This is a genomic window from Microbacterium sp. A8/3-1 (assembly GCF_040267695.1).
In the GTDB taxonomy this organism is placed as follows: Bacteria; Actinomycetota; Actinomycetes; order Actinomycetales; family Microbacteriaceae; genus Microbacterium; species Microbacterium luteolum.
Genome location: NZ_CP158357.1, coordinates 846780 through 901660, shown reverse-complemented (window position 1 = coordinate 901660; position 54881 = coordinate 846780). Strand labels below are relative to the sequence as shown.

At 69.0% G+C, this 54881-nt stretch carries 59 protein-coding genes and 3 tRNA genes (2 of these 62 cut by a window edge); 38 read left to right on the top strand and 24 right to left on the bottom strand.

The genetic code is table 11. The features are described 5' to 3' along the window. The 3 genes in view from mnmA to ABS642_RS04515 are tightly spaced (at most 39 nt apart) and all read left to right on the top strand, a layout consistent with a single transcriptional unit that may run on beyond the window. Nucleotides 1-251, top strand: the 3' portion of a protein-coding gene (gene mnmA / locus ABS642_RS04525; RefSeq protein ID WP_350352405.1) for a tRNA 2-thiouridine(34) synthase MnmA. 847 nt of this gene lie to the left of the window's left edge; 251 of the gene's 1098 nt are visible here — the last part of the coding sequence; the start codon falls outside the window, past its left edge; it ends in the stop codon at nt 249-251. Nucleotides 252-290: 39 nt separating this feature from the next. After that, nucleotides 291-2606, top strand: a complete 2316-nt coding sequence (gene ligA / locus ABS642_RS04520) for an NAD-dependent DNA ligase LigA (RefSeq protein WP_350352404.1) — start codon at nt 291-293, stop codon at nt 2604-2606. Continuing rightward, nucleotides 2603-3070, top strand: coding sequence for a hypothetical protein (locus tag ABS642_RS04515; RefSeq protein WP_350352403.1), 468 nt, complete (start codon nt 2603-2605; stop codon nt 3068-3070). Before ligA ends, ABS642_RS04515 begins: the two co-directional genes overlap by 4 nt. A gap of 45 nt (nt 3071-3115) precedes the next feature. Here the strand turns inward: ABS642_RS04515 and ABS642_RS04510 are convergent, their stop codons facing one another. The 3 genes from ABS642_RS04510 to ABS642_RS04500 form a co-directional block, all read right to left on the bottom strand. Then, nucleotides 3116-3652, bottom strand: coding sequence for a GNAT family N-acetyltransferase (locus ABS642_RS04510; RefSeq protein WP_350352402.1), 537 nt, complete (start codon nt 3650-3652; stop codon nt 3116-3118). Beyond that, entirely contained in the window at nt 3588-5405 is a 1818-nt protein-coding gene (locus tag ABS642_RS04505; protein ID WP_350353400.1) for a DEAD/DEAH box helicase, read from the bottom strand. The genes ABS642_RS04510 and ABS642_RS04505 overlap by 65 nt, the downstream gene beginning before the upstream one ends. A gap of 65 nt (nt 5406-5470) precedes the next feature. Then, nucleotides 5471-7171 (bottom strand): long-chain-fatty-acid--CoA ligase, encoded by a 1701-nt coding sequence (locus ABS642_RS04500; RefSeq protein ID WP_350352401.1) that lies wholly within the window; start codon nt 7169-7171, stop codon nt 5471-5473. Nucleotides 7172-7254: 83 nt separating this feature from the next. Between ABS642_RS04500 and ABS642_RS04495 the strand changes: the two genes are divergently transcribed. The 9 genes from ABS642_RS04495 to ABS642_RS04455 all read left to right on the top strand — a co-directional run bounded on the left by ABS642_RS04495 (nt 7255) and on the right by ABS642_RS04455 (nt 14227). Next, nucleotides 7255-7605 carry a metalloregulator ArsR/SmtB family transcription factor gene (locus ABS642_RS04495; protein WP_350352400.1) on the top strand — a complete coding sequence of 117 codons (351 nt, stop codon included), beginning with the start codon at nt 7255-7257 and terminating at the stop codon, nt 7603-7605. After that, nucleotides 7602-8045, top strand: a complete 444-nt coding sequence (locus ABS642_RS04490) for an SRPBCC domain-containing protein (protein WP_350352399.1) — start codon at nt 7602-7604, stop codon at nt 8043-8045. The genes ABS642_RS04495 and ABS642_RS04490 overlap by 4 nt, the downstream gene beginning before the upstream one ends. Continuing rightward, nucleotides 8038-8634, top strand: coding sequence for a dihydrofolate reductase family protein (locus ABS642_RS04485; RefSeq protein WP_350352398.1), 597 nt, complete (start codon nt 8038-8040; stop codon nt 8632-8634). Before ABS642_RS04490 ends, ABS642_RS04485 begins: the two co-directional genes overlap by 8 nt. A 9-nt stretch (nt 8635-8643) precedes the next feature. Continuing rightward, nucleotides 8644-8943 carry an Asp-tRNA(Asn)/Glu-tRNA(Gln) amidotransferase subunit GatC gene (gene gatC, locus ABS642_RS04480; RefSeq protein WP_282217244.1) on the top strand — a complete coding sequence of 100 codons (300 nt, stop codon included), beginning with the start codon at nt 8644-8646 and terminating at the stop codon, nt 8941-8943. After that, complete coding sequence (gene gatA, locus ABS642_RS04475) at nt 8940-10457, top strand: Asp-tRNA(Asn)/Glu-tRNA(Gln) amidotransferase subunit GatA (protein ID WP_350352397.1); 1518 nt, start codon at nt 8940-8942, stop codon at nt 10455-10457. Before gatC ends, gatA begins: the two co-directional genes overlap by 4 nt. Further along, nucleotides 10457-11971 carry an Asp-tRNA(Asn)/Glu-tRNA(Gln) amidotransferase subunit GatB gene (gatB, locus tag ABS642_RS04470; protein ID WP_350352396.1) on the top strand — a complete coding sequence of 505 codons (1515 nt, stop codon included), beginning with the start codon at nt 10457-10459 and terminating at the stop codon, nt 11969-11971. Before gatA ends, gatB begins: the two co-directional genes overlap by 1 nt. A gap of 79 nt (nt 11972-12050) precedes the next feature. Beyond that, on the top strand, nt 12051-13307 hold the full coding sequence (gene dinB, locus ABS642_RS04465; RefSeq protein WP_350352395.1) for a DNA polymerase IV: 1257 nt from the start codon (nt 12051-12053) through the stop codon (nt 13305-13307). Between the two features lie 37 nt (nt 13308-13344). Next, complete coding sequence (locus ABS642_RS04460; protein WP_116635034.1) at nt 13345-13662, top strand: hypothetical protein; 318 nt, start codon at nt 13345-13347, stop codon at nt 13660-13662. Further along, a complete protein-coding gene (locus ABS642_RS04455) occupies nt 13646-14227 on the top strand; it encodes a hypothetical protein (protein WP_282217240.1) in 582 nt (193 codons plus the stop codon). The genes ABS642_RS04460 and ABS642_RS04455 overlap by 17 nt, the downstream gene beginning before the upstream one ends. A gap of 4 nt (nt 14228-14231) precedes the next feature. On the opposite strand, the gene ABS642_RS04450 is transcribed toward ABS642_RS04455, so the two are convergent. From ABS642_RS04450 to orn, 6 genes are all read right to left on the bottom strand, one after another. After that, the gene (locus ABS642_RS04450) at nt 14232-14732 is read right to left on the bottom strand and encodes a DUF2017 family protein (protein WP_350352394.1); all 501 of its coding nucleotides are present in this window, start codon (nt 14730-14732) and stop codon (nt 14232-14234) included. After that, a complete protein-coding gene (clpS, locus tag ABS642_RS04445) occupies nt 14729-15025 on the bottom strand; it encodes an ATP-dependent Clp protease adapter ClpS (RefSeq protein WP_282217238.1) in 297 nt (98 codons plus the stop codon). Before clpS ends, ABS642_RS04450 begins: the two co-directional genes overlap by 4 nt. Then, nucleotides 15022-15369 carry a metallopeptidase family protein gene (locus tag ABS642_RS04440; protein WP_350352393.1) on the bottom strand — a complete coding sequence of 116 codons (348 nt, stop codon included), beginning with the start codon at nt 15367-15369 and terminating at the stop codon, nt 15022-15024. The genes clpS and ABS642_RS04440 overlap by 4 nt, the downstream gene beginning before the upstream one ends. Before the next feature lie 41 nt (nt 15370-15410). Then, on the bottom strand, nt 15411-16043 hold the full coding sequence (locus tag ABS642_RS04435) for a LysE family transporter (protein WP_350352392.1): 633 nt from the start codon (nt 16041-16043) through the stop codon (nt 15411-15413). Between the two features lie 77 nt (nt 16044-16120). Further along, a tRNA-His gene (locus ABS642_RS04430) sits at nt 16121-16196 on the bottom strand. A gap of 36 nt (nt 16197-16232) precedes the next feature. Further along, nucleotides 16233-16859, bottom strand: a complete 627-nt coding sequence (gene orn, locus ABS642_RS04425; protein WP_350352391.1) for an oligoribonuclease — start codon at nt 16857-16859, stop codon at nt 16233-16235. Nucleotides 16860-16917: 58 nt separating this feature from the next. Here orn and ABS642_RS04420 point away from each other — a divergent pair. Then, nucleotides 16918-16990: transfer RNA gene (locus ABS642_RS04420), tRNA-Arg, on the top strand. Between the two features lie 54 nt (nt 16991-17044). Here ABS642_RS04420 and ABS642_RS04415 read toward each other — a convergent pair. Further along, nucleotides 17045-17314, bottom strand: a complete 270-nt coding sequence (locus tag ABS642_RS04415) for a hypothetical protein (protein ID WP_282217235.1) — start codon at nt 17312-17314, stop codon at nt 17045-17047. 201 nt (nt 17315-17515) lie between these two features. Between ABS642_RS04415 and ABS642_RS04410 the strand changes: the two genes are divergently transcribed. The 5 genes from ABS642_RS04410 to ABS642_RS04390 all read left to right on the top strand — a co-directional run bounded on the left by ABS642_RS04410 (nt 17516) and on the right by ABS642_RS04390 (nt 21249). Next, nucleotides 17516-18055 carry a single-stranded DNA-binding protein gene (locus ABS642_RS04410; protein ID WP_350352390.1) on the top strand — a complete coding sequence of 180 codons (540 nt, stop codon included), beginning with the start codon at nt 17516-17518 and terminating at the stop codon, nt 18053-18055. Between the two features lie 73 nt (nt 18056-18128). Beyond that, on the top strand, nt 18129-18626 hold the full coding sequence (locus ABS642_RS04405; protein ID WP_350352389.1) for a hypothetical protein: 498 nt from the start codon (nt 18129-18131) through the stop codon (nt 18624-18626). Nucleotides 18627-18689: 63 nt separating this feature from the next. Further along, entirely contained in the window at nt 18690-20369 is a 1680-nt protein-coding gene (gene ettA / locus ABS642_RS04400) for an energy-dependent translational throttle protein EttA (protein ID WP_282217232.1), read from the top strand. Then, nucleotides 20369-20845 (top strand): thioesterase family protein, encoded by a 477-nt coding sequence (locus tag ABS642_RS04395; RefSeq protein WP_282217231.1) that lies wholly within the window; start codon nt 20369-20371, stop codon nt 20843-20845. The genes ettA and ABS642_RS04395 overlap by 1 nt, the downstream gene beginning before the upstream one ends. A 35-nt stretch (nt 20846-20880) precedes the next feature. Continuing rightward, nucleotides 20881-21249: an HNH endonuclease signature motif containing protein gene (locus tag ABS642_RS04390; protein WP_350352388.1), complete on the top strand. Its 369-nt coding sequence runs from the start codon at nt 20881-20883 to the stop codon at nt 21247-21249. On the opposite strand, the gene ABS642_RS04385 is transcribed toward ABS642_RS04390, so the two are convergent. Next, nucleotides 21246-22130 carry an acyl-CoA thioesterase II gene (locus tag ABS642_RS04385; protein WP_282217229.1) on the bottom strand — a complete coding sequence of 295 codons (885 nt, stop codon included), beginning with the start codon at nt 22128-22130 and terminating at the stop codon, nt 21246-21248. The genes ABS642_RS04390 and ABS642_RS04385 overlap by 4 nt on opposite strands. A 50-nt stretch (nt 22131-22180) precedes the next feature. Between ABS642_RS04385 and ABS642_RS04380 the strand changes: the two genes are divergently transcribed. Beyond that, nucleotides 22181-22846: a hypothetical protein gene (locus tag ABS642_RS04380; RefSeq protein WP_350352387.1), complete on the top strand. Its 666-nt coding sequence runs from the start codon at nt 22181-22183 to the stop codon at nt 22844-22846. 13 nt (nt 22847-22859) lie between these two features. Here ABS642_RS04380 and ABS642_RS04375 read toward each other — a convergent pair whose 3' ends face one another. The 4 genes from ABS642_RS04375 to pepN all read right to left on the bottom strand — a co-directional run bounded on the left by ABS642_RS04375 (nt 22860) and on the right by pepN (nt 28676). After that, entirely contained in the window at nt 22860-24518 is a 1659-nt protein-coding gene (locus tag ABS642_RS04375; protein WP_350352386.1) for an FAD-binding dehydrogenase, read from the bottom strand. After that, nucleotides 24515-24964: a globin gene (locus tag ABS642_RS04370; RefSeq protein WP_282217226.1), complete on the bottom strand. Its 450-nt coding sequence runs from the start codon at nt 24962-24964 to the stop codon at nt 24515-24517. Before ABS642_RS04370 ends, ABS642_RS04375 begins: the two co-directional genes overlap by 4 nt. Continuing rightward, nucleotides 24961-26034 carry a mechanosensitive ion channel domain-containing protein gene (locus ABS642_RS04365; protein WP_350352385.1) on the bottom strand — a complete coding sequence of 358 codons (1074 nt, stop codon included), beginning with the start codon at nt 26032-26034 and terminating at the stop codon, nt 24961-24963. The genes ABS642_RS04370 and ABS642_RS04365 overlap by 4 nt, the downstream gene beginning before the upstream one ends. An 89-nt stretch (nt 26035-26123) precedes the next feature. Then, nucleotides 26124-28676, bottom strand: a complete 2553-nt coding sequence (gene pepN, locus ABS642_RS04360; RefSeq protein ID WP_350352384.1) for an aminopeptidase N — start codon at nt 28674-28676, stop codon at nt 26124-26126. Nucleotides 28677-28800: 124 nt separating this feature from the next. Between pepN and ABS642_RS04355 the strand changes: the two genes are divergently transcribed. Genes ABS642_RS04355 through ABS642_RS04335 form a run of 5 tightly spaced genes read left to right on the top strand, consistent with a single transcriptional unit; the run spans nt 28801 to nt 33667 of the window. Beyond that, on the top strand, nt 28801-29985 hold the full coding sequence (locus ABS642_RS04355; protein ID WP_350352383.1) for a ferrochelatase: 1185 nt from the start codon (nt 28801-28803) through the stop codon (nt 29983-29985). Nucleotides 29986-30023: 38 nt separating this feature from the next. After that, nucleotides 30024-30509, top strand: coding sequence for a ribose-5-phosphate isomerase (locus tag ABS642_RS04350; protein ID WP_350352382.1), 486 nt, complete (start codon nt 30024-30026; stop codon nt 30507-30509). A gap of 1 nt (nt 30510) precedes the next feature. Then, the gene (locus ABS642_RS04345; RefSeq protein WP_350352381.1) at nt 30511-31509 is read left to right on the top strand and encodes a DNA-formamidopyrimidine glycosylase family protein; all 999 of its coding nucleotides are present in this window, start codon (nt 30511-30513) and stop codon (nt 31507-31509) included. A gap of 23 nt (nt 31510-31532) precedes the next feature. After that, nucleotides 31533-32174 (top strand): FMN-binding negative transcriptional regulator, encoded by a 642-nt coding sequence (locus tag ABS642_RS04340; RefSeq protein ID WP_350352380.1) that lies wholly within the window; start codon nt 31533-31535, stop codon nt 32172-32174. 26 nt (nt 32175-32200) lie between these two features. After that, a complete protein-coding gene (locus ABS642_RS04335; protein WP_350353399.1) occupies nt 32201-33667 on the top strand; it encodes an amidohydrolase family protein in 1467 nt (488 codons plus the stop codon). Nucleotides 33668-33728: 61 nt separating this feature from the next. On the opposite strand, the gene ABS642_RS04330 is transcribed toward ABS642_RS04335, so the two are convergent. Further along, nucleotides 33729-34214 carry a DNA starvation/stationary phase protection protein gene (locus ABS642_RS04330; protein ID WP_116635011.1) on the bottom strand — a complete coding sequence of 162 codons (486 nt, stop codon included), beginning with the start codon at nt 34212-34214 and terminating at the stop codon, nt 33729-33731. 130 nt (nt 34215-34344) lie between these two features. Here ABS642_RS04330 and ABS642_RS04325 point away from each other — a divergent pair, with 130 nt between their 5' ends. Continuing rightward, entirely contained in the window at nt 34345-34881 is a 537-nt protein-coding gene (locus ABS642_RS04325) for a gamma carbonic anhydrase family protein (protein WP_350352379.1), read from the top strand. Nucleotides 34882-34912: 31 nt separating this feature from the next. Continuing rightward, nucleotides 34913-34989, top strand: a tRNA-Ile gene (locus tag ABS642_RS04320). Nucleotides 34990-35002: 13 nt separating this feature from the next. Here the strand turns inward: ABS642_RS04320 and ABS642_RS04315 are convergent. The 3 genes from ABS642_RS04315 to ABS642_RS04305 form a co-directional block, all read right to left on the bottom strand. After that, nucleotides 35003-35320: a hypothetical protein gene (locus tag ABS642_RS04315; protein WP_282217219.1), complete on the bottom strand. Its 318-nt coding sequence runs from the start codon at nt 35318-35320 to the stop codon at nt 35003-35005. 144 nt (nt 35321-35464) lie between these two features. Continuing rightward, nucleotides 35465-36424 (bottom strand): helix-turn-helix transcriptional regulator, encoded by a 960-nt coding sequence (locus tag ABS642_RS04310; RefSeq protein WP_350352378.1) that lies wholly within the window; start codon nt 36422-36424, stop codon nt 35465-35467. A 92-nt stretch (nt 36425-36516) separates the two neighbouring features. Further along, complete coding sequence (locus ABS642_RS04305) at nt 36517-37242, bottom strand: 3'-5' exonuclease (protein WP_350352377.1); 726 nt, start codon at nt 37240-37242, stop codon at nt 36517-36519. Nucleotides 37243-37308: 66 nt separating this feature from the next. Here ABS642_RS04305 and ABS642_RS04300 point away from each other — a divergent pair, with 66 nt between their 5' ends. Then, nucleotides 37309-38208, top strand: a complete 900-nt coding sequence (locus tag ABS642_RS04300; RefSeq protein WP_350352376.1) for an alpha/beta hydrolase — start codon at nt 37309-37311, stop codon at nt 38206-38208. Here ABS642_RS04300 and ABS642_RS04295 read toward each other — a convergent pair. Next, complete coding sequence (locus ABS642_RS04295; RefSeq protein WP_282217215.1) at nt 38180-38653, bottom strand: Lrp/AsnC family transcriptional regulator; 474 nt, start codon at nt 38651-38653, stop codon at nt 38180-38182. The genes ABS642_RS04300 and ABS642_RS04295 overlap by 29 nt on opposite strands. A 170-nt stretch (nt 38654-38823) precedes the next feature. Between ABS642_RS04295 and pdhA the strand changes: the two genes are divergently transcribed. From pdhA to ABS642_RS04280, 3 genes are read left to right on the top strand one after another with little or no spacing between them, the layout of a single operon-like run. Then, the gene (gene pdhA / locus ABS642_RS04290; RefSeq protein ID WP_350352375.1) at nt 38824-39939 is read left to right on the top strand and encodes a pyruvate dehydrogenase (acetyl-transferring) E1 component subunit alpha; all 1116 of its coding nucleotides are present in this window, start codon (nt 38824-38826) and stop codon (nt 39937-39939) included. Between the two features lie 2 nt (nt 39940-39941). Then, nucleotides 39942-40952, top strand: coding sequence for an alpha-ketoacid dehydrogenase subunit beta (locus tag ABS642_RS04285; protein WP_282217214.1), 1011 nt, complete (start codon nt 39942-39944; stop codon nt 40950-40952). Further along, the gene (locus ABS642_RS04280) at nt 40949-42316 is read left to right on the top strand and encodes a dihydrolipoamide acetyltransferase family protein (protein ID WP_350352374.1); all 1368 of its coding nucleotides are present in this window, start codon (nt 40949-40951) and stop codon (nt 42314-42316) included. The genes ABS642_RS04285 and ABS642_RS04280 overlap by 4 nt, the downstream gene beginning before the upstream one ends. Here the strand turns inward: ABS642_RS04280 and ABS642_RS04275 are convergent. Then, nucleotides 42309-42920 (bottom strand): TetR/AcrR family transcriptional regulator, encoded by a 612-nt coding sequence (locus tag ABS642_RS04275; protein ID WP_350352373.1) that lies wholly within the window; start codon nt 42918-42920, stop codon nt 42309-42311. The genes ABS642_RS04280 and ABS642_RS04275 overlap by 8 nt on opposite strands. Nucleotides 42921-43031: 111 nt before the next feature. Between ABS642_RS04275 and ABS642_RS04270 the strand changes: the two genes are divergently transcribed. Genes ABS642_RS04270 through ABS642_RS04250 form a run of 5 tightly spaced genes read left to right on the top strand, consistent with a single transcriptional unit; the run spans nt 43032 to nt 48945 of the window. Beyond that, nucleotides 43032-44585 carry a carboxyl transferase domain-containing protein gene (locus ABS642_RS04270; RefSeq protein ID WP_350352372.1) on the top strand — a complete coding sequence of 518 codons (1554 nt, stop codon included), beginning with the start codon at nt 43032-43034 and terminating at the stop codon, nt 44583-44585. A 5-nt stretch (nt 44586-44590) separates the two neighbouring features. After that, nucleotides 44591-46495 (top strand): biotin carboxylase N-terminal domain-containing protein, encoded by a 1905-nt coding sequence (locus tag ABS642_RS04265; RefSeq protein WP_350352371.1) that lies wholly within the window; start codon nt 44591-44593, stop codon nt 46493-46495. A gap of 2 nt (nt 46496-46497) precedes the next feature. Next, nucleotides 46498-47646 carry an acyl-CoA dehydrogenase family protein gene (locus tag ABS642_RS04260; protein ID WP_350353398.1) on the top strand — a complete coding sequence of 383 codons (1149 nt, stop codon included), beginning with the start codon at nt 46498-46500 and terminating at the stop codon, nt 47644-47646. Between the two features lie 10 nt (nt 47647-47656). After that, nucleotides 47657-48139 (top strand): MaoC family dehydratase, encoded by a 483-nt coding sequence (locus ABS642_RS04255; protein ID WP_350352370.1) that lies wholly within the window; start codon nt 47657-47659, stop codon nt 48137-48139. Then, nucleotides 48130-48945, top strand: coding sequence for a CoA ester lyase (locus tag ABS642_RS04250; protein WP_350353397.1), 816 nt, complete (start codon nt 48130-48132; stop codon nt 48943-48945). Before ABS642_RS04255 ends, ABS642_RS04250 begins: the two co-directional genes overlap by 10 nt. Here the strand turns inward: ABS642_RS04250 and ABS642_RS04245 are convergent, their stop codons facing one another. Both ABS642_RS04245 and ABS642_RS04240 read right to left on the bottom strand, forming a co-directional pair. Then, nucleotides 48946-49533 carry a histidine phosphatase family protein gene (locus ABS642_RS04245; protein ID WP_350352369.1) on the bottom strand — a complete coding sequence of 196 codons (588 nt, stop codon included), beginning with the start codon at nt 49531-49533 and terminating at the stop codon, nt 48946-48948. It abuts the gene before it with no gap. Then, nucleotides 49530-50369, bottom strand: a complete 840-nt coding sequence (locus ABS642_RS04240; RefSeq protein ID WP_282217207.1) for a Sir2 family NAD-dependent protein deacetylase — start codon at nt 50367-50369, stop codon at nt 49530-49532. The genes ABS642_RS04245 and ABS642_RS04240 overlap by 4 nt, the downstream gene beginning before the upstream one ends. 82 nt (nt 50370-50451) lie before the next feature. Here ABS642_RS04240 and ABS642_RS04235 point away from each other — a divergent pair, with 82 nt between their 5' ends. Further along, the gene (locus ABS642_RS04235) at nt 50452-51252 is read left to right on the top strand and encodes an RNA methyltransferase (RefSeq protein WP_350352368.1); all 801 of its coding nucleotides are present in this window, start codon (nt 50452-50454) and stop codon (nt 51250-51252) included. A 12-nt stretch (nt 51253-51264) separates the two neighbouring features. Here the strand turns inward: ABS642_RS04235 and ABS642_RS04230 are convergent, their stop codons facing one another. Further along, complete coding sequence (locus ABS642_RS04230) at nt 51265-52092, bottom strand: SGNH/GDSL hydrolase family protein (RefSeq protein ID WP_350352367.1); 828 nt, start codon at nt 52090-52092, stop codon at nt 51265-51267. 148 nt (nt 52093-52240) lie between these two features. Here ABS642_RS04230 and ABS642_RS04225 point away from each other — a divergent pair, with 148 nt between their 5' ends. Together ABS642_RS04225 and ABS642_RS04220 are read left to right on the top strand one after the other, a co-directional pair. Next, on the top strand, nt 52241-53983 hold the full coding sequence (locus tag ABS642_RS04225) for a DEAD/DEAH box helicase (protein ID WP_282217204.1): 1743 nt from the start codon (nt 52241-52243) through the stop codon (nt 53981-53983). Between the two features lie 118 nt (nt 53984-54101). After that, nucleotides 54102-54881: the 5' portion of a VIT1/CCC1 family protein gene (locus ABS642_RS04220; RefSeq protein WP_350352366.1), read on the top strand. Its footprint extends 315 nt past the window's final position; 780 of the gene's 1095 nt are visible here — the first part of the coding sequence; its start codon is at nt 54102-54104; its stop codon lies beyond the right edge, outside the window.

Genomic DNA, 54881 nt, shown 5'->3' with positions numbered 1-54881 from the left:
CGGGCGAGCGCTACAGCTGGGCCGGTGCAGGGCCCGTCGACTCGTCCTTCGCGTGCCATGTGCAGATCCGCGCGCATTCCGAGCCCGTCGCGGCCGTCGCGACGGTGACCGACGAGGGCGTGCGTGTCGTTCCCGCGGTCCCGCTCGACGGTGTTGCGCCGGGGCAGACCGCGGTGCTCTATGTGGGGACGCGCGTGCTCGGGCAGTTCACGATCGACACCACCGTGTCGGCCGTGCCCGTCGGCGCGTAGATCTCGATGGATGTCGGCCCCCGCTCGTAGACTGACGGGGTGCCGGAGAACATCTCGCTGGAAGACGCCCGAACCGAAGCCGAAGAGCTGACCACTCGCATCCTCGAGGCGAAGGACGCTTATTACGGGCGCGACACCTCGGTCGTCGACGACTTCACCTACGACGGCTGGATGCACCGCCTCGAAGAGCTCGAGCGCCTGCACCCCGAGCTGCAGGGCCAGGACTCCCCGACGCAGATGGTCGGCGCTGCCGAGGCGACGGGCCTCGCCACCATCGAGCATGCCGAGCGGATGCTGAGCCTCGACAACGTCTTCTCGATCGAGGAGCTGCGGGAGTGGGCCGCGAAGACCCAGGCATCCGCCGGGCGGAAGGTCGCCTGGCTCACCGAGCTGAAGATCGACGGGCTCGCCATCAACCTGCGTTACGAGAACGGCGTGCTCACGTCGGCGGCCACGCGAGGAGACGGGCGCGTGGGTGAGATCGTCACGGAGAACGCGCTCCGGCTGCCGGAGATCCCCGAGCGCCTCAGTGGTGAGGGACATCCCGAGATCGTCGAGGTCCGCGGAGAGGTCTTCATCCCCGTCGCGGCGTTCGAGCGGCTCAATGCTGCGCAGGCGGCCTTCCGCGACCGCGCCTACAACGACGCGCTCGCACGCTGGGAGGCACGCGGCGGAGCCAAGAAGCCCTTCGACGAGGAGAAGGCCCGCACGGCCGCCGCACGGCGATTCCCCTCGTTCGCGAACCCTCGCAACGCGGCGAGCGGCGGACTCCGGCAGCAGATCGACAAGAAGGACGGTCTCGAGCTCGAGGCGGGGCTCCTGCGCATCGAGTCGCTCGCGCTCTACGTGCACGGCGTCGGAGCCTGGGCGAATCCGCCGGTCGAGGCGCAGAGCGAGGTCTACGACCTGCTGGCGGAGTGGGGCCTGCCGACGAGTCCGCACACCAGGGTGTGCAGCTCGATCGACGAGGTGGCGTCGTTCGTCGAGTACTTCGGCGAGCACAGGCACGACATCGAGCACGAGCTCGACGGGATCGTCGTCAAGGTCGACGAGCTCGCGCTGCACGATGAGCTCGGCGCGACCAGCCGAGCTCCGCGGTGGGCGATCGCCTACAAGTACCCGCCGGAAGAGGTGCAGACGAAGCTGCTCGACATCGTCGTCTCGGTGGGTCGCACCGGTCGCGCCACACCGTTCGCCGTGATGGCACCGGCGCAGGTCGCGGGTTCCGTGGTGCGCCAGGCGACCCTGCACAACAAGGATGTGGTGAAGGCCAAGGGCGTGCTCATCGGCGACACGATCGTGCTGCGCAAGGCGGGCGACGTGATCCCCGAAGTGCTCGGACCCGTGGTCGACAAGCGCGACGGCTCGGAGCGCGAGTTCGTGATGCCGGTGGAGTGCCCGGAGTGCGGAACGCCGCTGCGGCCCATGAAAGAGGGCGACATCGACCTCCGCTGCCCGAACGCCCGCTCGTGCCCCGCACAGGTGCGCGGTCGTGTCGAGCACATCGGGTCGCGTGGAGCGCTCGACGTCGAGGCCCTCGGCGAGGTCACCGCCGCCGCGCTCACTCAGCCGACCTCGCCCGAGGTGCCGCCGCTGGAGACCGAGGCGGGGCTGTTCGCTCTCACGATCGACCAGCTCGTGCCGATCGAGCTCTTCGTGCGCGACGCCGAGACCGGGCTTCCGAAGGAAGACGAAGACGGGCTCGTGAAGACGAGGGCACCGTTCCGGCGCAACCCCACGGCCGCCGAGAAGAAGGCCGGCGTGGAGGGCCCGCAGCCGTCGTCGCAGGCCATCACCCTGCTGGCTGAGCTCGAGAAGGCCAAGACGAAGGACCTGTGGCGGCTGCTCGTGTCGCTGAACATCCGCCACGTCGGTCCGTCCGCGGCTCGGGCGCTGGCGCAGTGGTTCGGTTCGCTCGAAGCCATCCGTGCGGCATCCCGCGATGAACTCGCGTCGGTCGAGGGAGTCGGCGGCATCATCGCCGACTCGCTCCTCGCGTGGTTCGAGATCGACTGGCACCAGGAGATCGTGCTGCGCTGGACGGAGGCGGGCGTGCAGTGGTCGACACCCGGCCATCCGGGTCCTGGCGGTGCGATCGCGGCGGGCGGGGTGCTCGAGGGGCTCACGATCGTCGCCACGGGCTCGCTCGACGGGTACACCCGCGACGGTGCGCAGGAGGCCATCATCATGGCAGGTGGCAAAGCCGCCTCGAGCGTGTCGAAGAAGACGGACTTCGTCGCCGCCGGCCCCGGCGCCGGCTCCAAGCTCGGGAAGGCCGAAGAGCTCGGCATCCGCATCCTCGACGCGGCGCAGTTCCACATCCTCGTGACCGAGGGGCCTGACGCTCTCGCATGAAGCGCTACGGACCGCTGATCGCCGTCCCTGATGCGCTGGCTGTCGGCGATCCCGGGCGGAACCACCTGCGACTCACGCCAGACGCGGTGATCCTCCGGGAGGGCGTCGACAACCGAGGCATCGTGCCGTGGTCGAGTGTGGAGAGCATCCTGCTGGATGTGCCGACCACGCGTTTCCGGCTGCCGGGGCTCGTCGGCACGATCGTGCTGGGTGCTCTGACCGCGGTCGCCCTGTCCGATCTCGGCGTGGACCCGGACGACGGCGCGGTGACTCTCACGGTCGACGGAGAGTCGACGACCGTGCCGCTGAGCCGCCACCACGTCGGCGGATACTGGGAGCCGACGGTCATGGGCGCGCACCGATTGCTCGCGCACCTCATCGAGACTCCGGAGCAGCGTGCGCTTCTCGCACATCCGGAGCCGCTGATCGATATCGCGGCGCAGCTCGCGCGGGAATCGGTCTAGCCCGCCGGGCGCCGTCGATCGCAACGGCATCCTGTACGGGTGGTGTCAGTCCACGGCATCGCGCACGAGCAGCACGGGGGAGAAGTCGAAGCCCAGGCGTCGATAGAGCGAGACCGCGCCGACGCTGGAGTTCACGACGACCTTGCCCGCGCCGGCGGACACTGCGTGCTGATAAGCCGCAGCGACCAGCTCTGTTCCGATCCCGTGCCCCCGATGCTCCGGCACCACGAATACGCTCTGGATGTCGGCGGACAGCCGTTCCACCTGACCCGGCCTCGGGACGCGCGGAAGCAACGCGACCCATGCCGCGCCGACGATCCCGTGCTCGCCCGAGCGTGCGACGAACGCGAAGTGGGAGTGCCGGTGATCGCGCCACCAGGTATCGAGGTCCGCCGCGAACTCGACGGCCGACTCTGCGCGAGAGGAACCGTCCATATCGTCACGCCATTTCAGAAGCGCGAGGCCGTCCACATCATCGAAGGTGGCCTGTTCGATCAGCACGCTCGCCGCCGTTCGCTCAGCCCTTGTGACGCGGCTTGCGGAACGGCTTGTCCTCGCGGTCGCCGCGCGGCGGGCGCTCATCGCGATCACGTCGCTCGTAGCCGCCCTCGCGCGTGTCGCTGCGTCGAGCACCCGGGCCGCGGTCCGGCTTGATCTCGATCAGTCGTCCCGAGATGCGCGTGTCGCGCAGTTTCTCGAGCACGGTCGGGCTGAGGTTCGCCGGCAGTTCGACCGTCGAGAAGTCGGGACGGATGTTGATCACACCGAAGTCGTCGCGACCGAGACCCCCCTCGTTCGCGAGAGCGCCGACGATCTGACGCGGCTCGACCCGGTGTCGACGGCCCACCTCGATGCGGTACGCGGTGTAGTCGCCGCGACCGCGACGCTCGGTGCGGGGCTCACGCGGCTCGCGCGTATCCCTGGTGCCGCGGGCACCACCCTCGCGGGGCGGCCGGTTGTCGGCTTCGACCGCTTTGGCCAGCCGGTCTTCGGCGGGGTCGAGCAGGAGCGGGGTGTCGCCCTGCGAGACGATCGCGAGCGCGGCTGCGACGTCGGCTTCGGGCACGTCGTGGTTGCGCACGTAGTGGGAGATCACGTCGCGGAACTTCTCGACCCGCGCCGTGTCGCCGAGCGCGGCGGTGATCGCATCGTCGAACCGCGCGAGACGCGTGGTGTTGACGTCATCGGTCGTCGGCAGCTGCATCTGAGTGGGCTGCTGGCGTGTGGCCTTCTCGATGTGCTTGAGCAGGTAGCGCTCACGGGGCGTGATGAAGCTGATCGCATCGCCCGTGCGGCCGGCCCGGCCCGTGCGACCGATGCGGTGCACGTAGGACTCGGTGTCGGTGGGGATGTCGAAGTTGATGACGTGGCTGATGCGCTCGACGTCGAGTCCGCGTGCAGCGACATCGGTCGCGACGAGGATGTCGAGCTTGCCGTCCTTCAGCTGGTTGACGCTGCGCTCGCGCTGCACCTGCGCCACGTCGCCGTTGATGGCGGTCGCCGAGTATCCACGTGCACGGAGCTTCTCGGCGAGCGTCTCGGTCTCGTTCTTCGTGCGGACGAAGACGATCATCCCGTCGAAGTTCTCGACCTCGAGGATGCGCGTGAGCGCGTCGACCTTCTGCGCGTACGACACCACCAGGTAGCGCTGCGTGATGTTCGTGCCGGTCGCGGTCTTCGACTTGATGCTGATCTCTTCCGGGTCGCTCAGGTACTTCTGCGCGAGGCGGCGGATCTGCGGAGGCATGGTCGCCGAGAAGAGGGCGACCTGCTTCTCGGAGGGGGTCTGGGCGAGGATCTGCTCGACGTCTTCCGCGAAGCCCATCTTGAGCATCTCGTCGGCCTCGTCGAGCACCAGGTACTTCAGCTCGGACAGATCGAGCGTGCCCTTCGCGAGGTGGTCCATGATCCGGCCGGGAGTGCCGACGATCACGTGCACACCACGACGCAGTGCCGACAGCTGCACGCCGTAGCCCTGGCCGCCGTAGACGGGGAGGACGTGCACGCCCTTCATCTTCGAGGCGTAGGACTCGAACGCCTCGCACACCTGCAGTGCGAGCTCCCGGGTCGGCGCCAGCACGAGTGCCTGCGGAATCTTCTGCGACACGTCGAGGCGCTCCAGCACCGGGAGTGCGAAAGCCGCGGTCTTGCCGGTTCCGGTCTGTGCCTGTCCGACGACGTCGCGTCCGGACAGCAAGGTCGGGATCGTCGCGGCCTGGATGGGGGAAGGTGTCTCGTAGCCGAGATCCTTGATGGCTTTGAGGACGGGCCCGGTGATGCCGAGCTCCTCGAATCCGGGGGTCGCGGGGGAGTCCTCGGGGGCGTCGGTCAGCACTGCATCTTCAGGAGTCACTACCCAAGGGTAGCGCCCCGGCGCTCTGAGCGCCTGTGAGGGCGTCCTCAGCGGCCCGTCGTCAGAGCGACGAGCTTCTCCTTCACCTGTCGGCGCAGCACCTTCCCGATCAGTGACTTCGGGAGTTCGTCGACTACGAAGATGCGCCGCGGCACTTTGTAGGGGGTGAGGATGCTGCGGGCGAACTCGCGGATCGCCTCGACATCCACATCCGTACCACTGTCCACGACGATCGCCGCGACGACCTCTTCGCCGGAGTGCTCGCTTGCGAGCCCGACGACCGCGGCATCCACCACCTGCGGATGCTGTCGCAGCGCGTTCTCGACCTCGGTGGGCGCGACGTTGAACCCGCCGGTGATGATGAGCTCCTTGATGCGGTCGACGATGCGGATGAAGCCGGCCTCGTCGATCGTGACGATGTCTCCCGTGCGGAACCAGCCGTCGACGAACACCTCTTCGGTCTCCTCCGGCTTGCCGTAGTAGCCCGAGAAGACCTGCGGTCCGCGCACGACGAGCTCACCGGGCGAACCCTCCGGCACGTCCTGCGTGGGGTTCTCCGGATCGACCACACGGCATTCGGTTCCGGGGAGGGGGAGTCCGACCGTGCCGGGTACCCGGTGCTCGGCGACGGGATTGGCCATCAGTACCGGGGAGCATTCGCTGAGGCCGTAGCCCTCGACGAGGTATCCGTGCGTGGCCTTCTCGAACGGGACGACGAGTTCGTGCGGCAGTGCCATCGCGCCGGAGATCGCCACCTCGATGCCGTCGAGGGAGACGCCCTTCTCGCGCGCGGCGGCGAGCAGCCGGTCGGCGATCGGCGGAACGAGCGGCAGGAACGTCGCGGGGTGCTTCTTTACGACATCCAGCACCAGGTCGGGATCGAACTTGGGGAAGAGTACGAGCCGGGCGCCCATCGACATCGCGAAGGTCAGGCAGAGCGTGAGACCGTACGCGTGGAACATCGGCAGCACCGCGTAGACGACGCATCCCTTGCCGCGTTGGATCGACGGCACCCATGCCCGGGCCTGCGCCGCGTTGGCGAGCAGATTCCGGTGGCTGAGCGAGGCGCCCTTGGGAGTGCCGGTGGTGCCGGACGTGTACTGGATGATCGCCAGGTCGTCGGTCGACGGCTTCGGGTGCGACGCGGGGATCGGTGCCGACTTCACGAGAGCATCCCAGGTGATCGTGCCTCGCACCTTCTCGGTGAGTGCGGCGCGTGACTCGCGCGCCTTCGCGACCGGCAGCCGCAAGGCCACGCGGGTGAGGAACGGCATCGCCTGCGTCACGTCGACCGAGATGAGATTCGTGACGGCGAGGTCGGCCGGGAACTCCTGCACCGTGGCGACGACCTTGTTCCAGACGATCGCATGCTTCGCGCCGTGGTCCTCGAACTGCTTGCGCAGCTCCCGCGGCGTGTAGAGCGGGTTGTGCTCGACGACGACGGCGCCGAGTCGGAGGACGGCGTAGAACGCGACGATGTGCTGCGGGCAGTTCGGCAGCACGATGGCGACCGGATCGCCCGCTCGCACGCCCAGATCGCGGAGCCCGGCGGCAGCGCGGTCGATCGCGTCCTGCAGCTCGGCGTAGGTCGTCTCCCTGCCGAAGAACTGGAGCGCGGGGGCCTCGGGATAGTCCCTCGCGGATGCCGCGACGATGTCGATCAGCGATCCCTCGACGGGAGCGAGGTCTTCGGGAACACCGGCGGCATAGCTGGCGACCCACGGGCGAGGAGGCTGGAACGGGCTCACGTGCCCAGCATAAAGGCGACGAAGGCTTGACAGCCCGTCGGGCCGAGCGTGTAATTAAGGAAATGCTTAAGTAGGGAGTTTCGATGCCGACGGCGACGGATGAACTGTCGATCGTGTTCCACGCGCTCGCGGATCCCACCAGACGGGGGATGCTCGAGCGGCTGAGCCGAGGAGACGCGACCGTCGGAGAGCTCGGGGCGCCCTTCGCGATGAGCGGTCCTGCGGTCTCGCAGCATCTGCGGGTGCTCGAGAAGGCGAAGCTCGTCGAACGAAGGACCAGGGCGCAGTGGCGCGTGTGCTCGCTCTCTCAGGAGCCCTTGGATGAGGCTGCGGCATGGGTGGAGCGCAACCGCCGGGAGTGGCACGGCAGATTCGATCAGCTCGACGCGGTGCTCGCCGAACCCGAAGCCGAAGCCGAGGAGTCCGGGCGATGACGCAGAGGCAGCTGGAGATCACCCGGGTCTTCGACGCGCCACGGGACCGCGTGTGGCGTGCATGGACCCAGCCTGCGGCGATGGCGCGCTGGCTCCACCCGCACGGTCTGCGGACGCCCGAGGAATCCGTGCTCGTCGACCTTCGTGTCGGTGGGTGCTTCCGGTTCTCGATGGTCGATGAAGCGGGCACCTCCCACTCGAGCGGAGGGGAGTACCTCGAGGTGCGCGAACCGGGTCTGCTGCGCTGCACGTGGGGCGCGCCCGACGAACCCGTCGCAGAGATCGAGGTCCGCCTGACGAAGATCGCCGGCGGGCGCACGGAGATGGTGTTCCGGCTGCGCGGTCATGTCGAAGACACCGGGCAGGTCGACAGCGTATGGACGGGATGGCGCGAGGCCATCGCGGAACTGGATCGGGAGATGGGTGGAGCGCATGGGTGAGGTCACGATCGAGCAGATCGTCTCAGCGGACGGGTACGCGATGGACGCAGCGGGAGGGATCGATTTCTTCGACGACGTCGACTTCGGCGATCAGACCCGCACGGACACGGAACAGATGCGGTGGCTCGCCGGCGTCGACGCGATCCTCTTCGGTCGGAGGACGTACGAGCTGTTCGCGGCGTACTGGCCGCAGGCGGATCCTGCCGAAGACGCGGTGGCCGCGCCGATCGGTCGTCTGCCGAAGCACGTCGTGAGCCGCACGCTCGACCGAGCGCCGTGGGGAGAAGGCGAGATCGAGATTCTTGGCGACCGGCCGATCGACGCCGTCCGATCGCTGAAGGCACGGTATCGGTCCATCGCGATCTGGGGGAGCCTCCAGCTCACGGATGCGCTGTTCCTGGCCGGCGAGGTGGACGTCCTCCGCCTTCGGATCGTCCCGATGCTGCTGGGCTCGGGTCGAGCCGTCGCGCCGCCGGAGATGGGGCAGCCTGCGCTCGAACTCGTCGCCAGCCATCGCGACGCGAGCGGTGTCGTCACGGACGAGTACCGCCTGCGGCACGCGCCACGACGGGTCGGCGCCACGACCTAGACTGGAAGCGTGTCTGAAATCACCCCTGATCTCGTGCGCCATCTCGGCGTGCTCGCGCGTATCCAGCTGAACGACGACGAGGTGACGCGGCTCACGGGCCAGCTCGACGCCATCGTCGACAACATCGCCAAGGTTTCGGAGGTGGCGACCGCCGACATCGTCGCGACGAGCCACCCGATCCCGCTGAGCAACGTCTTCCGTCCCGACGTCGTCGGGGAGACCCTGACGCACGAGCAGGTGCTGCAGAACGCTCCGGACGCCGCCGACGGCCGGTTCCGCGTCACCGCGATCCTGGGAGAAGAGCAGTGAGCGACATCATCCGCCTGACCGCTGCGGAACTCGCCGACAAGCTCGCGTCCCGTGAGATCTCGAGCGTCGAGGCCACGCAGGCGCACCTCGATCGCATCGCCGCCGTCGACGGCGACGTCCACGCCTTCCTGCACGTGAACGAGGGCGCTCTCGCGGCAGCCGAGGCCATCGACGCCCGACGCGCGGCGGGGGAGCAGCTCGGTCCGATCGCGGGCGTTCCGCTGGCGATCAAGGACGTGCTCGTCACCGACGATCAGCCGACCACCAGCGGTTCGCGCATCCTCGAGGGCTACCGCTCGCCGTACGACGCGACCGTCGTGGCTCGCTCGCGTGCCGCGGGGCTCATCCCGCTCGGCAAGACCAACATGGACGAGTTCGCCATGGGCTCCTCCACGGAGCACTCCGCGTACGGTCCCACCCGCAACCCGTGGGACCTCGACCGCATCCCCGGCGGCTCCGGCGGCGGTTCCGCTGCCGCCGTCGCAGCCTTCGAGGCGCCGCTCGCGCTCGGCTCCGACACCGGCGGATCGATCCGTCAGCCCGCACACGTCACGGGCACGGTCGGCGTGAAGCCCACCTACGGCGGCGTGAGCCGCTACGGGGCGATCGCCCTCGCCTCGAGCCTCGACCAGGTCGGCCCCGTCACGCGAACCGTGCTCGACGCGGGTCTGCTGCACGATGTGATCGGCGGGCACGACCCGAAGGACTCCACGTCGCTCCGCGATGCGTGGCCCTCGTTCGCGGATGCCGCCCGCGAGGGTGCCCGCGGTGAGGTGCTCAAGGGCCTCAAGGTCGGTGTCATCCGGGAGCTCCCGGACAGCGGCTTCCAGGCCGGCGTCGCGGCGTCCTTCCGCAGCGCGCTCGCGCTGATGGAGGCGCAGGGTGCGGAGATCGTCGAGATCGGCGCACCCCACTTCGAGTACGGCGTGGCCGCGTACTACCTGATCCTCCCGGCCGAGGCGTCCAGCAACCTGGCGAAGTTCGACTCCGTCCGGTTCGGGCTGCGCGTCACCCCCGACGGCAACCCGACCGTCGAGGACGTGATGTCCGCCACCCGCGACGCCGGCTTCGGCGACGAGGTCAAGCGCCGCATCATCCTGGGCACCTACGCCCTGTCCGCGGGCTACTACGACGCGTACTACGGCAGCGCGCAGAAGGTGCGCACGCTCATCCAGCAGGACTTCGCGAACGCCTTCGCCGAGGTCGATGTGATCGCGACGCCGTCGGCGCCGACCACGGCGTTCAAGATCGGCGAGAAGATCGACGACCCGCTGCAGATGTACCTGAACGACGTCACGACCATCCCGGCGAACCTCGCCGGCGTCCCCGGTATCTCGATCCCGAGCGGTCTCGCCGAGGAGGACGGGCTGCCGGTCGGCATCCAGTTCCTCGCGCCCGCTCGTGAGGACGCTCGTCTGTACAAGGTCGGCGCCGCACTCGAGACCGTGCTGCTCGACTCCTGGGGAGCCCCGCTCCTCACCCGCGCACCCCAGCTCGCAGGAGGAACCCGCTGATGGCCACCGCCAAGCTCATGGACTACGACAAGGCGCTCGAGCTGTATGAGCCCGTCCTCGGCTTCGAGGTTCACGTCGAGCTCAACACCAACACGAAGATGTTCTCGGACGCGCCGAACCCGGCCAACGAGAAGTACCACGCGGCCGAGCCGAACACCCTCATCGCTCCCGTCGACCTCGGCCTGCCGGGGTCGCTGCCCGTGGTGAACGAGACGGCGATCCGCTCATCGATCAGCCTCGGCCTCGCGCTCGGCTGCTCGATCGCCGAGTCGAGTCGTTTCGCTCGGAAGAACTACTTCTACCCGGACCTCGGCAAGAACTACCAGATCTCGCAGTACGACGAGCCGATCGCGTATGAGGGGTCCGTCGAGGTCGAGCTCGAGGACGGCTCGATCGTGACCATCCCGATCGAGCGCGCGCACATGGAGGAGGACGCCGGCAAGCTCACCCACATGGGCGGAGCGACCGGACGCATCCAGGGCGCCGAGTACTCGCTCGTCGACTACAACCGGGCAGGCGTCCCGCTGGTCGAGATCGTCACAAAGGTGATCGTCGGCACGGAACACCGTGCGCCGGAGGTCGCCAAGGCCTACGTCCAGACGATCCGCGACATCGTCCGCGGTCTCGGCATCTCCGAGGCCCGTCTCGAGCGCGGAAACCTGCGCTGCGATGCGAACATCTCGCTCCGTCCGCGCGGAACCGAGAAGCTCGGCACGCGCACCGAGACCAAGAACGTGAACTCGATGCGCTCGGTCGAGCGCGCGGTCAAGTACGAGATCCAGCGCCAGGCGCAGATCCTCGCCGACGGCGGCACCATCACCCAGGAGACGCGGCACTGGCACGAGGACACCGGCACCACGTCGCCGGGTCGACCGAAGTCGGATGCCGACGACTACCGGTACTTCCCCGAGCCCGATCTGCTTCCGGTCGAGCCGGCGGCAGAGCTGATCGAGGAACTGCGTGCCGCGCTTCCCGAGCAGCCCGTCGCCCGTCGCCGTCGCCTGATGACGGAGTGGGGCTTCACCGACCTCGAGTTCCAGGATGTGCGCAACAACGGCGTCCTCGAAGAGGTCGCGGCGACGATCGCCGCCGGAGCGACCCCCGCGACGGCGCGTAAGTGGTGGACCGGCGAGATCTCCCGCCTGGCCAACGCGCAGGAGAAGGACGCGTCCGAGCTCATCAGCCCGGAGAACGTCGTCGCTCTGCAGAAGCTCATCGACGCGGGAACGCTCACCGACAAGCTCGCGCGCCAGGTGCTCGAGGGCGTCATCGCGGGTGAGGGCACCCCGCAAGAGGTCATCGACGCGCGCGGGCTCGCCGTGGTGTCGGACGACGGCGCACTGATCGCCGCCATCGACGAGGCTTTCGCTGCGCAGCCCGACGTGCTCGCCAAGATCAAGGACGGCAAGGTGCAGGCGGCCGGTGCTGTGATCGGTGCGGTCATGAAGGCCATGAAGGGACAGGCCGACGCCGCGCGTGTCCGCGAGCTCATCCTCGAGCGCGCGGCGCAGTAGCGCCTCGACGGGCTCGGCCGCCTCGGTGCGCTGAGCCCGTCGACACGCTCGTGTCCGGGGTCCGGGAGAGAATGGACCCATGGGACACGGCGACGGCAGAGGGCAGATCACCTCGCCCACCGACGCCGACGACACCGGGACCCGCATCCTGCATGTCGACATGGACGCGTTCTACGCGGCCGTCGAGGTCCTCGACGACCCGAGCCTGCGCGGGCTGCCGCTGATCATCGGTGCTCCGGACGGGCGCTCCGTCGTGTCGAGCGCTTCGTATGAGGCGCGTCGGTACGGCGTGCACGCGGCCATGCCGGTGTCCCAGGCGTTGCGGCTGTGCCCGACGGCGCGTATCGTGCTGCCGCACTTCCACCGCTACCAGGAGGTCTCCCGTCAGGTGATGGCGATCTTCGAATCGTTCACGCCGCTGGTGGAGCCGCTCTCGGTCGACGAGGCGTTCCTCGACGTGCAGGGCGTCCGACGCCTCTGGGGGAGTCCTGCACGCATTGCCGGTCTCATCCGTGAGCGCGTGCTCGACGAGGTCGGGATCACGTGCAGCGTCGGTGTCGCTGCCACGAAGCACGTGGCGAAGATGGCCTCGACCATCGCCAAGCCCGATGGGATGCTCGTGGTCGCGGCGGCCGACACGCTCGACTTCCTCGCACCGCGTCCCGTACGGGCGATGTGGGGCGTCGGGCCCAAGGCGGCCGAGGCTCTGGAAGCCCGCGGCATCCGCACGATCCACGACATCCGCGAGTCCTCACCCGAGATGCTCGAGCGGGCTGTGGGCCCCGCGCTCAGCACGCGACTCGCGCAACTCGCCCGCGGGGAGGATCCGCGCACGGTGGAGACCGAGCGCATCGAGAAGAGCATCGGGCACGAGGAGACCTTCGATCACGACATCCTGGACCGTGCTTTCCTCCGGGCGGAGCTGCTCCGTCTCGCTGACCGCGTGGCGGCCCGGCTCCGGCGAGCGGAATGGGAAGCGGGCACGGTCTCGATCAAGGTGCGCTTCGACGACTTCCGCACGCTGAACCGGTCCCAGACGCTGAGCGAGCCGTCGGCCGTCGGACAGCGAATCGGCGAGGCCGCTCAGGCCCTGTACGAGCAGATCGATCGTCGTGATCCCGTCCGTCTCCTGGGTGTGCGCGCCGAGAACCTGCGTCCGGCCGGCGGCGGTGGCCTGGGGCTGTGGGACGACGACGAAGACTGGCGGAAGGTCGAGGGGGCCGTCGACGAGGCAGTCGCGAGGTTCGGCACCGCGACGATCAGTCGCGCACGCCATATCGGTCGTGGCGACGGGCGCGGTGCGGCGCAGCATCCGAAGGCGCACGGCGTGGATTGACCGCGCACGTCCGTGATTCGTGGGCTAGCGTGGGACCATGCCGAACATTGCACTGGAACTGGGAAAGCAGATCGCGTCCTTCGGCGTGAAGAGCGCTTACGGTGAGCCGCAGGACGTCGACGGGGTGAGCATCACTCCGGTGTCCCTCACCTACTCCGGTTTCGGCGGCGGCAGCGCGGAAGGCGGCGAAGGCGGTGGTGGCGGCGGCGTCTCCATCCCGGTCGGTGTGTACGTCCGTCGCGAAGAGGGACTGCGGTTCGAGCCGAACATCGTCACCCTGCTGGCCGTGGCTGTGCCGTTCGTCTGGGTCACCGGGCGGGCGCTCTCGCGCATCATCCGTGCCCTCAAGAAGTGACGATCCGGTCGCGGCAGCGATCGATCGCGCCGCGACGCTGATCGCGCAGGATGTCGTCGCTCTGGCGGCGGCGAATCCGGTCGTCCTGATCGACGGTCGCAGCGGTGCCGGGAAGTCGACTCTGGCCGCTCGGCTCGCAGCGCGCTGGCCGCTCGCGGGACGAGTGCAGCTGATCGCGCTGGATTCGCTGTATCCGGGCTGGGACGGTCTCGACGCCGGTGTGGATCGTGCACTCGAGTGGATCCTCCGTCCGCACGGACGCGGATACCTGGGCACCTGGCGTCGCTGGGACTGGGAGCGCGAGACGGAGGCCGAGAGTCACGCCGTCGACCCCGCTCTCGGCGTCATCGTCGAAGGCAGCGGCATCCTGACGCCGTCGACGGTCGGGCTCGGGGACGTGCGGATCTGGGTGGAGTCAGGGGAGCCCGCTCGCAAGGCTCGAGCGCTGGCGCGTGACGGCGAGACGTATCGGCCGCACTGGGACCGGTGGGCGGCTCAGGAGCGTCTCCATGTGGAGCGCGACGACCCGCGGATGCTGGCGACCAGGATCGTCGACGTCCCCTAGAGGTTCATCGGCCTCGTCGCTCGTCGAGCTCATCGGCCGCCTGGATCAGCACTTCGAGGCGGTATCCGAGCCAGTCGTAGATGCCGCCACGGGCGTCGTCGGTGGTCTGCTCCTCCGTGGTGATCCCGAGCCGATCGGCGATCACCAGCCGGATCGCCGTGAGCGTGCGCAGCCAGGCGTCGATCTCCTCCTCCGCGATGACGAGATCGCGGGGCGCCAGTGCGTCCTCCTCGGACAGCACGTCGACGTCGACGTCGAAGGGGTCGAGCGCCGTGCTCACGATGGTCGCCTCGTCGAGCCGCCGATCGAGCAACTCGTCCCGGGTGCTGTCGGCGAACGCCTTCGCGGCCGCCTGATCCTCCGGGTACGCGCTCGGTGTCAACCGCCGAACGGCCGGATCTTCCACGGCGCGATCGCGCATCAACTCGCGGAAGTCGTCCACGAGCCGCGCGAGATGTGCGCCTTCGATCAAGGCGAGCGAAAGGACGATCTCCCGGGCGCTCATCCGCCCACCTTCCGCACCGTCGCCCAGAGGCCGTAGTCATGCATCGCCTGGGCGTGCACCTCCATCGTCTCGCGCGGCCCGGTCGCGACGATCGCGTGTCCGTCGTGGTGGACGGCGAGCATCAGTGCTGTCGCGCGCTCCGTGGAGTAGCCGAAATACGTCCGGAACACCCGGACCACGTAGCTCATGAGGTTCACCGGATCGTTCCACACGACCACCTCCCAGGGCTCGAGGGGAGCGGCTTGGAGATCGGTGATCTCCTCGAGATCGGGGACGGCGATCGGGGTGCTCATGCCCAGCCCATCTCGTGGAGCTGCTCGTCATCGAGGCCGTAGAAGTGGGCGATCTCATGCACCAGGGTGGTGTGGATCTCATCCCGCAGCTCCGTTTCGGTGTCGCACTGCGCGAGATGGGGCTCCCAGAACAGCACGATCCGATCGGGAAGCTCGCCCATGCCGTACTGGGTCCGTTCGGTCAGAGCGAGCCCGTCGTAGAGCCCCAGCAGATCGAGGGTGCCGTCTTCGGGGCGGTCCTCGACGACGAACACGACGTTCTCCAGCCCGTCGACCATGTCGTCGGGCAGCTGGTCGAGCTCGTCGATCACGAGGGCCTCGAAGGCGGCAGCATCCATCTCCATCCGCTCCAGCCTAGGGGCGGGCGCAGGGCGACACGGCCGTGTCAGTGAAGGAAGACGAGGAGTGCCGCCACCGCGATGAACAGGACGCCGAACACGGTGTTGAGGATGCGCTGACCGCGTGCGGAACGAGTCAGTCGCCGGAACGGGCGGGCTGCTGCGGCGAAGAAGCCCCACATCACGATGACGTCGACGATGATCACGGTCACGACGAGGGTGAGGTACTGGGGGAGAGGCGGCTCATCCAGTCGGATGAACTGGGGGATGAAGGCGAGGAAGAAGACGATCGCCTTCGGGTTGAGCAGGTTGACCCAGAACCCGCGCCGGATCATCGACCAGTGGCTCTCGCGGGAGTCGATGGGAGAGATCTCGTCGTCGGCGACGACGACATCGGGCTTCGCGAGGATGAGCCGGACGCCGAGGAACACGAGGTAGGCCGCGCCCGCGTACCGGATGGCGTTGAAGAGGAACTCCGAGCGCGACACAAGGAGTCCGACGCCGGCGGCGACGATGGCGACATGGACGATGAGGGCGATCTGCTGTCCGACGATGCCCCAGATCGAACGGCGCCACCCCTGATTGAGCGCGTTCGACATCGTGTTGATCGCACCGGCACCGGGCGTGAAGCTGATGACCACCGAGGCCGTGAGAAGAGAGAACCAGACCGCGAGTGACACCCCGTCAGTCTAGAGCCCGGCGCCTGGGCGGCCGAGACGCAGAAGAGGCCCGAATCATCCGATTCGGGCCTCTTCACTGGGGTGAGTAACGGGACTCGAACCCGCGACATCCGGCACCACAAGCCAGCGCTCTACCAGCTGAGCTATACCCACCATGTGCCCACCGGAGCGGGCAACCAGATGAGTCTATTACATGTTCGAGGTGAACTCCGACACCGTCCGGGTCGCGATGCCGCGTGCGTCGTCGCTGGACGGGCCGGGCTCGGCGACGAAGACGGCCTCGCGGTAGTAGCGCAGCTCGCGGATCGACTCCAGGATGTCGGCGAGCGCGCGGTGCCCACCGTCCTTGGACGGAGCCTGGAAGAACACGCGCGGGTACCAGCGACGCGACAGCTCCTTGATGCTGGAGACGTCGACGTTCCGGTAGTGCAGCCACTGATCGACCTGCGGCATGTACTTCGCGAGGAACATGCGATCGGTGCCGATCGTGTTGCCGGCGAGGGGCGCCTTGCGCTCCAGAGGGACGAATCGTCGGATGTAGGCGAGCGTCTGCGCTTCCGCCTCCTCCAGCAAGACGCCGTGGGGGATCTCCTCGATCAGCCCCGATGTCTCGTGCATCTTGGTGACGAAGTCGTTCATGTTCGCGAGGGCCGCGTCGTTCGGGCGGATCACGACCTGAAAGCCGGGATCGATGGGGCGGAGCTCGAAATCGGTGATGACGACGGCGATCTCGACGAGTTCATCGACCGCCAGATCGAGTCCCGTCATCTCGCAGTCGATCCATACGAGACGATCGTTCTCGGACGCAGATACCATGCCGCCATACTATCGACGGGCCCGACATCGGCGGCCGGGCGCGGTACGGTAGATGCACGCCTCCGTAGCTCAGGGGATAGAGCAGGAGCCTTCTAATCTCTTGGTCGCAGGTTCGAATCCTGCCGGGGGCACCCAGATCGACTGCGTCTCGACCGCAACTCGTCCCGCAGGGCGAGTGCAGCCGGTCAGGAGTACCGCAGTGCGGCGACCGCGTCGTCCGGCCGCCAGAACTCCCCGACGATGCGGAACGTGCCCGTCGCGAGGTGCAGGCGCTCGGCGCGGTAGCGCAGGCCCAGCGGGTCGGCGACGATCCTCAGGTGGCCGAGGACGCGCTCGGTCCGGTCTTGAACGCGCCAGAGATGATCGGCCGCGCGGACGAGGTGCTCGCGTGCGGAGGAGAGCCGAGGCGTCGCGTAGGGAACCTCGGGCAGATAGGTGGTCAAGCTGTCGGACATCGGAACTCCTTTCTGATTCGAACATATGACCGACCACCGACATTCCTCCGAGAGCCAGCGAGGACCGTCGAAGCTGTTCTGCACACGCCGGATCTCACGAGGGCTCTCCACCGATCGCGTGTCTGACGTGTCCGTCGGGAACCGCGATCCCGCACGCTGGTGCGATCCGGGCATTCGACCCGGGCATCGAGAGGACTGAGAATGATCGACACCGTCACCATCGTCGGGCGAGTAGCCACCGATCCGACACACGGACAGACCGGAGGAGGGGCGCCGGTCACCAACTTCCGACTCGCCAGCACCCACCGCCGATTCGACAACGCGACCCAGGCGTGGATCGACGCGGACACGAACTGGTTCTCGGTCGCCGCGTTCCGGCAGCTCGGCGAGCATGCCAAGGCGTCGCTCCGAACGGGGGACAGCGTCATCGTCACCGGTCGGCTCCGGATCCGTACCTGGGAGAGCAACGGCAAACAGGGGACCAGCGTCGACATCATCGCCGAGGCGATCGGACACGATCTGCGGTGGGGGACGACCGCGTTCCTCGCCCGGAGTCGAGCGACGCCTTCGGACGCGGGGACCCACGGGGCCACCCCGGAAGCGCGCTCGGCCGATCAGGAGAACGACTTCGACACCGATACCGGTGCCGACGCCGATGATCATCGAGAGCTGCCCGATCTGGATCTCTCGTGGGCGGAAGCCCCGGCGGGTGCCGCAGCCACGTCCGCGACCGCGCACTGAAGGGGCGACGAAGGGACGGACCAGGACCGGTCGGCGGTGCGGCCTGCACGGTCGCTGCCCGTAGACTCAGCACGTGCTTCGTCGACCGGTCTCTGCGGCGCCGCGGAAGGCTGCCTCCGTCCTGGCTCTCGCCTCCGGGCTGCTCCTCCTCTCCGCCTGCACGCCGGGGCCCGACTCCGTCGCACCGCCATCCGCCGAGGCTTCGCCGACGCCGGATTCCACGGTGCCGGCGGAATCGGTGCTGGTACCTGACGGCACCGCCGAGGACAACCTCCCCGTCTTCACGAGAGTGTCGGACGGCGTCTGGGCCTCGGAGCAGCGGGGGTCGGGTCGCGCGTACATCGACGCCCTCACCGCTGCGGGGTTCGACCGCGCCGCGATGCAGGTGACTCAGGACCTCTCCACCGTCGGCAACACGGCGGAGAGCCTGCAGTTCTCGGTGCGCTGGGGTGAGGACGAATGCCTGATCGGCCAGGTCGGGCCCTCGACCGGGCAGGTCGTCACCGCGGTGATGCCCCAGTTGGCGGAAGGGCGCTGTCTGGTCGGCACGACTCGTCCCATCGACTGGTGACACAGCCGAGGGCCGGTAGGCTGGAGTGTCGATCTTCGACGCCAACAGAAGGAGCGGTTTTCGGTGGCTGAGTACATCTACTCGATGGTGCGTGCACGCAAGGCAGTGGGCGAGAAGCTCATCCTCGACGACGTCACCATGGCATTCCTTCCCGGTGCCAAGATCGGCATGGTGGGTCCGAACGGCGCCGGTAAGTCGACGATCCTCAAGATCATGGCAGGCCTCGACACGCCGTCGAACGGCGAGGCCAAGCTCTCCCCGGGCTTCACGGTCGGCATCCTGATGCAGGAGCCCGAACTCGACGAGTCGAAGACGGTGATCGAGAACATCCAGGACGGCATCGCCATCAAGGCGAAGGTCGACCGCTTCAACGAGATCTCGGCGCTCATGGCCGACCCCGACGCCGACTTCGATGCGCTTCTCGCCGAGATGGGCGGGCTCCAGGAGGAGATCGACGCCGCAGACGGCTGGGACCTCGACTCCCAGCTCGACCAGGCGATGGATGCCCTGCGCACCCCGCCGGCCGACGCTGCCATCGCCCCGCTCTCCGGTGGTGAGAAGCGTCGCGTGGCGCTGGCGAAGCTGCTGCTCCAGAAGCCTGATCTCCTGCTCCTCGACGAGCCCACCAACCACCTCGACGCGGAGAGCGTGCTCTGGCTCGAGCAGCACCTGCAGGCGTACAAGGGCGCGGTGATCGCGATCACCCACGACCGGTACTTCCTCGACCACGTCGCCGAGTGGATCGCCGAGGTCGACCGCGGTCGTCTCATCGGCTACGAGGGCAACTACTCGACCTACCTCGAGAAGAAGGGCGAGCGCCTGGAGGTCCAGGGCAAGAAGGACGCGAAGCTCGCCAAGCGCCTCAAGGAGGAGCTCGAGTGGGTTCGGTCGAGTGCCAAGGGCCGCCAGACCAAGTCCAAGGCCCGTCTCGCCCGTTACGAGGAGATGGCGACGGAGGCGGAGCGGACCCGGAAGCTGGACTTCGACGAGATCCAGATCCCCGCAGGCCCTCGCCTCGGTGGCATCGTCATCGACGCCAAGAAGCTGCAGAAGGGCTTCGATGACCGCGTGCTGATCGACGGCCTCAGCTTCAACCTGCCGCCGAACGGTATCGTCGGCGTCATCGGGCCGAACGGTGTGGGTAAGACCACGCTGTTCAAGACGATCGTCGGCCTCGAGCCGCTCGACGGAGGCGACCTGAAGGTCGGCGAGACGGTCAAGATCAGCTACGTCGACCAGTCGCGCTCGAACATCGACCCGAACAAGACCCTGTGGGAGGTCGTGTCCGACGGGCTCGACTACATCCAGGTCGGCAAGACCGAGATCCCCTCTCGCGCGTACGTCTCGAAGTTCGGCTTCAAGGGGCCGGACCAGCAGAAGAAGGCCGGCGTCCTCTCCGGTGGTGAGCGCAACCGTCTCAACCTCGCGCTGACGCTGAAAGAGGGCGGCAACCTGCTGCTCCTCGACGAGCCCACCAACGACCTCGACGTCGAGACGCTGAGCTCGCTCGAGAACGCTCTGCTCGAGTTCCCCGGCTGTGCCGTGGTCATCACCCACGACAGGTGGTTCCTCGACCGTATCGCGACGCACATCCTCGCCTACGAGGGCACCGACGAGAACCCCGGCCAGTGGTACTGGTTCGAGGGTAACTTCGAAGCCTACGAGGAGAACAAGATCAGCCGCCTCGGACCGGACGCGGCGAAGCCGCACCGCTCCACGCACCGCAAGCTCACGCGCGACTGATGTCCTCGCCCCGCCTGCACATCCCGATCCACCTCCGCTGGGGCGATCTGGATGCCTTCAACCACGTCAACAACACCTCGATGCTCAAGCTGCTCGAGGAGGCGCGGGTGCGGGCGTTCTGGCGTGCAGGACCGGGGGAGGAGGCGCCGTCCACGGCTGTGCTCGACTCCGGCATCGACGAGGGCATCCTCACCCTCATCGCCCGCCAGGAGATCGAGTATCTGGCTCCGGTGCCGTACCAGCGCCGCCCACTCGAAGTGCAGATGTGGTTCGGGAAGCTCGGCGGGTCGAGCGTCGAGGTCTGCTACGAGGTGCACAACGACCCCGCCGCCGAGCCTCGGACGATCTACGCGCGCTCGACGGCGGTGATCGTCCTGGTGGACGCGGCCAGCGGTCGTCCGACTCGTCTGACCCAGGAGATGCGCGACGCCTGGGAGCCCTTCGTGGGCGCGTCGATCGAGTACGCGCACCGCTAGACCGATTCGCCGCCTCGTCGCGGTACCGTCGTCGTGTGCCCTCACGCCGACGATTCCCCGCCACCACGTCATCGGCGGCGCGTGCACGCTACGCGAAACGGCGGCAGCGCCGGCTCGACAAGGTGACCAACGACCTCACCCCGTCCCAGTGGGCCGACATCGTGGCGGCCTGGGGCGGATGCGCATACTGCGGCGTGCAGGACGACCGGCTCCAGCGGGACTGCGTCATGCCGATCTCCCGGGGCGGGCGATACACCGTCGACAACGTCGTCCCGGCGTGCGCGTCCTGCAATGCGAGCAAGAGCAACAGCGAGGTCACCGGTTGGCTGCGCCGCAAGAAGCTCGACGAGCGCCGCTTCCTCGTCCGCTACGCCGAGATCCTGCCCACGCTCAGTCGGGACTAGTCCGCGGGCACGCGGATCATGATCTCCTGCGCGACGCTGGCCACGAGACCGCCTTCGCGGGAGTAGATCCGTCCGGTGGCGAGTCCCCGGCCCCCGCGCGCGTTCGGTGACTCCTGCACGTAGAGCAGCCACTCGTCCACCCGGGCCGGACGATGCCACCACATCGCATGGTCGAGGCTCGCGACCTTCAGCCCCGGCATCGCCCAGTACACGCCGTGCGCCCGCAGGATCGACTCCTGGATCGTCATGTCGCTCAGATAGGCGAGCGCCGCGCGGTGCAGGCGCTGATCGTCGGGAAGCGGCGCGCGCATGCGCATCCACACCGCCTGTCTGGCCACATGCGGATCGTCGCTCGGCAGGTAGAGCGGAGAGTCCACGTGTCGGATGTCGGCAGCCCGCTCGCTCAGCATCCGCGCGGTCCCTCCGGGGAGTCCCTCCACGCGATCCTCGTCCGGAGCGAGATCCTCCGGGGCAGGCATCCCCTCCGGCATCGGCTCCGCATGCTCCACACCCGGATCCGCGTCCTGGAACGACGCGATCATCGAGAAGATCGGTACGCCGTTCTGGTACGCCTGGGACCGCCGCGTCGAGAACGACCGGCCGTCGTGGATGCGGTCGACGGCGATCGTGATCCCCTGACTCGCATCCCCCGGACGAAGGAAGTAGCCGTGCATCGAGTGGACGGCGCGATCCTCGGGGAGGGTGCGCTCCGCGGCGATCAGGCTCTGCGCCAGGACTTGACCGCCGTAGATGCGCCCGGTCGGCATCGGATGCGATGCCCCAGTGAAGATGTCCTCGGTGGTGCGCGCCTGCGTGACCTCGAGGTCGAGCACGTCGAGCAGTCGTTCGACGGTCCGGATGGCGTGGTCTTCGGGGCTCATTCTTTCCTCTCCGCGACCGCGGGCACCGGTCCGTTGGTAGTTTAGAACGCGTGCCGCATCACCTTCTCCTCACTGATCCCGAAACGGCGAAGGACGTCCTCACGTTCGTGGGGAGGGCGACGAGGATCACGGATGACGGCGTGCGACTTCAGGCATCGAACGGCGTCCTCGCGCTGACGACGGCAGCACTCGCCCCGCACGGGCTCTTCGACAGCACGCCCACTGTGCTCGCGATGCGCATCGTGCACGCCGACCCGGAGCTCGAGTGCGACATCGTCGTCGACCAGCTCACGGCGGCCGAAGACCCGTTGCGCTTGACGCTCCCGGAGACGGGACTCTCACCGGCCTGGGCCGGGGTCGCACCGCCCCGAGGGGACTGGACGCCGGCGGCGACGCTTCCGGCGTCGATGATCGCTCAGCGCGCACAGTGGGGCATCTCCGCCGTCGCGCGAGGGGCGACGCCGGGATCGGGCGAGGAGGCCGTTCGTGCGCTGCGCGCGGCGATCTGGGGCGAGCCCGACGACGATCTGGGCGGCCTGCCCCGAGGGATCGCCTTCGCCGCCGACGCCCTGGGATTCATCTCGGGCGAGGAGGAGGTCCCCGTGATGCGTTCGGGACGATGGACCCGCCTGGCGTTCCGGCGCGGGCATGTGCTGGCGCGCGGACCGGTCGCATCCGGGCTGACGGCCGTCCGCGACACCGGTACTGCCGGCTGAGCCCCTCGCTGACTCAGCGCGCGGCGGCGCGTCCCGCCTGGCGGCCGGAGAACAGGCACCCTCCGAGGAAGGTTCCCTCCAGCGCCCGGTACCCGTGCACGCCCCCACCGCCGAAGCCGCTCGCCTCTCCTGCGGCATACAGCCCGGGGATCGCTGCGCCCGCGGCATCGAGTGCCCGCCCGTCGAGGTCGGTGTTGATGCCGCCGAGCGACTTCCGCGTGAGCACGTGCAGCTTGACCGCGATGAGCGGCCCGGCTGCCGGATCCTGCAGACGATGCGGCGCCGCGGTGCGGATCAGCTTGTCGCCGCGGTAGCTGCGCATCGAGCGCAGCATTCCGATCTGCGCGTCCTTCGTGAAGTCGTTGTCCATCTCGCGGTCACGCGCGACGACCTCGCGTCGCACGTTCTCGATGTCGAGAGCCTCGCCGCCCGGATGCTGCTGCATCTGCTCGAGCAGGGACTCGAGGTCCGATTCCACGATGAAGTCCTCGCCCTCGTCGAGGAACGCCTGCACCGGACCGGTCGGGCCCTTCGCGAGTCGGGAGGTGAGCAGCAGCCCGACGTCTTTGCCGGTGAGGTCGGGATTCTGCTCGCTGCCGGAGAGCGCGAACTCCTTCTCGACGATGCTCCGCGAGGTGACGAACCAGGAGTGGTCGTGGCCGGTCGTGCGCAGATGCTCCAGCGTCCCGAGCGTGTCGAAGCCCGGGAACAGCGGGACAGGAAGCCGCTTGCCGGTCGCATCGAGCCACAGCGAGGACGGACCGGGGAGGATGCGGATGCCGTGCGACGGCCACACCGGGTCCCAGTTCGTGATCCCCTCGACGTAGTGCCACATCCGGTCGCCGTTGATCAGGCGGGCTCCTGCAGCCTCGCTGACGGCCTGCATCGAGCCGTCGACGTAGGCCGGAACTCCGGTGAGCATGTGGTCGGGTGGCGTGCCGAGACGCGAGGGCCAGGCCGCTCGCACCATGTCGTGGTTTCCGCCGATGCCGCCGGACGAGACGATCGTGGCGCCGGCGCTGATCTCGAACCCGCCGATCACCTCGCGGGAGGACTCGGCGCCGCGCCGTGCGCCGCTCGTCGCCAGCACGTCGCCGCGCGCGCCCGTGACGACACCGTCGGTGACGATCAGCTCGGAGACACGGTGGCGCGGCAGCACCGTGAGATGTCCCTCGCGCTCGCCCTGCTCGACCGCGGCTGCGAACGGCGCGACGACCCCTGGCCCGGTTCCCCAGGTGATGTGGAAGCGGGGGACCGAGTTGCCCGGCCCGATCGCCCCGTACCCGCCGCGCTCCGCCCACCCGACCACGGGGAAGAAGCCGACGCCGCGCTCACGCAGCCAGGCGCGCTTCTCGCCAGCCGCGAACTGCAGATAGGCCTCTGCCCACCGCCGCGGCCACTCATCCTCCGGGCGATCGAAGCCCGCGTTGCCGAACCAGTCGTGCGTCGCGAGCTCGAGCGAGTCCTTGATGCCCAGACGACGCTGCTCGGGGGAGTCGATGAAGAAGAGTCCGCCGAATGACCACCACGCCTGCCCGCCGAGGTTCGTCCGCGGTTCCTGGTCGATGAGGATGACCCGACGCCCGGCCGTGAGGGCCTCGGCGGCGGCGACCAGCCCGGACAGCCCCCATCCGATCACCAGGACATCAGTGGACAGGGGCGTCTTCGTCATGAGTTCTCCGTTGATTCCTGACGTGATCGGGTCTCGAGCGTGGGACGCCCGCCGGTGGCGGTCCCGATCCCCGACGGCTCGAATGTGTTCACCATGGCATAGGCCGCCCGCTCCAGGTAGTCCCAGAGCGTCGATTCGTGCAGGGGCGACAACTGCGCCTCGTCCACGGCGGTCCTCATGTGACGGAGCCAACGATCCCGAGCGTCGGGATCGACGTGGAAGGGCATGTGGCGCATGCGCAGGCGCGGATGCCCGCGGGTCTCGCCGTAGGTGGTCGGGCCGCCCCAGTACTGCTCGAGGAACATGAGCAGGCGCTGCTCGGCAGGCCCGAGATCCTCCTCGGGGTACATCGGCTTGAGCACCGGGTCAAGCGCGACCTCGCGATAGAAGACCGAGACGATCTTCGCGAACGTCTCGTGTCCGCCGACCTCGTCGTAGAACGTCACTTCTGGGGGCTCCCATCGTCGGTCGGCTTCTTGCGACGCCAGATCCCGCGGTCAGGGATGACCGGCACTCCGGTGACGGCGTTGGGGCGGGTCCTGGGGGGATTCGCGCCGCGGACGCGTCGAGCTCCGTCGAGTCCGGTCGGGGCGACCTCGACCATGCTCGGCACCGCGATCTCCTTCTCGGTGAGCGCAGCGCGCAGGCGCCGGCGGAGTTCCTGGGCGACGTCGTCCTTCGCGTTGGCGCGCGCCTTGATCACGATGCGCACGACGAGGGCGTCCCCGCTGATCGACTCGAGTCCCCAGAGCTCGGGCTTCTCGATGATGCGGGTGCGCCACTTGGGATCCTTCGCGAGTCCCTGCGCGGTCTCCAGCATCGTGTGCTCGACCTGCTCCAGATCTGAATCGGCCGGCACTCCGAGATCGATGATCGCGCGAGCCCAGCCCTGCGACATGTTGCCGATGCGGGTGACCTCGCCGTTGCGCACGTACCAGAGGGTGCCGTTCACGTCGCGCACCTGGGTGATGCGCACGCTGACGTACTCGACCACGCCGCTCGCGAGCCCGAGATCGACCACGTCGCCGATGCCGATCTGGTCCTCGGCGACGATGAAGATGCCGTTGAGCACGTCCTTGACGATGTTCTGGGCGCCGAAGCCGAGACCGGCGCCGACAGCGGCGGTGAGCAGGGTCAGAGAGCCCAGGAGACCGGGGGAGAGGGCGCCGACGACGAGCACGAGCGCGATCACGACGAGCATCACGTTCACGATGTTCTGCAGGATCGTTCCGAGCGTGCGCGTCCGCTGGACGAGCCGCATGTCGGACAGCGGGGAGCGCTCGAGCGCCTGCGTGTCGTCGACGGCCGCCTTGTTCTTGGCGCTGTCGACGATGCGATGCACCACGCGACGGATGACGACGCGCAGGATGAGTCCTATGACGATGCAGCTGACGATGATGAGGGCGACGGCGAGCGCCTTCATGCCGACGTCGCCGAGCACGAGGAGGGTCTGCTTCCACCACTCCGGGAGCTCTTCCGGCGTCGTCGGGGGTGCGTTCTCGAAGGGGATCATCATCACTCCGATCCTAGCGATCGGGCCTCAGCGTGGGCTGGATGCCGTACAGCCTCAGCGCCCGCTGCCGGGCGCCGAGCCTGTCGGGGTGATCAGTCGTCCGCGTCGCGCGACTGCGCGGCCAGAGCGCGCTCGACGTCGGCCAGGTTCTCCAGGACGAGACGGCGGAGCGCCGGCGCGGCATCCTGGTTCGCGGCGAGCCAGGCGCGCGTGGCGTCACGCAGCGCGATGTCCGCGAGCGCCGTCGGGAACAGTCCCACGACGAGGTACTGCGCGATCTGGTACGAGCGCGACTCCCAGACGGGAAGCAGCATCTCGAAGTACGCCGGCACGAACTCCCGCAGGGCCTCGGCGCCGGCCGGATGCACGAAGCCCAGCGCTGCCGATCGGACGATCGTGTTCGGGGCGTCGTCCCGTTCGATGAGCGAGGCCCACGCGGTCTTCTTCGACGCCGCGTCGGGGAGGGCGGCCCGCGCCTGGGCGGCGAACTCGCCACCCTTGGCGGTGTTGTCCGCGGCGAGGGCGGCGTCGATGGACCCGGCATCCGTCGCGCCGATCGTGGCGAGGCCGACGAGCAGCTGCCAGTTCAGGTCGGCGTCGATCTCGAGCCCGGGGAGGGTCTCCTCACCGGAGCGCAGGCGCCCGACGATTCCGGCGTGCTCGGGCGTGACCAGGGCGTTCGCGAACGCGGTGACGAACTGCAGCTGGCTGTCGCTGCCGGGTTCGGCAGCCTCGGCCAGTGCCCAGATGCCGTCGGCGACCTTCAGGCGTGCGGCCTCGCGGTCGGCGGGTGCCACGTACAGCGTCGCGGCGGTCCGCAGCTGGCCGAGCGTGGTGCGGACGGTCGTGGACTCCGTCTCCCGGCCGATGTTGCCGAGCACCAGGTCGATGTAGGCGGACGCCGGGGTCTCGGCGTCGCGCGTCTGATCCCAGGCCGCGCCCCAGACCAGCGAGCGCGCCAGCGGGTCGTGGATGTCGGCGAGGTGGGCGATCGCCGTGGCGAGCGACTTCTCATCGAGACGGATCTTGGCGTACGCCAGGTCGTTGTCGTTGAGCAGCACCAGATCGGGGCGCTTGATGCCCTGCAGCTCCGGCACCTCGGTGCGATCACCGTCGACATCGACCTCGACGTAGTGCGTACGCGTGAGCGTGCCGTCGGCCAGCGTGTAGAAGCCGATGCCGAGGCGGTGCGGACGGATCGTCGGGTAGTCGGCCGGCGCGGTCTGCGTGATGGCGAAACGCGAGATGGTGCCGTCTCCGCCTTCGGCGATGACCGGCTCCAGCGTGTTGACACCGGCCGTCTCGAGCCACTTCTTCGACCACGTGCTGAGGTCGCGACCGCTCGTGGCCTCGAGCTCGGAGAGCAGGTCGCTCAGCTCGGTGTTGCCCCACGAGTGCTTCTGGAAGTACTGCGAGACCCCGCCGAAGAACGCCTCGATGCCGACCCAGGCCGCGAGCTGCTTGAGCACGGAGCCGCCCTTGGCGTAGGTGATCCCGTCGAAGTTGACCTGGACGTCTTCGAGATCGTTGATCTCCGCGACGATCGGATGCGTGGAGGGGAGCTGGTCCTGGCGATAGGCCCAGGTCTTCTCCATGGCGTTGAACGTGGTCCACGCCTCGGTCCATTCGGTGGCCTCCGCCGTGGCGATGGTCGACGCCCACTCGGCGAAGGACTCGTTGAGCCAGAGGTCGTTCCACCACTTCATGGTGACGAGGTCGCCGAACCACATGTGCGCCAGCTCATGCAGGATCGTGACGACGCGGCGCTCCTTGACCGCGTCGGTCACCTTGCTGCGGAACACGTAGGTCTCGGTGAAGGTGACCGCGCCCGCGTTCTCCATCGCGCCGGCGTTGAACTCGGGTACGAAGAGCTGGTCGTACTTCGCGAACGGATACGGCACGCCGAACTTCGACTCGTAGTACGCGAAGCCTTCGCGGGTCTTGTCGAAGATGTAGTCGGCGTCGAGGTGCTGCCACAGGCTCTTGCGGCCGTAGACGCCGAGGGGGATCACCCGGCCCGACGCGCTCGTCAGCTCGGAGAACGTCGACTCGTACGGTCCTGCGACGAGCGCGGTGATGTACGAGGAGATGCGGGGAGTCGGCTCGAAGCCCCAAGTGGCGGTGACGTCGTCGTCGTGGAGGATCGGCTCGGGCGTCGGGGAGTTGGAGACGACCTTCCATGCCGAAGGGGCCGTGATCGTGAACTGGAACGTGGCCTTGAGGTCGGGCTGCTCGAAGACGGCGAACACGCGGCGAGAATCCGGGACCTCGAACTGCGAGTAGAGGTAGACCTCTTCGTCGACGGGATCGACGAAGCGGTGCAGTCCCTCGCCGGTGTTGGTGTACAGGCAGTCGGCGTCGACGACCAGCACGTTCTCCGCCTGGAGTCCGGTGAGGGCGATGCGCGAGTCGGCGAAGACCTCGTCCGGGTCGAGCTGCTCGCCGTTGAGGGAGATCTCGCGGACTTCCCGCGCGATCAGGTCGATGAAGGTGAAGCTCGCAGGCGTCGCGGAGAAGCGCACGACGCTGCGGGAGCCGAAGACCTCGGCACCCTTGGTCAGATCGAGGGCCACCTCGTACGACTGGGTGTCGACGACGTCGCGGCGCTCCTGCGCTTCGATGCGGGTGAGGTTCTCTCCAGGCACAGATGTACTCCCAGGGGTGAGGGGATGTCACCGGAGTCGGGCGCAGTTGGCGCCGACGGCAACCCTGACAGCCTACGCCAGAGCAGCGGACCAGCTCGCTCCGGAGAGGTGAAAGGATGGGAGGGTGACTGCGACCGAGCCGAACACCGTCCTCTTTGCCTCGCCTGCCGCTGCCGGCGGCGCACCGTTCGTGACGACCCCGGTCGCCTACGACGGCATCCTCCTGGCGGGCTTCGGCGGACCGGAGGGCCAGGACGACGTGATCCCGTTCCTGCGCAACGTCACGAGGGGTCGCGGCATCCCGGACGAGCGACTGGAGGAGGTCGCCCACCACTATCGCCACTTCGGCGGTGTGAGCCCGATCAACGGTCAGAACCGGGTGCTCAAGGAAGCCCTCGAGGCGGAACTCGCGGACCGCGGGATCGACCTGCCCGTGTACTGGGGCAACCGCAACTGGGCCCCGTACCTCGAAGAAGTGGTGACGGAGGCCTCCGCTCAGGGGCACAACACGCTCCTGGCTTTCGCGACGAGCGCCTACAGCTCCTTCTCCAGCTGCCGCCAGTATCGCGAGGACTTCGCGCGGATCCTCGAGGACACCGGGCTCGGCGACACCGTCACGATCGACAAGATCCGCCCCTTCTACGACCACCCGGGCTTCGTCGAGGCCTTCGAGACCGGGGTGCGCGAGGCGGTCGAGCAGTTCCTGGCCGCCGGCAACGCCGCCGCCGACATCCAGATCCTCTTCTCCACCCACAGCATCCCGACGGCCGACGCCGAGCGCTCCGGCGCGCGCGACATCGAATGGGGCGAGGGCGGCGCCTACGCGGCCCAGCACCTGGCCGTCGCCGCGTGGGTCATGGACCGCGTCCGCGAGAGCGTGCCGGCAGCGGCGGACGTCTCCTGGGAGCTCGTCTACCAGTCGCGTTCCGGTCCCGCCTCCCAGCCCTGGCTGGAGCCCGACGTCTGCGACGTGATCGGCGAACTGCCCTCCCGCGGGCGCACGGCCGTCGCCGTGGTGCCCGTCGGATTCATGAGCGATCACATGGAAGTGCTGTGGGATCTCGACACCGAGGCCGCCGAGGCCGCAGAAGAGGCAGGACTCGCGTTCACGCGCACCCCCACTCCCGGCGTCTCGCCCTCGTTCGTCGCGGGGATCGTGGACCTGATCGAGGAGCGGCTCCAGGGCCGCCCCAACGAGGAGCGCCCGCACGTCACCGCGCTGCCCGGCGGCTTCGACGTCTGCCGTCCCGGATGCTGCGAGAACATCCGCGCGGGGTTCAAGCCGGCCGCGGCGGGCGTCGCACCCTGACATCCCCTCGCGCGGTCGCCGCTTCTAGGATGGGAGCCATGCGCATCCACATCGCCACCGACCACGCGGGTCTCGACTTCTCCACGCAGCTGCAGGATCACCTGCGCACCGCCGGACATGAGGTCATCGATCACGGTCCGATCGTCTACGACGCGGTCGACGACTATCCCGCCTTCTGCATCCGTGCGGCGCAGGCGGTCGTCGCCGACCAGACGGCCGGCGTCGAGGCGCTCGGCATCGTCTTCGGAGGGTCCGGCAATGGGGAGCAGATCGCCGCGAACAAGGTGCAGGGCATCCGGGCAGCACTCGTCTGGAACCTCTCGACGGCCGAGCTGGCCCGTGAGCACAACGATGCGAACGTCATCTCCATCGGTGCGCGACAGCACACGTACGAAGAGGTCACGGGCCTGATCGACCGCTTCATCGCGACGCCGTTCTCCGGCGAGGAGCGTCACGTCCGCCGGATCGGGCAGATCGCGGAGTTCGAGCGCGACGGCTCCCTCCTTCCGGACCCGAGGGCCTGACATGCCTGAGGGGCATTCCGTCCATCGCATCGCCCGGCAGTTCGACCGGAACTTCGTCGGGAAGACGCTGCACGCCTCGAGCCCCCAGGGGCGATTCGCCGAGGGCGCGGCCGTCCTCGACGGGCGGGCAGCCGTGAGCGTCAAGGCCGTCGGCAAGCAGATGTTCCTCGAGACCGAGGGCGACCTCTGGCTGCGGGTGCATCTGGGCCTCTACGGGGCCTGGGACTTCGCGGGAGAGATCCTGCTCGACCCCACGATCGCTTCCGCGAACGGGCGCATGGGGCAGACGAATCAGCGCGGCGCGGTGCTGGACGAGCCGATCCTCGACGACGCGGGGGAGAACTCGCTCTCCTCGATCGGCGCACCGCGGCGCACACGCGTGCATGTACGGATGTCTGAGCAGACGAAGGGGCTCGCGGACGAGGGCATGGACTGGCCGCCGCCGATCGTGGGCCAGGTGCGGCTGCGTCTCATGACCGACATCACCGCTGCCGACCTGCGCGGACCGACGGCCTGTGTGCTGCAGACACCGGAGGAGATGCTCGCCACCGTCGCGAAACTCGGCCCCGATCCTCTCGTCGGCGATCCGGTGGAGAACGAGGAGCGGTTCGTCCGCGCCGTCGCCAAGACGCAGACCGTCATCGCCCTGCTGCTGATGGATCAGTCGGTCGTGAGCGGCATCGGCAACGTCTACCGCGCGGAGATGCTCTACCGTCAGCGCCTGAACCCGCATACACCGGGACGCGACGTGCCGGAGGAGATCGTCCGCGCCCTGTGGCACGACTGGGTGCGGCTGCTCGCGATCGGCGTCGAGACCGGTCAGATGATGACCATGGACGACCTCTCGCCGGACGAGTACCGGGCGGCCATGGCGAGCAGGGACGACCGCCACTGGGTCTATCACCGCGCTGGTCTGCCTTGTCGGGTGTGCGGCACGGAGATCGCCCTCGAGGAGATCGGTGCGCGCAAGCTGTACTGGTGTCCTCGCTGCCAGGCGTGACGGTCCCGCTCTAGGCTGGATTCATGCGACAGAATCCGAGCTTCACGCTGGCCGACGTCACCGAGATGCGTCGAGTGATCGATGCGAATCCGTGGGCGAACATCGTCAGCGCAGGGAGCGACGGGCTCGTCGCCTCGCACTACGTGGTTCTGCTGGACGAAACGCGGGACGATCTCACGGTCGTGGGCCATGTCGGCCGCCCCGATGACCTGATCCACGGCATGGGGGAGCGCGAGCTCCTGGTGGTCTTCCAGGGCCCGCACGGCTACGTGTCGCCCGGGTGGTACGGCGACGTGCAGGCGGTCCCGACCTGGAACTACACGGCCGTGCACCTCTCCGGAGTGCCGGAGATCCTGAACGACGAGGAGAACCTCGAAGTGCTCGATCGCCTGGTGCGCCGCTTCGAGGAGCGGATGCCGGATCCGCGCCTGATGTGGGAGCGGCCGAACAACCCCGCTTTCGTGCAGCGCCTGGCCGCGGGGACGGTCGGGTTCCGGCTGACGCCGACGCGGGTGGTCGCCAAGCGGAAGCTGAGTCAGAACAAGCCCGCCGAGACGATCGAGGCCGTGATATCCGCGCTGTCGGAAGACGGGCCCTACGCCAACCGCGAGCTCGCCGCGGAGATGCGCCGTGCGCAGGACGCGCGCACGGGAGCGTCGCGTTGACCGCGCGGGAGACGGTCGTCGACACCGTGCGAGCCGTGCGGATCGCTGGCCCCGGCCGCGAGTTCCTGATCGACGACGAACCCGTCGACATCCTGATCGAGGACGGGCGCATCGCCGATATCGCTCCGACCGGAGCGCTCCGTGCGCGAGGCGAGGTCCTGGACGCGGACGGAGCCTGGGCGGTTCCGGGGCTCTGGGACAATCACGTGCACACCGTGCAGTGGGCGCTGGCCGAAGAGCGCGCGCCCCTCGGATCGGCGGACTCGGCGGCGGCCGCGGCACGCCTCATGAGCGATGTGCGGCCGCTCTCGGACGGACGACGCGTGGGCAGCGGCTTCCGGGACGCGCTCTGGACAGACCTGCCGTCGCTCGAGATGCTGGATGCCGCGACAGGAGCCGTGCCGACCTATCTGATCAACGCCGATGTGCACAGCGTCTGGCTGAACTCCGCCGCCCTCGCCCGTGAGAGCTTCCGGAGCCCCGACGGAATTCTGCGTGAGGAGGACGCCTTCGAGATCTCCCGGCGTCTCAACGCCGCCGATCCCGCACACGGCGACCGGGCGGTGCGGAGCGCCGGTGACCGTGCGGCGGCGCGAGGGATCACCGGACTCGTCGACTTCGACATGGCATGGAACGCCGACGCCTGGCCCCGACGGGTCGAAGCCGGTTTCGCCGCGCACCGTGTGGAGTTCGCGATGTACCCGTTCGACCTCGATCGAGCGATCTCGTCCGGTCTCCAGACGGGGGAGCTGCACGAACCCTCGGACAGTCCGGAGACGGGGCGCGGACTCATCCGAGTGGGGTCCCTCAAGGTCATCACCGACGGCTCGCTCGGCACCAGGACGGCTGCCTGTTCGCACGCGTATCCCGGTGATCCGCACAACTTCGGGATGCTGACCGTTCCGTCGGACGCGCTCGTGGAACTGCTGACCCGGGCCACCGGTGCCGGCCTGGCCGTCGCTGTGCACGCAATCGGCGACCGAGCGATCACCTCGGCGCTCGATGCGTTCACGGTCTCCGGCGCGGTCGGAACCATCGAGCACGCGCAGCTCGTGCGACACGCGGATCTCGCCCGGTTCGCGCGGCTCGGCGTCGCCGCGAGCGTGCAGCCCCAGCATGCGATCGACGACCGCGATCTCGTCGCGAAGCACTGGGCGGAGCAGACGGCGATCAGCTACCCGCTCGCGTCCTTGCGCAACGCCGGAGCGGAGCTCCGATTCGGCTCGGATGCCCCCGTGGCAGAACTCGACCCGTGGCAGGCGATCGCTGCGGCCGTGGCCCGGACCGACGATGACCGAGCCCCGTGGCATCCGGAGGAGTCACTGACCGTCGACCAGGCGATCGAGGCGAGCGTGCGCTCCACGCTCCGGCCCGGAGAGCCGGCGGACATCGTGCTCTGCGGCGAGGATCCGCGTACGGCGACGGCGCCGCGTCTGCGTGAGATGCCGGTCGTCGCGACGCTTCTCGCCGGTCGCGTCACGCACACGCGGTAGGCCCCCGCACGCGAAAGGGCGGGACTCGGTGATCCCGAGTCCCGCCCTTTCGTGATGGTGGTCAGGCCGCGATGTGCGAGACGAGGAACCAGCGGTCCTTGTCGAGACCGCGCTGGATCTCGATCGCGACGTCCTGGCTCGTCAGGTCGACCTCGTCGAGGCCGTCGACGGCGGCGCGGACGTCGACGAGGATCGCGTCGATGTCGGCGATGACCGCACGGATGAGCTCATCGGACTGCGTGAAGCCGGCGGGGACGCCGGTCGCTCCGGCCTTCGCCGCGACGGCGCTCACGCGCGCGTCGATCGGAAGTCCGAGGGCGACGATGCGCTCTGCGGCGGTGTCGGCGAAGTCGCCGGCGTGCGCGACGATCGTGTCGAGCAGCTCGTGGACGCCGACGAAGTTCGCGCCGCGCACGTGCCAGTGGGCCTGCTTGCCGTTGACGGTCAGCGCCTGGAGGCCGAGGACGACGGGGGAGAGGAACTGCGCGGCGCCGGCGGCGACGGTCGGGTCGACGGCGGTGGTGGAAACGGTCTGTGCCTTGCTCATCTTCTGCTCCTCAAAAGCGAAATCTCGTATCTGTTGAAGACAACGCTACTCACGCTCAGACATTCCGCAAGCAAGCTGAGGCTCGGCTCACTTCCGCGTGATTCCGCGGAAGTGAGGGTAGTCTCACCTCATGACCATCGCCTCCGACGCCTCCGTTCTCTCCCTGCCGGACAGCACCCCGTCGATCGATGCCTCCGCGTTCGTCGCGGCGGGTGCGCGCATCGTCGGCGACGTCTCCCTCGCGGCAGGCGCCAGCGTCTGGTACAACGCGGTGCTGCGCGGCGACTCCGCCGGGATAGTCATCGGGCCGGGCAGCAATGTGCAGGACAACGTGTCGGTGCACGTGGATGCCGGGCACCCCGTCGTCGTGGGCTCGAAGGTGTCGATCGGACACAACGCCGTCGTGCACGGCTGCACCATCGGCGACGGCTCGCTCGTCGGGATGGGATCGGTGATCCTCAGCGGCGCGGTGATCGGCGAAGGATGCCTGATCGCGGGCGGCGCCGTCGTGCTCGGCGGGACGGAGGTCCCGGCAGGTTCCCTCGTCGCCGGCGTCCCCGCGAAGGTGCGCCGGTCGCTCAGCGAAGAGGAGCGCGCCGGGTTGATCGCCAACGCCGAGATCTACCTGGGCCACCTGCAGACCCACGCCGCCGCGTCTCCGGTGTGACTCGGACCGGCCGCTAGGCTGGAACGTGTACGGGGCGGTGGCCAAGCTGGTTAAGGCAGTGGGCTCATAACCCAACGATCGCGGGTTCAAGTCCCGCCCGCCCTACCATCGGCACCGGCCGTCAGTCGGTGGCAGCGCTCTCGAGGTGCTCGTCGACGAGCGTGATCCCGCCGCTCGAGTTCGCGGAGTGCGCGAGATCCTCGATCCAGCTGCGGCTGAGCTCCGGGGTCTCCGGCTCCTGGAAGACGAAGCGGAGCGGGATCGAGGGGTGCAGCCAGAGGGTCGAGCGTCCGGGCGCGTCGCCCTCCGGGTGTCGCCACGACAGCGTGAAGCTCTCATTGCGCCGGAGTTTGGTGGCGATCACGACCTTGAGATGGGCGAGCGCGCGGTCCTCGATCTGGATCGGATCCTGGGCATCGCCGTAGTAGAGGCTTCCCATCTGTCAGCAGGCGTCTCGAGAGATGACGGGCGCGTGGCTCATGGAACTCCTCGGGGACGGCAGTGCGGACCGACGGGCGGTCGGGGGATGGTTGAACTCTAGTCAACGCGTGAGACCGTCTCCGCCACGGATCGGAACCCGCCGTCACGGACGAACAGAGTCTTCGCCTGGTGTCACGCGGCGAGCAGGATCCGAGGTGAGGGAGGGCGCCTCGCCGTACGCCTCCCGATAGGCCGCGGTGAAGCGGGACGGATGGCTGAAGCCCCACCGACGAGCGATCGCGCGGACGGAGGCGCCTTCGCCGTTCTGGAGATCTCGACGCGCCCCGTCGAGCCGCGCGCGCCGGAGTGCATCGGTCGGCGTGATGTCGAGGGCGCGGCGGAAGGCGTACTGGAGGCCTCTCGTCGAGATGAAGGACGCGCCCGCGACGTCATCCACGGTGATCGGCAGATGCGCGTTGTCCTCGATGTAGGACAGGGCGCGCCGCACGGTCATCGGCGCACCGGAGCGCTGCGGAGGTCGCCGCATCGACTCCGCCAGTGTCGTGGGGAACGTGGACAGCGTCATCATCAGCGCGTGCCGCTCGAACTCGGACAGGAGCAGGCGGTCGTCGCCGGTCTCATCCCCCAGAGCGGCATCGAGGTAGTGGAACATCCGCTCCCACTGCGCTGCCGCAGCGGCCGAGCGCGGCGCGAGTCCGAGAGCGCGCAGCTCGATCCCGTCGTCACCCGTGAACTGCCTGGCGCGCTCCTGCGCCGCCTCGCGGTCGAACACGAATGCCCTGACGCGCGCCGAGCGGTGCCATCGCGCCTGGACCTGTGCGCCGTCGGTCAACCAGGGGAGTCGGGCGTCGAGCGTCTGCCCTTCCGACCAGACGTGAGCATCGGCGGAGTCGACGCGGCACACCAGGAGCTGGTCGCGCGGTTCGGCGGTGGAGTGGACCTGTGCCGCGAGGTCGTACCTCACGAGCGTCGCGCTGCCGAGATCGGCGGATCGCCAATCGAACCGGAATCGCTGCGGGTCGACCTTCTGCAGCGCCGCAGACGGGACGTACTGCTGCCAGGTGGACTCCACGTCGTCGACGTTCCTGGACGTGAACTGCATCGCCTGCTTCCTCCTCACACCGCGCGAAATGGGCGCCAATGTGGAGAGTAGTCGAACCGGCCGCGTGGGAAGAACCCGCACAACCGAGACGCTCAATCCGTCGTCGGCGGAGAGGCCCGCACGGGCCAGCTGCCGTCGAGGTGCTCCTCGGGATCGAGTCGGCCGACGCTGATGAAGTACTCCGTCAGGCTCGCGGCCTGCGAGCGAGCCCAGCCGATCTGACGGGTGTGCAGTTCGGTCAGCGTCGGCGGCAGCGAGAACTGGCGCGCGAGCGCCTGAGCCACCCGCCCGGCGGCGATCGCATCGGCCGACGCCTCATGCGCATCGTCGAGAGGGACGGCGTAGTGCTCGGCGACGACCTCGAGGGTGCGCTTGCCACGACGGTAGCGGTCGTAGGCCTTGTCGATGACGAAGGGATCGATCACGGGCGCGGGATCGACGAGCGGCTCGACCCCGTGCCGGGTGGCGTCATGGGCGAGCAGGGAGAAGTCGTAGGCGGCGTTGTAGGCGACGACCGGCACGCCCTGATCGAGGAGGGAGCGCAGGGCGGACGTGACCTCGGCGATGACCTCGCCTGCGGGGCGGCCGTTCTCGCGTGCGTATCCGGTGGTGATGCCGTGCACCGCCGTCGCGCCGTCGGGAATCACGATTCCCGGGTCGGCGAGCCAGGAGCGCGCCGCGATCTGTCGTCCCTCGGCATCGAGCACCCCGACGTGAGCCGTGACCACGCGGTCGGAGGCGACATCGATGCCGGTCGTCTCCAGGTCGAACACCGCGACACGGGTGAGCCAGGCGGGAAGCGGAGCACCGGGTGACATGCCTTCACCGTAGAGCCGCCGTCGGACATTCAGGAGAAGGCGCACTGCGGCTCGTAGACTCGGAGCATGACGGTGCCATCGCCCTACGCCGACCGACTTCGCCGCCTGCCGGTGCAGCGGCACGAGGTCGCCGTGCGCGGCGGCGTGACCGCGTACTGGGAGTACGGACCGGCGGATGCCGACACCACCGTCGTGGCGGTGCACGGTTTCCGCGGCGAACATCACGGCCTCGAGCCCGTGCTCGCCTACCTTCCCGAGGTGCGGGTGATCGCCCCCGACCTGCCGGGGTTCGGCGAGTCCGCGCCGCTTCCCGGACGCACGCACGACCTCGACGAGTACGCAGCGTGGCTGACCGAGTTCACCGCCGCCGTCGCGCCGGGAGCTGTCATCCTCGGCCACTCCTTCGGCTCCATCGTGACGGCCGCCGCGGTCGCCGGCGGCCTGGCGACGCCGCGCCTCATCCTGCTCAATCCGATCGGCGCCCCGGCTCTGGAGGGCCCGAAGGGGCTCATGACGCGGCTCGCCGTGCTCTACTACGCGCTCGGTGCCCGCCTTCCGGAGCGGCTCGGGACCGCACTGCTGCGGAACCGGGTCATCGTGCGGGTGATGAGCATCACGATGGCGAAGACGAAGGATGCGGCGCTACGGCGCTTCATCCACGATCAGCACGACACGTACTTCTCGCGGTTCTCCGACCGGGACGTGCTGCGCGACGCGTTCGTGGCGAGCGTGTCGCACGACGTGCGGGAGTTCGCCTCGGACATCGAGGTTCCGACGCTCCTGGTCGCCGCCGAGCGCGACGACATCACGCCGATCGAGGCCGAGCGGACGCTGGCCGCGCTGTTCGACGACGCGACGCTGGTGGAGATCGCCCACGTCGGGCATCTCATCCACTACGAGACCCCGGCCGAGGCCGCCGGGGCTGTCCGCCGATTCCTCAGGATTCCCGTCGCGCGAGGCCGATGAGGCCGGCGACCCGGAACGGGATCACCTCGCCCATCGCGAGCGAGGTCTCGGTCCTCTCGACGCCTTCGATCGACAGGATCCGGGCGTCGGTGTCGAAGAGGTGTCTGGCGTCGCGGCAGGCCACGCGCGCGAGAAGGTCGATCGAACCGCTCAGACCGTGAGCCTGGACGATCTCGGGGATGCGCGCGAGCTCGTTGATGATACGAGGCAGCTCGGGCTGCCGGACGCCGATGTTGACGAACGCCTGCAGCGGGAAGCCGAGCACGTCGGGGGAGAAGGAGCGCTCGTAGGAGAGGAAGACCCCCGTCTGCTCGAGACGCGCCATCCGGGCCTGGATCGTGTTGCGCGAGAGCTTGAGGTTCTCGGCCAGCGCGACGATCGTGATGCGCGGGTCGTCGGCGAGTGCGGCGAGGAGTTCGAGATCGATGCGGTCCAGTCCAGGCATAGTGCCAAACCTTAGCAGGCGCCAGATCGCCGAAATTGAGCAACATGCTCAAGCGCATCGCAATTGCTTGAGCGAGGTGTTGAGCAGACGTAGCCTCAGAGCAGGCCGGTGATGTCGCCGGTGCCGCCGCGAGTACCCCACGAGGGCCGCTGAGGACTTGGAGGACGATGATGTCACCGCAGATCACGCCCATCGCAGACACCGCACAGGATCTGGAGCTCTCCGAGCGCATCCTGGCCCCGGACGGATCGCGCATCGTGAACCCCCGGCTGGACGCCTTCGTGGCCGATGTGGATGCCGCCCAGTTGCGCGCCCTGCACCGCGACATGGTGATCCTCCGCCGCATCGACTCCGAAGGCGTCGCGCTCCAGCGGCAGGGTCAGCTCGGCCTCTGGGCACCGTGCCAGGGGCAGGAGGCGACGCAGATCGGCACCGCCAGGGCACTGGCCCCGCAGGACTACGTCTTCCCGAGCTACCGCGAGACCGGCGTCATCTACGCCCGTGGCGCGCAGCCCGGAGACTACGTCCGCATGTGGCGCGGTGAGGAGGGTGCAGGACACGACCCGGAGGCGCTCCGCGTGGCCCCGCTCCAGATCATCATCGGTGCGCAGACGCTGCACGCGGTCGGCTACGCCCTGGGCATCCGCCACGAGGGCGCGGACGAGGTCGCCGTGACGTACTTCGGCGACGGCGCGACCAGCCAGGGTGACGTCAACGAGGCCATGATCTTCGCGTCCTCCTACCAGGCGCCCGTCGTCTTCGTCTGCCAGAACAACCACTGGGCGATCTCCGAGCCCGTGGCGGTGCAGTCGCAGTTCCCGATCGCCGGGCGCGCCCCGGGCTTCGGCATCCCGAGCCTGCGCGTCGACGGCAACGATGTGCTGGCGTGCATGGCGGCGATGCGCTGGGCGCTCGACCACGCGCGTTCCGGCAAGGGACCCGCGTACATCGAGGCCGTGACCTATCGGATGGGACCGCACACGACCGCGGACGACCCGACGCGCTACCGTGACGACGCCGAGCTCGAATCCTGGCGCCGCCGCGACCCCATCGCGCGGCTCGAGCAGTACCTGCGGAGCACGGGGGAGTTCAGCGACGCGCACGTCGCCGAGACCCAGGCGGCCGCGGATGCCGTCGCCAAGGAGATGCGCGCGGCCTGCCTCGGCATGGTCACCCGCCCGCCGCTCGCCGTCTTCGACGGTGTGTACGCCGAGCCGCACACGGGGCTCGAGCGCCAGCGCGACGAGTACGCGGCCTACCTCGCGACGTTCGAGGTGGAGGCGTGACCATGACGGAGATGACTCTCGGCAAGGCCCTCGGAGCAGGTCTCCGCCAGGCCATGCGCGACGACGACAAGGTCGTCCTCCTCGGTGAGGACATCGGCAAGCTCGGCGGAGTGTTCCGCATCACCGACGGACTGCTGGACGAGTTCGGTGCCTCTCGCGTGATCGACACCCCGCTCGCGGAGTCGGGCATCGTCGGCATGGCGGTCGGACTCGCCTTCCGCGGCTACCGTCCGGTCGTCGAGATCCAGTTCGACGGATTCGTGTACCCGGCGTTCGACCAGATCGTCGCACAGGTCGCCAAGCTCCATTACCGCACGCAGGGGCGGGCGAAGATGCCGATCACCATCCGCATCCCGTGGGCGGGTGGGATCGGTGCGGCCGAGCATCACTCCGAATCGCCCGAGGCCTACTTCGTGCACACCGCGGGACTCCGCGTCATCGCGGTGTCCAACCCGGAGGACGCCTACCGCAGTCTGCGCCAGGCCATCGCCAGCGATGATCCCGTGATCTTCTTCGAGCCCAAGCGCCTGTATCACCACAAGGGCGAGGTCGACCTCGCAGCCCCTCTCGCCGATGCGTCGCCGATGGGGCTCGCGCGCGTCGTGCGCGCCGGTTCCGATGCCACTCTGATCACCTACGGCGCCATGGTGTCGACCGCCCTCCAGGCGGCGGATGCCGCGGAGGACGAGGGCATCTCGCTCGAGGTCATCGACCTGCGCTCGCTCTCCCCGATCGACTACGACTCGGTCGCGGCATCCGTTCGCAAGACCGGACGGGTCGTCGTGGCACACGAGGCCTCGCGTGAGGCGGGCGTCGCCGCCGAAGTGATCGCGAGCATCACGGAACGCTGCTTCGAGTACCTCGAGTCGGCACCGCTCCGCGTCACCGGACACGACATCCCATATCCCCCCGCGAAGCTCGAGAAGTACCACCTGCCCGACCTCGACCGGCTCCTCGACGCGGTGGACCGCGTGCTGGACCGGCCGAACAGCCTGACGGGAGCAGACGCATGAACGCGGAGTTCCGCCTGCCGGACCTCGGTGAAGGACTCACCGAGGCGGAGGTCGTGCAGTGGCTCGTCGCCCCCGGCGATGCGGTGACCCTGAACCAGACGCTCGCCGAGGTCGAGACCGCGAAGGCCGTGGTGGAGCTGCCTTCCCCCTACGAGGGAACAGTCGCGACGCTGCACGCCGAAGCGGGTCAGACCGTGGCCGTCGGCGCCCCGCTGATCGACTTCGACGTGGAGGGCGCCGATGAGCCGGCCCCTCAGGATGATGCGGGCGAGAAGGCGCAGCCGAACCTCGTCGGATACGGTGCCGCGCCGACCAGCGCCGGTCGTCCTGCCCGGCGCGCGCGTCGTGCAGGCGCGGCATCCGCGGTGTCGGACACGGCGGTGCTCGAGGCGGCGCCGCACGATGCCACACCTGCGGCGAGCACCGACACCGTGATCGAGCGTCCCCGATCCACCCCGCCGGTCCGTGCCCACGCCAAGCGGCTCGGCATCGATCTGGTTCTGGTCGCGGCGGAGGTCGGCGATCGACTGATCACCCGCAACGACGTCGACGCCTACGCGGAGCGCGTCGGCGCGGTCTCCGCAGCAGTCACCGCGCCGGCGCTGGGGGAGCCGACGGCTCCGGCCACGCCCGCCGCGCTGTTCGCGGCCGCGCAGGAGGGGGAACGCGAGACCCGCATCCCCATCCGCGGCGTCCGCAAGCACACGGCCGCCGCGATGGTGCAGAGCGCTTTTACGGCCCCGCACGTCACCGTCTTCCACACCGTCGATGTGACGGCGACCATGGACCTGTTGGCGAGTCTGCGCGAAGACCGGTCGCTCGGCGAGCATCGGATCGGGCCGCTCGCCGTCATCGCGAAGGCGGTGTGTCTCGCACTCGGGCGCACCCCGGGGCTGAACTCCCGCTGGGATGAGGCGGCAGGCGAGATCGTCCAGCACAACTTCGTCGATCTCGGCATCGCCGCGGCCACGGACCGAGGGCTGATCGTCCCCAACATCCGCGACGCGGATCAGCTGAGCCTCACCGGACTGGCCGGGGCTCTGAAGGCTCTCGCCGAGACGGCTCGATCCGGCAAGACATCGCCGGCGGAGCTCGCCGGCGGCACCTTTTCGATCTCCAACATCGGCGTGTTCGGCGTGGATGCGGGGACGCCGATCCTCCCGCCCGGGCAGTCCGGCATCCTCGCCGTCGGCGCCGTGCGCCGGCAGCCATGGGAGTACCGCGGTGAGATCGCTCTGCGCCAGATGATGACGCTGAGCCTCTCGTTCGACCATCGGCTCGTGGACGGGGCCGAGGGCGCCCGATTCCTGAAGGACGTCGCGGATGTCCTTCAGGAGCCGGGCCGCGCGATGCTCTTCAGATAGCGGCTCGCAAAGCGGCATCCGCCATCGCGACGAGGACGCTCGCGGTGGCGGCGTGCCGTCGAGCGGCGGCCCGTGTGCTGTGCGGGGTGGAGTTGATGAGGCCGAAGCAGGCCTGCACGCGGAGCCTCAGCTCATCGCGGTGAGCGGGGGAGTCCTCAGCAGTCGGGTGGAGAGGCGCCAGCACGTCCATCCAGAGTTCGATGTAGGCGCGCTGCAGGCGCCGGACCTCCGCGCGATCCGCCTCGGAGAGGTGCGCGACATCACGATCCTGCACCTGGATGACCTCGGCGTTCCCGAGCGCGAAGTCCACGTGGAACCGGATCAGCGCCGGCATCCGCTCGTCGGGTGTCGATGCGCTGTCCGCGACCCGCTGACCGCCGTGGACCAGGTCCTGACTCACCTTCACCAGGACCGCGCCGAGCAGCGCCTGCTTGCCGGCGAAGTGGCGGTACACGGCAGGGCCCGACACGCCGACCGCAGCGCCGATGTCCTCGAGGCTGACGCCCGTGTAGCCGCGCTCGGCGAAGAGCCGAGCGGCGGCGTGAAGGATCGCGTCGGAGCGCTCGGCCTTCGCGCGGTCTCGGGCGGTGACCGGGCTTGTCATCTCAGTTAATCCTCGCTAACCTGAATCAACGGGTTAGTGAACACTAACCGAGAATGCATGCACGCGCCAGGGCCATCGACCGGCGCGACGTGGGTCGAGGAGGACATCACGATGCCGGCAACCCAGGAGTCGCTCGCCGACGAACTGCGGGCGCGCCTTGCGACAGCGGCGCGCGGGGGACCCGAGGCGTCCCGTGAACGCCATCTGGCTCGGGGAAAGCTGCTCCCGCGGGATCGCGTGGCACGCCTCCTCGATGAGGGCAGCCCCTTCCTCGAGGTCGCACCGCTCGCCGCGGACGGGCTGTACGGGGGAGAGGCCCCCGGTGCGGGGGTCATCGCGGGCATCGGTCTCGTCCACGGCCGCCACGTGATGGTGGTCTGCAACGACGCGACCGTCAAGGGCGGCACGTACTACCCGCTGACGGTGAAGAAGCACCTCCGCGCGCAGGAGATCGCCCTCGAGAACCGCCTCCCGTGCCTCTACCTCGTCGATTCGGGCGGCGCGTTCCTGCCGAAGCAGGACGAGGTGTTCCCCGACCGCGAGCACTTCGGACGCATCTTCTTCAACCAGGCGCGGATGTCCGCGGAGCGGATCCCGCAGCTCGCCGCCGTCCTGGGCTCCTGCACGGCCGGCGGGGCCTACGTCCCCGCGATGAGCGATGAGACGGTCATCGTCCGTGGACAGGGCACGATCTTCCTCGGAGGCCCGCCTCTCGTGAAAGCCGCGATCGGTGAGATCGTGACGGCGGAGGAGCTCGGCGGGGGAGAGCTTCACGCCCGGCGCAGCGGTGTCGTCGACCACCTCGCGGAAGACGACGAGCACGCCCTCGAGATCCTCCGCGACATCGTCGCCACGCTGCCGCCGCCTCAGACACCCGCCTGGGAGGTGCTCGACAGTCGTCCGCCGACGGAGCAGTCGTCGCTCTACGACGTCGTGCCCGTCGATGTGAACGCCGGCTACGACGTGCGCGAGGTCATCTCGCGACTCGTCGACGGCGACACGTTCCGCGAGTTCAAAGTGGAGTACGGCACGACCCTGGTCACCGGATTCGCCCGCCTGCACGGGCATCCCGTCGGGATCGTGGCCAACAACGGCGTGCTGTTCAGCGAGTCGGCGCTCAAGGGAGCGCACTTCATCGAGCTGTGCGATCAGCGCGGCATCCCGCTGCTGTTCCTGCAGAACATCACCGGATTCATGGTCGGGTCGGATGCCGAGGCCGGCGGGATCGCGAAGGACGGGGCCAAGATGGTCACCGCCGTCGCCAGCACCCGCGTGCCCAAGCTCACCGTCATCATCGGCGGATCGTTCGGCGCCGGCAACTACTCCATGTGCGGCCGTGCGTACTCGCCGCGCTTCCTCTGGACCTGGCCCGCCAGCCGCATCTCGGTGATGGGCGGCGCGCAGGCGGCATCCGTCCTCGCGACGGTAAAGGAGGATCAGCTCTCCGCCCGCGGCGACGGATGGACCCCCGAGGACCGTGCGTCGTTCGAGGCGCCTATCCGTGAGCAGTACGAGCAGCAGGGCGAGCCGTACTACGCCACCGCCCGGATCTGGGACGACGGCATCGTCGACCCGGCGCAGACCCGCGACCTCCTGGGCCTCGCCCTCGATGTCGTCGCCCGCAGTCCGCTGCCCGAACCGCGCTTCGGCGTCTTCCGGATGTGAGTGCCATGAGCTTCCATACCGTCCTCGTCGCCAACCGCGGAGAGATCGCGCGCCGCGTGATCCGCACGCTGCGCGAGCTCGGCATCCGCAGCGTCGCCGTCTACAGCGACGCAGATGCCGCAGCGCCCCACGTGCGCGAAGCGGATGCGGCCGTGCGCATCGGCCCGGCACCGGCCGCCGAGTCCTATCTCGACATCGACGCGGTGATCGCCGCGGCTCGCGCCACGGGGGCGCAGGCGATCCATCCCGGCTACGGCTTCCTCTCCGAGAGTGTGGGTCTCGCCGAGGCCTGCGCGGAGAGCGGGATCGTCTTCATCGGACCGTCCGTCGAGGCACTGCAGATCATGGGCGACAAGGCACGGGCGCGCGATCATGTGATGCGCTACGGCGTTCCGGTCGTCCCCGGCTTCGACGCCAGGGGGCTCTCCGACGGCGAGATCGCCGAGGAGGCGGAGCGTGTCGGCTTCCCCCTCCTGGTCAAGCCCAGCGCGGGCGGGGGCGGAAAAGGCATGGAGATCGTGGCGGACGCCGGGGGTCTCGCCGGAGCGCTGGCTTCGGCTCGACGCGTCGCGGCAGCCGCCTTCGGCGATGACTCCCTGATCCTGGAGCGTCTGATCCGACGCCCCCGGCACATCGAGGTCCAGGTGTTCGGCGACGCCCACGGCACCGTGATCGCCCTCGGCGAGCGGGAGTGCACGCTGCAGCGGCGGCACCAGAAGGTCGTCGAGGAGGCGCCGTCGGCCGGAATCCCGGCCGAGACGCGCGAGCGCCTTCTCTCCGCAGCCGTGCAGGCCGGCGAGAGCGTGTCCTACGTCGGCGCGGGGACCGTGGAGTTCCTGGTCGACGCGGATTCCCCCGAAGACGTGTTCTTCATCGAGATGAACACGCGTCTGCAGGTCGAACACCCGGTCACCGAGGAGGTCACCGGTCTGGACCTGGTCGCGCTGCAGCTGCGCGCAGCCGCCGGTCTGCCACTCGACGTGACGCCGGCCCTCCGCGGACATGCTGTCGAGGCGCGGGTCTACGCGGAATCGCCCGAACGCGGATTCCTGCCGTCAACCGGGACCGTGCTGCTGTTCGACCCTCCTGTGGGCGTGCGCGTGGATGCCGCGATCGAGACGGGCAGCGAGGTCACGGGCTTCTACGACCCCATGATCGCGAAGATCATCGCCTTCGCCGACGATCGCACGACGGCGCTCCGTCGGCTCGACGAGGCGCTTTCCCAGACCGTCGTGCTCGGCGTCGACACGAACATCTCCTTCCTGCGCCAGCTCTGCCGTGACGCGCGCGTCATCGCCGGTGATCTCGACACCGGACTGATCGAATCGCTGCTGCCGGTCGCCGCGGAGAAGCCCACCGCGGCGATGCTCGCGGCAGCTCACGCGGCAGCGCCGTCGCGCCCCGAGCCGGTCAGGACGAGCCCGCTCTGGCGCGATCGTCCCGGCTGGCGTCTGGGCGCGGTTCCGATCGAGCGTGAAGCATTCGCCGTCCTCACGGACGACGACGAGATCATCGAGGCGCCGTCCGAGGACGACGGAGCATCGCGCGGTCGCACGCACGCCGCCGTCGACGCCGACGGTGCCGTGTGGGTCGCCGAGGACGGGCGGACCGTCCGGCTCCTGCCACTCGACCGCCGTGAGCGGATGCGACGACGGCTCGTCGCGCATGACGGAGGCACGTCGGCGACCGAGCCGGAGGCGCGAGCGCCGATGCCGGGGAGCGTCGTCGCGGTGCACGTGCAGGACGGTGCCCGCGTCATGGCGGGCACGCCGCTGATCGCCATCGAGGCGATGAAGATGGAGCACCCGGTGCTCGCGCCGCATGACGGCGTGGTTCATCTGCTGGTCGCCGTGGGCGATCAGGTTCGGCGCGACCAGCCGGTCGCGCGTGTGACGACGGAGGAGAGCTGATGATGGAAGACCTGTCCGAAGAGGAGCGCGAGCTCGCCGCCATGGTGCGCGAGTTCGCCGAGACCATCGTCGCGCCCCAGTCGTACGAAGCCGATCGTACGCACACGCTGTCGATGGACGTCGTGGCGCAGATGGGCGATCTGGGACTGTTCGGCCTGCCCTTCTCCGAGGAGTACGGCGGCCAGGGCGGCGACTACATGGCGCTCGGCATCGCCATCGAGGCGCTCGGCCGCGTCGACCAGTCCATCGCGATCACCCTCGAAGCGGGAGTGAGCCTCGGAGCGATGCCGATCTACCGCTTCGGAACCGAGGAGCAGCGGCAGGAGCTGCTTCCCGATCTGCTCGCCGGTCGAGCCCTCGCCGGCTTCGGCCTCACCGAGCCGGAAGCCGGCAGCGACGCGGGTGCGACGCGCACCACCGCCCGGCTGGAAGGCGACGAGTGGGTCGTCGACGGGTCCAAGCAGTTCATCACCAACTCCGGCACGCCGATCACGCGATTCGTGACCGTGACCGCGGTCACCGGCGTGGAGAACGGCCGCAAGGAGATCTCGACGATCATCGTCCCGAACGGCACGCCGGGTTTCACCGTCGAGCCGCCGTACGACAAGGTCGGCTGGAACGCCTCCGACACGCATCCGCTGAGCTTCCAGGGTGCGCGGGTCCCGGCGGCGAACCTCCTGGGCGAGCGCGGACGCGGATTCAAGAACTTCCTCAGCATCCTCGACGAGGGCCGCATCGCGATCGCCGCGCTCTCCACGGGTGCGGCGGAAGGGTGCTTGGAGGCCGCCGTCGACTACGCGAAGAGTCGCACGATCTTCGGCAGCGCGCTGAGCACCCGGCAGAACGCCCAGTTCACGCTGGCGCGCATGCGGGCGCGCGTGCACACGGCGCGGCTCGCCTGGCACCACGCGGCGCGGTTGCGCGACGCCGACAAGCCGTTCGCCGAGGCGGCCGCGATCGCCAAGCTCGTCGCCGGCGAGGCTGCGATGGACAACGCCAGGGACGCCACCCAGATCTTCGGCGGCAACGGATTCATGAACGAGTTCCCCGTCGCACGGCACTATCGTGACTCGAAGATCCTGGAGATCGGCGAGGGCACCACCGAGGTGCAGCTCCTGGTCATCGCCCGAGGGCTCGGACTCGCCGGGTAGCGTGGGCGACATGCCAGAGGACATCATCCAGCGAGGCCTCTACTTCGAGGAGTTCACGGCCGACGCCCGCTATCTGCACCGTCCGGGTCGCACGGCCACGGAGGCCGACAACGTGCTGTTCACGACGCTGACCATGAACACGCAGGCGCTGCACCTCGACGCGGCGTTCGCCGATGCGCAGGCCCCGTTCCATGCGCGGCTGATGAACTCCATGTGGACGCTGTCGACGATGGTCGGAGCCTCCGTCGCGCAGCTGACCCAGGGCACCCTCGTGGCGCAGCTCGGCTTCGGCGACATCACCTTCCCTCATCCGCTGTTCGCGGGCGACACCCTCTACACCGAGAGCGTGATCGTCGAGAAGCGGCTGTCGTCGTCGCGCCCCGGTCAGGGCATCGTGCAGATCGCGCACACCGGGCGCAATCAGGACGGCACGGTCGTCGCCACCGCCACGAGAAGCGTCCTCGTGCACTGTCTTCCGGAGGGATCCGCGTGACGTCGTTCGACCTGGGGCCCGCCCTGCTGTTCTGCCCAGCGGACCGTCCGGAGCGCTTCCGCACCGCGCTCGAACGCGCCGACGCCGTGATCCTCGACCTCGAGGATGCTGTGCTGCCCGAGGCGAAGGCCGCGGCGCGGGTCAACCTGATCCACGCCGACATCGATCCCGAGCGCGTGATCGTGCGGGTGAACCCCCCGAGCACCGGGCATTTCGCCGCCGATCTCGAGGCACTGGAACAGACGCCGTTCCGCACGATCATGGTCGCGAAGACGGAGAGCACCGAGGGCCTTGCGGCGTTCGACGATCGGTTCTCACTCATCGCGCTGTGCGAGACGGCCCGCGGCATCCATGCGGCCCGCGAGATCGCCGCGCATCCGCTGGTCGAAGCGATGATGTGGGGCGCGGAGGACCTCGTGGCCTCGCTCGGCGGCACGTCGTCCCGCACACCGGGCGGCGCCTATCGCGAGATCGCCCGCTACTCCCGTTCGCGCGTGCTGTTGGAAGCAGGCGCGCACGGCAAGGCGGCCATCGACGCGGTGCACATCGACCTCGACGACGTGCAGGGTCTCGAGGAGGAGGCGACGGATGCCGCGGCGTCCGGGTTCCGGGCCACGGCCTGCATCCATCCGAACCAGGTCGCCGTGATCCGCGCGGCGTATCTGCCCGATGAAGCGACGGTCGTGTGGGCGCGCGCGGTGCTCGCCGCTGCGGAGCAGGAGCGCGGGGTCTTCCGATTCGAGGGCCGGATGGTCGACGAGCCGGTCCTTCGGCACGCACGGTCCGTCGTGGCCCGCGTCAGTTGATCAGATGACCAGCGACTCCTCGAGGAGTCGGAGGGAGCCGGGGGACGCCTCGAAGCGATGCGCCGAGCCGTTCGCGATGACCTCGCCCTCGCGCGGCAGCGTGCCTCCGGAGACCTGATCGATCACCGAGCGGATGACGCCGCCGTGCGCCACCACCAGCACGGACTCGGCCAGGGGAGCAGACCTGCGCCGGGAGTCGCGCGCGATCGCATGGAGGGCGGCGATGGCGCGCACGCCGACCGCGTGCAGGGATTCAGCGCCCGGAACCTCGGCATGCCAGTCGCCGTAGGTCGAGATGTACTCGGAGACCAGCATCCCCTCGCCCTCGCCGAACTCGCGCTCCCGCACGTCGGGGACGACGCCCGCGAGCTCCAGCCCGAGCTCTGCCGCGATGATCTCGGCGGTCTCCTTCGCGCGGAGAAGCGGACTCGAGTAGATCGCGTGGTGCGGCGTCACGGCGAGATGACCGGCCGCGCGGTGCGCATCGGCGCGTCCCTTGTCGTTCAGGGGGATGTCGGTCGAGCCCTGGATGCGCCGGGCGAGGTTCCAGTCGGTCTGGCCGTGGCGGATGAGGGTGATGAATGTCACGAGAGCAGTTCCTGGAGAGCGGGGAGCACGTCGCTGGTGCCGGCGGCGATCGTGAGATCGGCCCAGGCATCCGCGCGGGTCGGCTCGCGGTTGACGATGATCAGGGGGATGCTGCGGCGGCGGGCCCGCTCGATGAGACGGACCCCGGAGTTCACCACGAGCGAGGAGCCCGCCACGATGAGCGCGGAGCTGGAGCGCAGCAGGGACTCCGCGGCGCGGAAGCGATCCTGCGGAACATACTCGCCGAAGAACACGACGTCGGGCTTCAGCATCCCGTCGCACACGGTGCAGGTCGGGATGACGAAGCCCTCCGTGCTCTCCGGCAGCACATCGCCGTCGGGGGCGAGCGCGACGTTCTCCGGAACCGTGATCCAGGGGTTCAGCTCCTCGATCTGCACAGCCACGTCGCGGCGGTCGAAGACCTGGCCGCAGTGCAGGCAGAGCACGCGACGCATCGTGCCGTGCACCTCGATGACGTGCGAGCTGCCGGCACGGAGGTGCAGGCCGTCGACGTTCTGCGTGATGACTCCCGAGACCGCACCGGCGGCCTCCATCTCGGCGAGGGCCACGTGGCCGGGGTTGGGCGTGGCGCGCGCGAAGGCGCGCCATCCGAGGTGACCGCCGACCCAGTAGCGTCGCCGGGCCGCCTCGTCGCCGAGGTACGTCTGGATCGTCATCGGATCGCTGCGGGTCCGCGCACCCTCACCGCGATAGGCGGGGATGCCGGAGTCGGTGGAGATGCCCGCGCCGGTCAGGAGAGCGATTCGCCGGCCACGGAGCAACCGGGCCGCCTGGGCGAGTGTCGCCGACAGCTCGGCAGTGCTCGATGCGCTCACAGGACCTCCCCGAGCGAGTCTACGACGTGTCGCGGGGGTGGGCGGTGCCCCGAGGCATCCGCCGGGTGGCAGAGTGGCTCCCGTGGAACTCATCTCCGTCGCCGACGCCGCAGACCCCCGACTGGACGACTACCGCGGTCTCACCGACACGGCTCTCCGCACTCTGCGGGAACCGCCGGACGGGCTGTACATCGCGGAATCGACGAAGGTCATCGCCCGTGCGGTCGCTGCCGGCCACCGCCCCCGCTCCCTGCTCGTCCAGGAACGCCGGATCGAAGACGTCCGGGGAATCGTCGGCGCCCTCGACGTGCCGGTGTATGTCGTGCCGGACGATGTGGCCGAAGCCGTCACCGGGTTCGCCGTGCACCGCGGCACGATCGCATCGATGCACCGTCCGCAGCTGCCGACGGTCCGCGAGGTCATCCAGGGCGCCGGTCTCGTGCTGATCCTCGAGAACATCGGCGATCACACGAACGTCGGTGCCGCCTTCCGTGCCGCGGCCGGTCTCGGCGCAGACGCGGTGCTGGTGTCGCCCGGCGGTGCGGATCCGCTGTACCGACGCAGCGTGCGGGTGAGCATGGGGACCGTGTTCCAGGTGCCGTGGACGCGCATCAGCGATTGGACGGAGACCGTGGCGGGTCTGCATGCCGCCGGCTTCGACATCGCTGCTCTGGCGCTCGAAGACGACGCCATCACACTGGATGAGTACGTCGACCTCCGCCGGGAGCGCGTCGCCGTGGTGATGGGGGCCGAGGGCGACGGTCTCTCCCGCACCGCGATCGACAGCGCCGATCACGTCGTGACGATCCCGATGAGCGGGGGAGTGGACTCGCTCAACGTCGCCTCCGCCGCAGCGGTCGCGCTCTGGGCGCTGAAGCGCTGAGGGCGCCGGCGATCAGTCCTTCTGGAGCCGGATCATCGGGGAGGCATCGGGACGCTTCGCCGCGATGTGATCGCCGGACGACTGGTGGCGGAGCCGACGGAGGACCCAGGGCACGAAGTGCTCGCGCGCCCAGCCGAAGTCCTCGGAGCGCGCCTCACGCCAGGTGCGCACCGGGAGCGGCTCGGGCTGCATGGCCTCGAGGTCGTTCGGGACGTTCAGTGCCCGCAACGCCATGCGCGCGACCTCGTGGTGACCGAGCGCGTTGTAGTGCAGGCGGTCGTCGTCGAAGAAGCGCATGTCCTGCACGACCTTGAGTGCCCACTGGTCCGCGACGATGCAGTCGTGGCGCTCGGCGATGGCTCGCACGTTCTCGTTGTAGATCGCGACCTTGCCGCGGAATGCACGGAAGACGGGGGTGAAGCCCGTGTCGATGCCGGTGAAGAGGAGGATGGCGGCGCCGGTGGAGGCGAGACGCGCGACGGCATCCTCCAGCTGCGCGGCGATCGCATCGGGGTCTGTTCCGGGGCGGATCACATCATTGCCCCCGGCGCAGATGGAGACGAGGTCGGGATGCAGGGCGACAGCGGGCTCGATCTGGTCGGCGACGATCTGCGCGATGAGCTTCCCCCGCACCGCGAGGTTCGCGTAGGCGAAGTCGTCGACCTGCTGGCCGAGCACTTCGGCGACCCGATCGGCCCAGCCACGGTGGGCGCCGGGTGCGTTCGGGTCGGGGTCGCCGATGCCCTCGGTGAACGAATCGCCCACCGCGACGAAACGGCGCCACGGGTGCACGCTCTCGTTGGGGATGTAGGGGGTCCGAGTCGAATCCTGGTTGGTCATCCAGCTCTCCTTCGCGAACGGGTGCGCCGGGCGGTGGCCGCAGCGCAGTGAACGAGCCTACCCCGCCGACGGCGTGTCGCGGCAGGGGTGCCGGATGCGGCGAGCCGCGTGCGCCGCGGTGTCGGTGGGAGCGATTATCGTGGACTCGATGCTCTCTCCGTCCTTTCCTCAGCGCGCCCCGTGGGGAACGGCGAACAAGCTGCGAGCGTGGCAGCAGGAGGCTCTGGAGCAGTACTTCGAGGCCGACCAGCGCGACTTCCTCGTGGCCGCGACACCGGGCGCAGGCAAGACGACATTCGCCCTGACGCTCGCGGTCGAGATGATGCGCATGGGCGAGGTCAATCGCATCATCGTGGTCGCCCCGACGGAGCACCTCAAGACGCAGTGGGCCGATGCGGCGGCGCGGGTCCACATCCGTCTCGATCCGCGCTTCCGGAACAGCGACTGGGCGCCGGCGAGGCACTATCACGGCGCCGTGGTCACCTACGCGCAGGTCGCGGCGAAGTCGTCGGTCCACCGTCATCTGACCGAGGATGCGAAGACGCTCGTGATCCTCGACGAGGTGCACCATGGCGGCGATGCGCTGAGCTGGGGCGACGCGATCCGCGACGCGTACGGGCCGGCCAAGCGACGACTGCTGCTGTCGGGGACCCCGTTCCGCAGCGACACCGCGCCGATCCCGTTCGTCGAGTACCACCCCGACGAATCCGGCGCGCGCATCTCGCGCACCGACTACAACTACGGCTACGGGCGCGCTCTCGCCGACGGCGTCGTGCGTCCCGTGCTGTTCCACATGTACGCCGGCAAGATGCGCTGGCGCACCACGTCAGGCGACGAGCTCGAGACGCACCTCGGTCAGGACAACACGAAGGACGTCACGTCGCAGGCCTGGCGCACGGCGCTCGACCCCGAGGGCGAGTGGATGCCCGCCGTGCTGTCGGCGGCCGATCGTCGCCTCACCGAGATCCGCCATCATGTGCCGGATGCCGGCGGCCTGGTGCTCGCGACGGATCAGACGGTGGCACGCGCCTACGCGAAGATCCTGCACAGCATCACCGGGCAACAGCCGACCGTCGTCCTCTCCGACGACGCGACCGCTTCGGAGCGGATCGAGAAGTTCAGCGCCGGCGACCAGCGCTGGATGGTCGCGGTGCGCATGGTGTCGGAGGGGGTCGACGTGCCGAGACTGGCCGTCGGTGTGTACGCCACGTCATCGTCGACGCCGCTCTTCTTCGCGCAGGCCATCGGTCGTTTCGTGCGAGCGCGCCGTCGTGGCGAGGCTGCGAGCGTCTTCCTCCCGCAGGTCCCCGTGCTCATGGGGCTCGCGGGCGAGATGGACAAGGAGCGCGACCACGCCCTCGATCGCCAGTCGAAGGACGACGACGGCCTCGAGGACTCCCTTCTCGAGAGCGCCAATCGCGAGGATGAGGCCTCGGACGCCCTCACGCAGGAGTTCAGCTACCAGGCGCTCTCCTCGGTCGCCCATTTCGACCGTGTGGTCTTCGAGGGTCAGGAGTTCGGCCAGCTCGCCGAGCCCGGCACCCCGGAGGAGGAGGAGTTCATCGGGTTCCCCGGGCTCCTCGAGCCCGAGCACGTGCACGAGCTGCTCATGCAGCGTCAGACCCGTCAGTCGCGCCTGCGCGAGGCGCGTGAGGCCTCTGCAGGGCCGACCGAGACGACGACCCTGCCCGCACCCCTCCACCGCACGCTCAAGGAGCAGCGCCAGCTGCTGAACAGTCTCGTCGGCCTGTACGCGCGGCAGAAGGGCGAACCGCACGGTGCCGTGCACGCCGAGCTCCGCCGCATCTGCGGAGGACCCGCCGTGGCACAGGCCACCGTGACGCAGCTGCAGTCCCGCATCGACGTGCTGCGCAAGCGCGTCCGCTCCTAGCCGGCGTTCGGATCCCCGAAATGCTGGCAATCCGCGTCTGAGCGCGGTTCGCGTGTGCTCGCGCGGCTAGCGTGGAACGGTTGCCCGCGCACCGGGCTTCGTGACGCCTGGAGGATCCATGACAGCGCCTACCGCAGCAGAGCCGACACCCGCTGATCACCGCCGATGGGCGCGCTACCTCGTCGAGGAGCGCGCCGAGGGTTCGGTGTACCAGAAGCTCGCCGCCCGTCGCACGGGGGAGGAGCAGGAGATCCTGCTCCGGCTCGCCGATGCGGAGCGGCGGCATGAGCAGCACTGGCTCGACCTTCTCGGCGGGGAGCCGAAGCGCCTGCCGCGGGCCGGCATCCGCTCGCGCCTGCTCGGCTGGATGGCCGGCCGCTTCGGGTCGATCTTCGTGCTCGCGCTCGCGCAGAGCGCCGAGGCGCGATCGCCGTACGACGCCGAGCAGTATGCGACGCCCGCGATGCGCGCCGACGAGAAGATCCATTACGAGGTGGTCCGCGGTCTCGCGGCCCGAGGCCGGCGGCGGCTCTCCGGGTCGTTCCGTGCCGCGGTCTTCGGTGCCAACGACGGCCTGGTGAGCAATCTCGCCCTCGTGCTCGGCATCGGCGCGACCGGAGTGAGTTCCGGGTTCGTGCTCTTCAGCGGCATCGCCGGCCTCCTCGCCGGTGCCCTGTCGATGGGCGCGGGAGAATTCGTGTCGGTGCGCTCCCAACGCGAGCTGCTCGCCGCGACCGAGGCCAACGAGGATGCGGCCGACGCGGCGGGCGATCTCGACATCGACGAGAACGAGCTCGCCCTCGTCTACCGTGCCCGCGGCATGGAGCAGGAGGAGGCTCTGGTGCGCGCCCACCGCATCGTCGAGGCGGCCAAAGCCGGCGCTCGTCGCGCGGCGACC

Bases quoted from the DNA above. Each gene is read 5' to 3' on its own strand.
- ABS642_RS04515 (WP_350352403.1), top strand. From the start codon at position 2,603: ATGAAGCGCTACGGACCGCTGATCGCCGTCCCTGATGCGCTGGCTGTC.
- ABS642_RS04510 (WP_350352402.1), bottom strand. From the start codon at position 3,652: ATGAGCGCCCGCCGCGCGGCGACCGCGAGGACAAGCCGTTCCGCAAGC.
- ABS642_RS04495 (WP_350352400.1), top strand. From the start codon at position 7,255: ATGCCGACGGCGACGGATGAACTGTCGATCGTGTTCCACGCGCTCGCG.
- ABS642_RS04490 (WP_350352399.1), top strand. From the start codon at position 7,602: ATGACGCAGAGGCAGCTGGAGATCACCCGGGTCTTCGACGCGCCACGG.
- ABS642_RS04485 (WP_350352398.1), top strand. From the start codon at position 8,038: ATGGGTGAGGTCACGATCGAGCAGATCGTCTCAGCGGACGGGTACGCG.
- gatB (WP_350352396.1), top strand. From the start codon at position 10,457: ATGGCCACCGCCAAGCTCATGGACTACGACAAGGCGCTCGAGCTGTAT.
- dinB (WP_350352395.1), top strand. From the start codon at position 12,051: ATGGGACACGGCGACGGCAGAGGGCAGATCACCTCGCCCACCGACGCC.
- ABS642_RS04460 (WP_116635034.1), top strand. From the start codon at position 13,345: ATGCCGAACATTGCACTGGAACTGGGAAAGCAGATCGCGTCCTTCGGC.
- ABS642_RS04450 (WP_350352394.1), bottom strand. From the start codon at position 14,732: ATGAGCGCCCGGGAGATCGTCCTTTCGCTCGCCTTGATCGAAGGCGCA.
- clpS (WP_282217238.1), bottom strand. From the start codon at position 15,025: ATGAGCACCCCGATCGCCGTCCCCGATCTCGAGGAGATCACCGATCTC.
- ABS642_RS04440 (WP_350352393.1), bottom strand. From the start codon at position 15,369: ATGGAGATGGATGCTGCCGCCTTCGAGGCCCTCGTGATCGACGAGCTC.
- orn (WP_350352391.1), bottom strand. From the start codon at position 16,859: ATGGTATCTGCGTCCGAGAACGATCGTCTCGTATGGATCGACTGCGAG.
- ABS642_RS04415 (WP_282217235.1), bottom strand. From the start codon at position 17,314: ATGTCCGACAGCTTGACCACCTATCTGCCCGAGGTTCCCTACGCGACG.
- ABS642_RS04410 (WP_350352390.1), top strand. From the start codon at position 17,516: ATGATCGACACCGTCACCATCGTCGGGCGAGTAGCCACCGATCCGACA.
- ABS642_RS04395 (WP_282217231.1), top strand. From the start codon at position 20,369: ATGTCCTCGCCCCGCCTGCACATCCCGATCCACCTCCGCTGGGGCGAT.
- ABS642_RS04385 (WP_282217229.1), bottom strand. From the start codon at position 22,130: ATGAGCCCCGAAGACCACGCCATCCGGACCGTCGAACGACTGCTCGAC.
- ABS642_RS04375 (WP_350352386.1), bottom strand. From the start codon at position 24,518: ATGACGAAGACGCCCCTGTCCACTGATGTCCTGGTGATCGGATGGGGG.
- ABS642_RS04365 (WP_350352385.1), bottom strand. From the start codon at position 26,034: ATGATGATCCCCTTCGAGAACGCACCCCCGACGACGCCGGAAGAGCTC.
- ABS642_RS04350 (WP_350352382.1), top strand. From the start codon at position 30,024: ATGCGCATCCACATCGCCACCGACCACGCGGGTCTCGACTTCTCCACG.
- ABS642_RS04345 (WP_350352381.1), top strand. From the start codon at position 30,511: ATGCCTGAGGGGCATTCCGTCCATCGCATCGCCCGGCAGTTCGACCGG.
- ABS642_RS04340 (WP_350352380.1), top strand. From the start codon at position 31,533: ATGCGACAGAATCCGAGCTTCACGCTGGCCGACGTCACCGAGATGCGT.
- ABS642_RS04330 (WP_116635011.1), bottom strand. From the start codon at position 34,214: ATGAGCAAGGCACAGACCGTTTCCACCACCGCCGTCGACCCGACCGTC.
- ABS642_RS04325 (WP_350352379.1), top strand. From the start codon at position 34,345: ATGACCATCGCCTCCGACGCCTCCGTTCTCTCCCTGCCGGACAGCACC.
- ABS642_RS04315 (WP_282217219.1), bottom strand. From the start codon at position 35,320: ATGGGAAGCCTCTACTACGGCGATGCCCAGGATCCGATCCAGATCGAG.
- ABS642_RS04310 (WP_350352378.1), bottom strand. From the start codon at position 36,424: ATGCAGTTCACGTCCAGGAACGTCGACGACGTGGAGTCCACCTGGCAG.
- ABS642_RS04305 (WP_350352377.1), bottom strand. From the start codon at position 37,242: ATGTCACCCGGTGCTCCGCTTCCCGCCTGGCTCACCCGTGTCGCGGTG.
- ABS642_RS04300 (WP_350352376.1), top strand. From the start codon at position 37,309: ATGACGGTGCCATCGCCCTACGCCGACCGACTTCGCCGCCTGCCGGTG.
- ABS642_RS04295 (WP_282217215.1), bottom strand. From the start codon at position 38,653: ATGCCTGGACTGGACCGCATCGATCTCGAACTCCTCGCCGCACTCGCC.
- pdhA (WP_350352375.1), top strand. From the start codon at position 38,824: ATGTCACCGCAGATCACGCCCATCGCAGACACCGCACAGGATCTGGAG.
- ABS642_RS04285 (WP_282217214.1), top strand. From the start codon at position 39,942: ATGACGGAGATGACTCTCGGCAAGGCCCTCGGAGCAGGTCTCCGCCAG.
- ABS642_RS04280 (WP_350352374.1), top strand. From the start codon at position 40,949: ATGAACGCGGAGTTCCGCCTGCCGGACCTCGGTGAAGGACTCACCGAG.
- ABS642_RS04275 (WP_350352373.1), bottom strand. From the start codon at position 42,920: ATGACAAGCCCGGTCACCGCCCGAGACCGCGCGAAGGCCGAGCGCTCC.
- ABS642_RS04270 (WP_350352372.1), top strand. From the start codon at position 43,032: ATGCCGGCAACCCAGGAGTCGCTCGCCGACGAACTGCGGGCGCGCCTT.
- ABS642_RS04265 (WP_350352371.1), top strand. From the start codon at position 44,591: ATGAGCTTCCATACCGTCCTCGTCGCCAACCGCGGAGAGATCGCGCGC.
- ABS642_RS04260 (WP_350353398.1), top strand. From the start codon at position 46,498: ATGGAAGACCTGTCCGAAGAGGAGCGCGAGCTCGCCGCCATGGTGCGC.
- ABS642_RS04255 (WP_350352370.1), top strand. From the start codon at position 47,657: ATGCCAGAGGACATCATCCAGCGAGGCCTCTACTTCGAGGAGTTCACG.
- ABS642_RS04230 (WP_350352367.1), bottom strand. From the start codon at position 52,092: ATGACCAACCAGGATTCGACTCGGACCCCCTACATCCCCAACGAGAGC.
- ABS642_RS04225 (WP_282217204.1), top strand. From the start codon at position 52,241: ATGCTCTCTCCGTCCTTTCCTCAGCGCGCCCCGTGGGGAACGGCGAAC.